58 protein-coding genes and 2 pseudogenes (2 of these 60 running past the window's edge) are annotated in these 57,166 nt (G+C 47.9%); 36 read left to right on the forward strand and 24 right to left on the reverse strand.

The features are described 5' to 3' along the window. From LC084_RS10905 to LC084_RS10935, 7 genes are all read right to left on the reverse strand, one after another. Nucleotides 1-655: the 5' portion of a phage antirepressor KilAC domain-containing protein gene (locus LC084_RS10905; RefSeq protein WP_226571270.1), read on the reverse strand. Its footprint begins 47 nt before the window's first position; only the first 655 of its 702 coding nucleotides appear in the window; its start codon is at nt 653-655; the stop codon falls past the left edge of the window. 14 nt (nt 656-669) lie between these two features. Further along, nucleotides 670-1,056 carry a RusA family crossover junction endodeoxyribonuclease gene (locus LC084_RS10910; protein ID WP_226571271.1) on the reverse strand — a complete coding sequence of 129 codons (387 nt, stop codon included), beginning with the start codon at nt 1,054-1,056 and terminating at the stop codon, nt 670-672. After that, the gene (locus tag LC084_RS10915) at nt 1,053-2,054 is read right to left on the reverse strand and encodes a conserved phage C-terminal domain-containing protein (RefSeq protein ID WP_226571272.1); all 1,002 of its coding nucleotides are present in this window, start codon (nt 2,052-2,054) and stop codon (nt 1,053-1,055) included. The genes LC084_RS10910 and LC084_RS10915 overlap by 4 nt, the downstream gene beginning before the upstream one ends. Continuing rightward, on the reverse strand, nt 2,054-2,338 hold the full coding sequence (locus LC084_RS10920) for a transcriptional regulator (RefSeq protein ID WP_226571273.1): 285 nt from the start codon (nt 2,336-2,338) through the stop codon (nt 2,054-2,056). Before LC084_RS10920 ends, LC084_RS10915 begins: the two co-directional genes overlap by 1 nt. A gap of 62 nt (nt 2,339-2,400) precedes the next feature. Next, nucleotides 2,401-2,568 carry a DUF4222 domain-containing protein gene (locus LC084_RS10925; protein WP_226571274.1) on the reverse strand — a complete coding sequence of 56 codons (168 nt, stop codon included), beginning with the start codon at nt 2,566-2,568 and terminating at the stop codon, nt 2,401-2,403. Between the two features lie 163 nt (nt 2,569-2,731). Continuing rightward, nucleotides 2,732-3,283, reverse strand: a complete 552-nt coding sequence (locus LC084_RS10930; protein ID WP_226571275.1) for a YmfL family putative regulatory protein — start codon at nt 3,281-3,283, stop codon at nt 2,732-2,734. 28 nt (nt 3,284-3,311) lie between these two features. Then, nucleotides 3,312-3,521: a Cro/CI family transcriptional regulator gene (locus tag LC084_RS10935; RefSeq protein WP_064601299.1), complete on the reverse strand. Its 210-nt coding sequence runs from the start codon at nt 3,519-3,521 to the stop codon at nt 3,312-3,314. A 94-nt stretch (nt 3,522-3,615) separates the two neighbouring features. On the opposite strand from LC084_RS10935, the gene LC084_RS23295 reads away from it, so the two are divergent. Further along, nucleotides 3,616-4,260, forward strand: coding sequence for a LexA family protein (locus tag LC084_RS23295; protein WP_064601300.1), 645 nt, complete (start codon nt 3,616-3,618; stop codon nt 4,258-4,260). Between the two features lie 411 nt (nt 4,261-4,671). On the opposite strand, the gene LC084_RS10945 is transcribed toward LC084_RS23295, so the two are convergent. Continuing rightward, nucleotides 4,672-5,175 (reverse strand): hypothetical protein, encoded by a 504-nt coding sequence (locus tag LC084_RS10945; protein ID WP_226571276.1) that lies wholly within the window; start codon nt 5,173-5,175, stop codon nt 4,672-4,674. Nucleotides 5,176-5,567: 392 nt separating this feature from the next. Between LC084_RS10945 and LC084_RS10950 the strand changes: the two genes are divergently transcribed. From LC084_RS10950 to LC084_RS11000, 11 genes and pseudogenes are all read left to right on the forward strand, one after another. After that, nucleotides 5,568-5,927: a hypothetical protein gene (locus LC084_RS10950; RefSeq protein ID WP_226571277.1), complete on the forward strand. Its 360-nt coding sequence runs from the start codon at nt 5,568-5,570 to the stop codon at nt 5,925-5,927. A gap of 32 nt (nt 5,928-5,959) precedes the next feature. Next, nucleotides 5,960-6,784, forward strand: coding sequence for a YfdQ family protein (locus tag LC084_RS10955; protein ID WP_226571278.1), 825 nt, complete (start codon nt 5,960-5,962; stop codon nt 6,782-6,784). A gap of 134 nt (nt 6,785-6,918) precedes the next feature. Continuing rightward, nucleotides 6,919-7,323 (forward strand): hypothetical protein, encoded by a 405-nt coding sequence (locus LC084_RS10960; RefSeq protein ID WP_226571279.1) that lies wholly within the window; start codon nt 6,919-6,921, stop codon nt 7,321-7,323. After that, on the forward strand, nt 7,307-7,525 hold the full coding sequence (locus tag LC084_RS10965) for a TraR/DksA family transcriptional regulator (protein WP_226571280.1): 219 nt from the start codon (nt 7,307-7,309) through the stop codon (nt 7,523-7,525). The genes LC084_RS10960 and LC084_RS10965 overlap by 17 nt, the downstream gene beginning before the upstream one ends. Then, a complete protein-coding gene (locus LC084_RS10970; protein WP_226571281.1) occupies nt 7,522-8,076 on the forward strand; it encodes a 3'-5' exonuclease in 555 nt (184 codons plus the stop codon). The genes LC084_RS10965 and LC084_RS10970 overlap by 4 nt, the downstream gene beginning before the upstream one ends. A gap of 45 nt (nt 8,077-8,121) precedes the next feature. Further along, on the forward strand, nt 8,122-8,328 hold the full coding sequence (locus LC084_RS10975) for an excisionase (protein ID WP_226571282.1): 207 nt from the start codon (nt 8,122-8,124) through the stop codon (nt 8,326-8,328). After that, nucleotides 8,289-9,458, forward strand: coding sequence for a site-specific integrase (locus tag LC084_RS10980; RefSeq protein WP_226571283.1), 1,170 nt, complete (start codon nt 8,289-8,291; stop codon nt 9,456-9,458). The genes LC084_RS10975 and LC084_RS10980 overlap by 40 nt, the downstream gene beginning before the upstream one ends. A 268-nt stretch (nt 9,459-9,726) precedes the next feature. Next, the gene (locus LC084_RS10985; RefSeq protein WP_226571284.1) at nt 9,727-9,969 is read left to right on the forward strand and encodes a hypothetical protein; all 243 of its coding nucleotides are present in this window, start codon (nt 9,727-9,729) and stop codon (nt 9,967-9,969) included. A gap of 3 nt (nt 9,970-9,972) precedes the next feature. Next, nucleotides 9,973-10,779: a hypothetical protein gene (locus LC084_RS10990; RefSeq protein ID WP_226571285.1), complete on the forward strand. Its 807-nt coding sequence runs from the start codon at nt 9,973-9,975 to the stop codon at nt 10,777-10,779. 375 nt (nt 10,780-11,154) lie between these two features. Then, nucleotides 11,155-11,501 (forward strand): annotated as a pseudogene (locus LC084_RS10995) (integrase arm-type DNA-binding domain-containing protein); the annotation flags it as partial. A gap of 552 nt (nt 11,502-12,053) precedes the next feature. After that, nucleotides 12,054-12,296 carry a DinI family protein gene (locus LC084_RS11000; protein ID WP_226571286.1) on the forward strand — a complete coding sequence of 81 codons (243 nt, stop codon included), beginning with the start codon at nt 12,054-12,056 and terminating at the stop codon, nt 12,294-12,296. Nucleotides 12,297-12,503: 207 nt separating this feature from the next. Here LC084_RS11000 and LC084_RS11005 read toward each other — a convergent pair whose 3' ends face one another. Together LC084_RS11005 and LC084_RS11010 are read right to left on the reverse strand one after the other, a co-directional pair. Further along, nucleotides 12,504-12,815 carry a hypothetical protein gene (locus tag LC084_RS11005; protein WP_226571287.1) on the reverse strand — a complete coding sequence of 104 codons (312 nt, stop codon included), beginning with the start codon at nt 12,813-12,815 and terminating at the stop codon, nt 12,504-12,506. 29 nt (nt 12,816-12,844) lie between these two features. Continuing rightward, a complete protein-coding gene (locus LC084_RS11010) occupies nt 12,845-13,003 on the reverse strand; it encodes a hypothetical protein (protein WP_226571288.1) in 159 nt (52 codons plus the stop codon). Nucleotides 13,004-13,517: 514 nt separating this feature from the next. Between LC084_RS11010 and LC084_RS11015 the strand changes: the two genes are divergently transcribed. The 3 genes from LC084_RS11015 to LC084_RS11025 are packed head-to-tail and all read left to right on the forward strand — an operon-like array spanning nt 13,518 to nt 18,062. After that, the gene (locus tag LC084_RS11015; protein WP_226571289.1) at nt 13,518-14,924 is read left to right on the forward strand and encodes a purine-cytosine permease family protein; all 1,407 of its coding nucleotides are present in this window, start codon (nt 13,518-13,520) and stop codon (nt 14,922-14,924) included. An 11-nt stretch (nt 14,925-14,935) separates the two neighbouring features. Next, nucleotides 14,936-16,579: a GMC family oxidoreductase gene (locus LC084_RS11020; RefSeq protein WP_226571290.1), complete on the forward strand. Its 1,644-nt coding sequence runs from the start codon at nt 14,936-14,938 to the stop codon at nt 16,577-16,579. After that, complete coding sequence (locus LC084_RS11025) at nt 16,572-18,062, forward strand: aldehyde dehydrogenase (RefSeq protein ID WP_226571291.1); 1,491 nt, start codon at nt 16,572-16,574, stop codon at nt 18,060-18,062. The genes LC084_RS11020 and LC084_RS11025 overlap by 8 nt, the downstream gene beginning before the upstream one ends. A 76-nt stretch (nt 18,063-18,138) precedes the next feature. Here LC084_RS11025 and melB read toward each other — a convergent pair whose 3' ends face one another. After that, nucleotides 18,139-19,485 (reverse strand): melibiose:sodium transporter MelB, encoded by a 1,347-nt coding sequence (gene melB / locus LC084_RS11030; protein WP_226571292.1) that lies wholly within the window; start codon nt 19,483-19,485, stop codon nt 18,139-18,141. 390 nt (nt 19,486-19,875) lie between these two features. Between melB and LC084_RS11035 the strand changes: the two genes are divergently transcribed. Together LC084_RS11035 and LC084_RS11040 are read left to right on the forward strand one after the other, a co-directional pair. Then, nucleotides 19,876-20,502 (forward strand): DapH/DapD/GlmU-related protein, encoded by a 627-nt coding sequence (locus tag LC084_RS11035; protein ID WP_226571293.1) that lies wholly within the window; start codon nt 19,876-19,878, stop codon nt 20,500-20,502. Nucleotides 20,503-20,669: 167 nt separating this feature from the next. Then, complete coding sequence (locus LC084_RS11040; protein WP_226571775.1) at nt 20,670-21,026, forward strand: hypothetical protein; 357 nt, start codon at nt 20,670-20,672, stop codon at nt 21,024-21,026. A gap of 5 nt (nt 21,027-21,031) precedes the next feature. Here the strand turns inward: LC084_RS11040 and LC084_RS11045 are convergent, their stop codons facing one another. Together LC084_RS11045 and LC084_RS11050 are read right to left on the reverse strand one after the other, a co-directional pair. Beyond that, entirely contained in the window at nt 21,032-21,487 is a 456-nt protein-coding gene (locus LC084_RS11045; RefSeq protein WP_226571294.1) for a GNAT family N-acetyltransferase, read from the reverse strand. Nucleotides 21,488-21,600: 113 nt separating this feature from the next. After that, a complete protein-coding gene (locus tag LC084_RS11050; protein ID WP_226571295.1) occupies nt 21,601-22,158 on the reverse strand; it encodes a tetratricopeptide repeat protein in 558 nt (185 codons plus the stop codon). Between the two features lie 180 nt (nt 22,159-22,338). On the opposite strand from LC084_RS11050, the gene LC084_RS11055 reads away from it, so the two are divergent. Then, entirely contained in the window at nt 22,339-22,632 is a 294-nt protein-coding gene (locus LC084_RS11055; RefSeq protein WP_226571296.1) for a YciI family protein, read from the forward strand. Nucleotides 22,633-22,678: 46 nt separating this feature from the next. Here the strand turns inward: LC084_RS11055 and LC084_RS11060 are convergent, their stop codons facing one another. The 4 genes from LC084_RS11060 to LC084_RS11075 form a co-directional block, all read right to left on the reverse strand. Next, nucleotides 22,679-22,918 (reverse strand): thioredoxin family protein, encoded by a 240-nt coding sequence (locus LC084_RS11060; RefSeq protein WP_226571297.1) that lies wholly within the window; start codon nt 22,916-22,918, stop codon nt 22,679-22,681. A gap of 13 nt (nt 22,919-22,931) precedes the next feature. Then, nucleotides 22,932-23,975 carry a permease gene (locus tag LC084_RS11065; RefSeq protein WP_226571298.1) on the reverse strand — a complete coding sequence of 348 codons (1,044 nt, stop codon included), beginning with the start codon at nt 23,973-23,975 and terminating at the stop codon, nt 22,932-22,934. A 61-nt stretch (nt 23,976-24,036) separates the two neighbouring features. Further along, nucleotides 24,037-24,624 (reverse strand): sigma factor, encoded by a 588-nt coding sequence (locus LC084_RS11070; protein WP_226571299.1) that lies wholly within the window; start codon nt 24,622-24,624, stop codon nt 24,037-24,039. A 275-nt stretch (nt 24,625-24,899) separates the two neighbouring features. Further along, complete coding sequence (locus tag LC084_RS11075) at nt 24,900-26,483, reverse strand: hypothetical protein (protein WP_226571300.1); 1,584 nt, start codon at nt 26,481-26,483, stop codon at nt 24,900-24,902. Between the two features lie 172 nt (nt 26,484-26,655). Between LC084_RS11075 and LC084_RS11080 the strand changes: the two genes are divergently transcribed. Both LC084_RS11080 and LC084_RS11085 read left to right on the forward strand, forming a co-directional pair. Beyond that, nucleotides 26,656-27,834, forward strand: coding sequence for an oligogalacturonate lyase family protein (locus tag LC084_RS11080; protein ID WP_226571301.1), 1,179 nt, complete (start codon nt 26,656-26,658; stop codon nt 27,832-27,834). A 94-nt stretch (nt 27,835-27,928) separates the two neighbouring features. Continuing rightward, nucleotides 27,929-28,744 (forward strand): sugar phosphate isomerase/epimerase family protein, encoded by an 816-nt coding sequence (locus LC084_RS11085; protein WP_226571302.1) that lies wholly within the window; start codon nt 27,929-27,931, stop codon nt 28,742-28,744. A 242-nt stretch (nt 28,745-28,986) separates the two neighbouring features. Here the strand turns inward: LC084_RS11085 and lpxP are convergent, their stop codons facing one another. The 3 genes from lpxP to LC084_RS11100 form a co-directional block, all read right to left on the reverse strand. Continuing rightward, nucleotides 28,987-29,898, reverse strand: coding sequence for a kdo(2)-lipid IV(A) palmitoleoyltransferase (gene lpxP, locus LC084_RS11090; RefSeq protein WP_226571303.1), 912 nt, complete (start codon nt 29,896-29,898; stop codon nt 28,987-28,989). Between the two features lie 603 nt (nt 29,899-30,501). Next, on the reverse strand, nt 30,502-31,080 hold the full coding sequence (locus tag LC084_RS11095) for an NlpC/P60 family protein (protein ID WP_226571776.1): 579 nt from the start codon (nt 31,078-31,080) through the stop codon (nt 30,502-30,504). A 278-nt stretch (nt 31,081-31,358) separates the two neighbouring features. Continuing rightward, on the reverse strand, nt 31,359-32,447 hold the full coding sequence (locus LC084_RS11100) for a LacI family DNA-binding transcriptional regulator (protein ID WP_226571304.1): 1,089 nt from the start codon (nt 32,445-32,447) through the stop codon (nt 31,359-31,361). Nucleotides 32,448-32,718: 271 nt separating this feature from the next. Here LC084_RS11100 and LC084_RS11105 point away from each other — a divergent pair, with 271 nt between their 5' ends. From LC084_RS11105 to LC084_RS11145, 8 genes and pseudogenes are all read left to right on the forward strand, one after another. Further along, on the forward strand, nt 32,719-33,900 hold the full coding sequence (locus tag LC084_RS11105) for a glycoside hydrolase family 88 protein (RefSeq protein WP_226571305.1): 1,182 nt from the start codon (nt 32,719-32,721) through the stop codon (nt 33,898-33,900). 32 nt (nt 33,901-33,932) lie between these two features. After that, a complete protein-coding gene (dctP, locus tag LC084_RS11110; protein WP_226571306.1) occupies nt 33,933-34,919 on the forward strand; it encodes a TRAP transporter substrate-binding protein DctP in 987 nt (328 codons plus the stop codon). Between the two features lie 178 nt (nt 34,920-35,097). Beyond that, a pseudogene (locus LC084_RS11115) lies at nt 35,098-35,469 on the forward strand (TRAP transporter small permease); the annotation flags it as partial. Nucleotides 35,470-35,589: 120 nt separating this feature from the next. Then, nucleotides 35,590-36,906 carry a TRAP transporter large permease gene (locus LC084_RS11120; RefSeq protein WP_226571777.1) on the forward strand — a complete coding sequence of 439 codons (1,317 nt, stop codon included), beginning with the start codon at nt 35,590-35,592 and terminating at the stop codon, nt 36,904-36,906. Between the two features lie 17 nt (nt 36,907-36,923). Further along, a complete protein-coding gene (locus LC084_RS11125) occupies nt 36,924-38,666 on the forward strand; it encodes a DUF2264 domain-containing protein (protein WP_226571307.1) in 1,743 nt (580 codons plus the stop codon). A gap of 233 nt (nt 38,667-38,899) precedes the next feature. Then, the gene (locus LC084_RS23220; protein ID WP_264193497.1) at nt 38,900-40,198 is read left to right on the forward strand and encodes a methyl-accepting chemotaxis protein; all 1,299 of its coding nucleotides are present in this window, start codon (nt 38,900-38,902) and stop codon (nt 40,196-40,198) included. 98 nt (nt 40,199-40,296) lie between these two features. Next, nucleotides 40,297-44,775 (forward strand): PAS domain-containing hybrid sensor histidine kinase/response regulator, encoded by a 4,479-nt coding sequence (locus tag LC084_RS11140; protein WP_226571308.1) that lies wholly within the window; start codon nt 40,297-40,299, stop codon nt 44,773-44,775. Next, nucleotides 44,765-45,730 (forward strand): diguanylate cyclase domain-containing protein, encoded by a 966-nt coding sequence (locus tag LC084_RS11145; protein WP_226571309.1) that lies wholly within the window; start codon nt 44,765-44,767, stop codon nt 45,728-45,730. The genes LC084_RS11140 and LC084_RS11145 overlap by 11 nt, the downstream gene beginning before the upstream one ends. Before the next feature lie 3 nt (nt 45,731-45,733). Here LC084_RS11145 and LC084_RS11150 read toward each other — a convergent pair whose 3' ends face one another. Continuing rightward, nucleotides 45,734-46,003, reverse strand: coding sequence for a hypothetical protein (locus tag LC084_RS11150; protein ID WP_226571310.1), 270 nt, complete (start codon nt 46,001-46,003; stop codon nt 45,734-45,736). Between the two features lie 39 nt (nt 46,004-46,042). Beyond that, on the reverse strand, nt 46,043-48,466 hold the full coding sequence (gene bamA / locus LC084_RS11155; RefSeq protein WP_226571311.1) for an outer membrane protein assembly factor BamA: 2,424 nt from the start codon (nt 48,464-48,466) through the stop codon (nt 46,043-46,045). Between the two features lie 425 nt (nt 48,467-48,891). Here bamA and LC084_RS11160 point away from each other — a divergent pair, with 425 nt between their 5' ends. From LC084_RS11160 to LC084_RS11170, 3 genes are all read left to right on the forward strand, one after another. Next, nucleotides 48,892-49,173 (forward strand): hypothetical protein, encoded by a 282-nt coding sequence (locus LC084_RS11160; RefSeq protein ID WP_226571312.1) that lies wholly within the window; start codon nt 48,892-48,894, stop codon nt 49,171-49,173. A 549-nt stretch (nt 49,174-49,722) separates the two neighbouring features. Further along, the gene (locus LC084_RS11165; RefSeq protein ID WP_226571313.1) at nt 49,723-51,330 is read left to right on the forward strand and encodes a sensor domain-containing diguanylate cyclase; all 1,608 of its coding nucleotides are present in this window, start codon (nt 49,723-49,725) and stop codon (nt 51,328-51,330) included. Between the two features lie 387 nt (nt 51,331-51,717). Continuing rightward, complete coding sequence (locus LC084_RS11170) at nt 51,718-51,981, forward strand: hypothetical protein (protein ID WP_226571314.1); 264 nt, start codon at nt 51,718-51,720, stop codon at nt 51,979-51,981. 334 nt (nt 51,982-52,315) lie between these two features. Here LC084_RS11170 and stpA read toward each other — a convergent pair whose 3' ends face one another. Then, nucleotides 52,316-52,714: a DNA-binding protein StpA gene (stpA, locus tag LC084_RS11175; protein WP_226571315.1), complete on the reverse strand. Its 399-nt coding sequence runs from the start codon at nt 52,712-52,714 to the stop codon at nt 52,316-52,318. A 767-nt stretch (nt 52,715-53,481) separates the two neighbouring features. Between stpA and LC084_RS11180 the strand changes: the two genes are divergently transcribed. Continuing rightward, complete coding sequence (locus LC084_RS11180; protein ID WP_226571316.1) at nt 53,482-53,940, forward strand: L-alanine exporter AlaE; 459 nt, start codon at nt 53,482-53,484, stop codon at nt 53,938-53,940. A gap of 215 nt (nt 53,941-54,155) precedes the next feature. Here the strand turns inward: LC084_RS11180 and LC084_RS11185 are convergent, their stop codons facing one another. Beyond that, a complete protein-coding gene (locus tag LC084_RS11185; RefSeq protein WP_226571317.1) occupies nt 54,156-54,500 on the reverse strand; it encodes a DUF2002 family protein in 345 nt (114 codons plus the stop codon). 163 nt (nt 54,501-54,663) lie between these two features. On the opposite strand from LC084_RS11185, the gene LC084_RS11190 reads away from it, so the two are divergent. From LC084_RS11190 to nrdE, 4 genes are all read left to right on the forward strand, one after another. Next, nucleotides 54,664-54,990 (forward strand): glycine zipper domain-containing protein, encoded by a 327-nt coding sequence (locus LC084_RS11190; protein WP_226571318.1) that lies wholly within the window; start codon nt 54,664-54,666, stop codon nt 54,988-54,990. Nucleotides 54,991-55,207: 217 nt separating this feature from the next. Continuing rightward, nucleotides 55,208-55,450: a glutaredoxin-like protein NrdH gene (nrdH, locus tag LC084_RS11195; RefSeq protein WP_226571319.1), complete on the forward strand. Its 243-nt coding sequence runs from the start codon at nt 55,208-55,210 to the stop codon at nt 55,448-55,450. Next, nucleotides 55,447-55,848, forward strand: a complete 402-nt coding sequence (nrdI, locus tag LC084_RS11200; RefSeq protein ID WP_226571320.1) for a class Ib ribonucleoside-diphosphate reductase assembly flavoprotein NrdI — start codon at nt 55,447-55,449, stop codon at nt 55,846-55,848. The genes nrdH and nrdI overlap by 4 nt, the downstream gene beginning before the upstream one ends. Next, a protein-coding gene (nrdE, locus tag LC084_RS11205) for a class 1b ribonucleoside-diphosphate reductase subunit alpha (RefSeq protein WP_226571321.1) crosses the window boundary here: on the forward strand, nt 55,830-57,166 show its 5' portion. It continues 802 nt past the right edge of the window; 1,337 of the gene's 2,139 nt are visible here — the first part of the coding sequence; the start codon lies at nt 55,830-55,832; its stop codon lies off the right edge, out of view. The genes nrdI and nrdE overlap by 19 nt, the downstream gene beginning before the upstream one ends.

A 57,166-nucleotide genomic window follows, 5' to 3' on the forward strand; every position in this document is an offset into this window, starting at 1 on the left:
CCCATTTAACGCCTTTTGCCGTGAAGCGCGCCTGGCTGAATGCGTGGTTGGATGCCTGCGAGGTGCCGGTTTTTACCTCAAAGCGACCAAGGGCAATGTGCTGATGGTGTGGTGTCAGTGTGCCACCCAGCCGGTACATGATGTTATTGTCCAGGAGAAACAGCCGGAAATCTGGCTCTTTGGCATTCAGCAACTTTGCCACCTGGCGGAATGACATCGAACCACTGGCAGTACAGTAGCGATCCACAAACTCCACTTTGGGCGCCGCGGCTTCTAACTTCTCTGCCAGTTGTTGTTTTTCTTCCGCCAGGTCAGCAGCAAGACGCAGGGCTTCAGGGAGCGACTGTGGTACCGGCGATTTCTTTGTCTCTTCCAGCTCGAGCCAGCGATCAATAACCCGTTTACGCAGCACAACGTTGTAGCCAGACACCAGTGTCAGGCATAAATCACGCGGCAGGTGATAGCATGGATATGAGCGGCCACGGTCATCCCGGTAATCTCCCGAAAACTGGGGAGATTGAATTTCGAGCTGTAGCAATATGTTGCGGATGTCAGCCATAACATGGTCATGTCGTTTCTCACACAGGCCAGCAATTTCCAGACTGGACATGGCTGGGAAACCCGGATCATTAATAACATTCATTAAACTGCTCATACGCTCTCCACTGTTCAGACGGCTGCACCCGCCGGTTTGTACAGACTTATCGTGATTTCAACTTTCCCGCCCTTCACTACCGGCCCCCACTCAATCAGCATCTTTTTAACCTGGCTGTCGTCCTCCCATACCCCGGCATGAGTCAGGGCATCGAACAGGGCCTTGTTGTAGTTATCCAGGTCACGGCGCTGGTTATTCGGCGGGAACAAAACGATTTCAACCTCTGCCAGCTCGCTGGATGGCTTTGGCAAACGGCGTAACTGTTCAATGATGGCGGTACAGGCTGCACTCTGATATTTACGGCCCTCGGCACTGACCAGGATACGGCCAGCCATTGGCCCTTTGTTCGGTGAGCGCCAGTAGGCGTTAACGCTGGGTGGGAATGGTAAGATAAGCTTCATGACCGGAATCCCTCCGGAACCTGGCTGTAATCAGTACCGGCATAACTGCCTTTGAAAGTGTCCACCCGACCAGTCGGCGATATGGCACCCGGTATCTGCCATTTGCCGTTGATGCATGCCGGGCGCCCGGCTTCATCCCACTTCATGGCTTTCTGGTGGTACTCCTGGAAGTTCTCCGGCCCAAACAGCGTTTTGGGGCGCAGGTAATCACACATTTTCGGGTCATCCAGCCATTTCGCCGTGGCGTAGTCCGTCACGCGGATCAGGTCTTCCGCCGTGAACATGTCCGCCAGGCGACCACGGATATACCCCATGGTGGTTTTGCCATCGCGATAGCTGGATTTGGTTACCTGGTTGAAATGATCCAAAACGGCAGTGGCCGGATCATCAGGCGTGTTGTCGGGTTGCCCGGCAACCTGACAAGAGGATTTTTTATCCTGTGTAATCTCCTGAGTATTCTCTGTGTAATCTCCTGTAAGAAAGTTTGCAGGGATCGCCCCTTCTTGCTTGAGGGATTCCCCCTTACTGGTTTGCGGTGGTTCCGCATTCTTGTTTGCGGGAATTCCACAATCTTGTTTGCGGGAATGCACCAATCCAGATTGCGGGGGTTCCACATTCTGGAAATCCCCCATTCTGGTTTTATCCTTGCTTACCTGCTTCACTGGCTTGATTGTCTCAACCAACAATTCTTCAAGGCGCTCAACATTGACCCGGTAGTGCATCGTTGCCGGTACACCACGACGATCCTCATCTAACACACCCAGCGCCACCAGACGTTTGCGGGCAGTCTCCTGTTCATCCCTTGTAAGTGCTGTTTCGCTGGTAATATCGGCCTGAGTTTTATACATCCAGCCGCCATTCATACGGTTATGCCAATAGACCATCTGGGAAAGGAACACAGCCGCAACTGGACCAGCCTTAACCTTCCCTGCTTTCAGCTTTGCAAAAGCAGGGTTGTAAGCGATTGGCCTGTCTAATAACCTAATCAAATCACTCATCAATCGCCTCTTAAGTGCTCGGGAACGGCTATTGTGTAGCCGCTTGCTGGTGTTCCCATCTGTAAACCCAAATTGCGCTTACAAATGAATCCTTCCTCGGTTAAAAAATTAATGGCAGTAATCAGTTCACTCGATGAACAGCAACAAAACTCACGTAATCTCTTATCTGTAATTATTTTTTCTTTTCCGCCATCACCACTACCTGTTACCTGAATAGACAACATGATTAAGCGGTGTAATGGGTTTTTGAATGGGTAATCAAACACGATATCTAAGTCAGTCATGAGCTTTTCCTTCAGGTTTCCGATGGTTGTTATCTACAACCACACTACCTGATACCAACCACTCAGGAGTCCACTCTTTTAAACTTTTCCCTGAACCGCTCAACGGGCTGCATGCACTCATGCGGGTAGCCCTGGCGCATGAAAATGACCTGCTGTTTTTCCCGGTCGTAACCAATGACATGGACAAGGAAACCTCGTGGGTCTTTGTACTGGCGGTCAAGTTTCTGCATAACGCTCTGGCCCTCCGGGAGTACACACCCACAATTGATGCCGCCCTGCTGTGGTTACATGCCACCCAGCGCCCTGATACCATCCGTTCATACCGAAACAACGTGGTTCCCGGCACAGGGATTCCCCGCAGTTGCGGTAAGCGGCTGTTAGCCGTTAAACTGTTCATGCGTTAGTTTCTCCACGAATACGACACGCCAGGGCGCCCGGAGCTGCACACTCGCGGGCGCCACTTTCTTCCGGCTCACAGAAAATCCGGAATAACAGCGTTAAGTGTTCCTGCCACTTCGCCATAACCTGGTAGCTGTTCTCGTCAATCTGCTGCTTCTCTGTGGCATCAATAACACCGTCTTCCGTGGCTTTACGCAGATAAGCTGAGTGCTTACCAATCCACTCTATGGACTCCATCAGGCGTTGGTTGATATCGCCGTTATCCACTTCTTCCAGCTCCACCAGCGGAACATTCACGCTGTTTGAATTGTGCGAAACGGCATCGGCGATGTACTTCGTACCACTGGCCTGCTGTAGCACCATGGCCCACCCCATTGGGAAAACCTGGTCACCATCAGTACGCAGGCGGTTGAACAATGCGTTTTCTGTTACGTCCAGCCATTCAGCAGCCTCGGCGTACCCACCAGGCAATGCCGCGATAGTTCGTTTGATTGCAGCCACCAGCCAGGTTGGCTGTTTTTCGACTTTCCAGTGTTGCTTACCCACGGTTAACCCCTTCTTTCTGTGGTTACGTCTATGCCGCTGACCTGCTAATTTTGTTGTAAAGCTCAGGGCGAAATACCAACTTACCTTTGGTTCTAATTTCAGCCTCGGCGGCTCTTCCTTTTGGAATCAACCCACCAGGACGCTTTCTCCATTGATAGAAAGCCTCTGGCGAGACGCCGAAGAAGTCAGCAGCCTTATTTGGCGTACCGAAAAACGCTTCTAACTCTGTCGTTGTCATACATCCTCCTAAGTTAACTTAGATATTATTGTCTAATTTATTTTTGGTCAATTAAAACTAAGATAACTTAGGTTTCTCTACTGGAAGATTTCTCGTGGGTACACTCGGTTCGCGAATAAGGTCCTTGAGAAAGGACAGAAAACTGACCCAAGTCCAATTAGGAAAAATTGTCGGTGTTTCTGACGTGACGGTTGGCTATTGGGAAAAAGATCAAAACCAGCCAGGTGGTGTTTCGCTAACCAAGCTGGCTAAGTTTTTCGGTGTTTCAGAAGGTTTTCTGGTCACAGGAAAAGAAGAAAAATCCAATGTGGATACAGCATCACTCGGTGCAATGCGTGTGCCAGTCATAAGTTGGGTGCAAGCAGGAGGCTGGACCGGGGAAAGCGATGCCACCAATCTTGAAGGAACACTCGAGTACGTGCTAACGACAGACGCACATTCACTAGGGACCTTTGCCCTAAGAGTGAAAGGCAAATCTATGGAGCCAGACTTCAGGGAGGGCGACACCATAATAGTTGATCCTGAGCTTGCCCCGGGTCCCGGTGACTATGTTGTTGCAAAGAACGGGGGTAATGAAGCGACCTTCAAAAAATACCGTTCCCGGGGTGTAACGGAAAGCGGAGAGGATGTATTCGAACTCGTCCCATTAAACCCTGATTTCGCTACACTTGACTCATCAAGAGAAAGAATTCTCATCATCGGCGTAGTTGTTGAACACCGCCGTACGATGCGCCACTAATCACTTCCCTCCTCAGTCAGATGATGAAAAACTAATTTTATTTAGATTTTCATCTTGACCAATAATCTAAGTTAATTTAGATTTTAATCATCAACAGAATCTAAGTTTTTAGCATATTTGTTGATATCGCAGACTGACAAGTCACCTCCCTGTTCTGGCGGCCCGGCTTCTCTTGATGGTCGGTAACCGCCAGCTTTTTCAGGGAAACAAAAAGCGCCCACTGGACGCTTCGCTCTTTAACAATCTGGATATTCCCAACAAAATCAGGAGGTATCTCTATGATCATTTTTACTGCACTGATTCACCCGAATGGTTTTTTTGTTAATGCAGACCAACAAAATGACTTCTGGGTATTTTTCAGTAATAAAGTGGGCTGGGGACGCTTCACTATGGTTAAACCCAATAGTGAGTTCACAGATGGCGGAGCGCTGTTTGAATTATGTGAAATGCGTCCGGCAAATGCTCCAACCCCTTACCCAACAGTTGAAGCGTCAGATGTTTTATGGCGTCGGAAGGAAGCGATCGCAGCTGAGATAGCAATTTCTTCTTATCTTCAGGAGTCGCGGAACCAGATGAGTTAATAATCTTCTCCAACTCATCGAGAGTTTCACCATGCAGCTGGATGGTAAGAACATTGATAATTGCACCTAATCCACCATCATCACGAATAAAATCAATCCCCTTAGCTGTAATTTCAAGACGGTTAAGGTTAATTACATAATCATTTATACCTTTTTTGATACCACTGACGATCAAGTCATGCCCTTCTAAATACAAAAGGTTGGCAGCTATTGCATCTTCGCTGCCAAAACTATCTTGCAGTTTTTGGAATACATCCGGCTCAATTGGATTTGGTGAGGCCTCGTAAAGGACCTGTAACAACTGGCGTTGAAGCCCTCGATCAAACTTATCCATCTATCTATCCATGCTGTTGTAGGAATATCCAGATTAGCTGAATCCTGATAGCTGGGAAATGACCTGAGTGTGGTTACAAACAGGAAAAATATACCTGTAATCCACCAGCTTTTTCAGGGCGCAGGAGTCTGGTGTTTATCCATGACCCCAGACCACTGCGAAGGAACGCAAATGCTGTGTAGACCTTTGGCGGTACCAGATCTTCAACCCAACACCAGGAGGATGAAGATAGTGTTCTGACTGGTACCGCAATTTTTTACACAACACACAAGGGCATCACCGGGTGACGGGCTCATTCCCCAATCCGCCCGGGTGGTTGCAGCCACAGGTGCCCTTTTGTGTTGTGTGGAGAAACTAACCGGCGGTGATGCCGCCATTCTGAGGGTAAACCGATGGACAAAGAGCGCTTAACCAATGTCCCCGACTTCTTTGGGGAGCTTGATGGCGGAGTCTTCGAAAACAAAATCGCTGCCGTTCTCAACGATGTGGCTTCTGGCGTACTCAATAACCGTGCAAAGGGCAAAGTCACTATCAGCCTGGAGATCAGCCCGTTCGATGATAACCGGGTAAAAATTTCTCACAAGCTGTCTTCCGTGCGCCCAACTGCCCGCGGAAAGTCGTCTGAAGAAGACACCACGGAAACACCGATGTACGTCAACCGGGGCGGCAAGCTCTCGGTATTACAGGAGGACCAGGGGCAACTGTTCACCCTGGCTGGCGAGACTGACGCGAAATTACGCGGCACCAACTGATTATTACTTACCCGACAATTTAAGGATCATTCATGTCACAGCAACTTGATTCAACCGCCATTGACCAGGTACGCGAACTGGTAATGAGCCAACTGGCAGAAGAAAAGCTTGCCGGTGCTGACTGCCCTGCAGTAGCGGTACCGACAAATGTTCATGTTCAGTCACTGGAAAACCTCTATACCGGGCGCTTCCGGTTTCGCGGGAAGATGGAAACAGCCAGCATCGACGACTTTGTCCGCTATTCAACTGGCTATGCCGCCGAAGGTACCCGCTGTTTTATCAATGCCGACAAAATGCGGGCGGCTTCCGTATTCAACCTGGGTACGCTCAATGAACCCGGCCATGCTGATAACACTGCCGTTCTCGCCCTGAAGCGCACCGCGCCCTACTCTGCGCTGCTGAATATCAACGGCGACCGTAACAGCCAGAAGCAGCTGGCCGAGTGGCTGGAAGACTGGTCCGATTATGTCACTGGCTTTTCGGCTGACGGTGAACCCATCGATGCCAAAAAGGCCGCAGCTTCTGTTCGCAAAATCACAATTGATGCCGTCCGCAGTGCTGACTATGAAGATCAGGACTTCAGTGGCAAACGCAGTGTGATGGAAAGCGTGGAAGCCAAAAGCAAAGACATTATGCCAGTGGCCTTCGAGTTTAAGTGTGTACCGTATGAAGGGCTGGAAGAATACCGTTTCAAAGTGCGCATGAGCATTCTTACCAGTGATTCTCCTGTTCTGGTTCTGCGTATTGTCCAGCTTGAAGCCTACGAAGAAGAAATGGCCCAGGAGTTTCGTGACCTGCTGGTTGAGGACTTCAAAGACAGCGCCGTAGAAACCTTTATCGGCGTATTCCAGGCCTGACAGCCCAGCCTTAAATGCCCCACCCGGGGCATTTAGTGAAGCGCATTCAATTTAATTATCGCCACCCGGCGAGGGATCCGCTCAACCAAAATTCAGCGCGGTGCAGCGCGTAAATAACACGGAGAACTGACCACATGAATATGCCTCTCACTGATATGCCGCTGGAGGAATTAATTAGAACAGCGAGAAGTTATGCCACCAGCATGACACCAATAACTACGTATACCGAAATCATGAACGAACTGATTAACCGCGTTGATGTGCTGCGTGTGCGTGGGAAGGTTTTAGTTAACGAAAACGCAGCAATCAAATGCATGAATGACTGCCTGGCGGAAGAGCTGCGTGGCCACCAGCCGGCTGGCGCTGAAATGCACTTCATTTGGCAGAAATGCGAAACCCCGCTTACCGAGGAATTAATCGCAATCATCCGGGCTGAGGGTGTGGAAATGTTTGGCAGGAAATATCCCTCTGCAGGAATTATTGCTATGTCATTTGCTACCAGTCTTCGGCAGGAGGGGAAAGATGGCAGAGCTTATTGATGAAGCCAACGAACGCGCCGAATTTAATATCAGCATAGCGATAGCCAATGCCCGTATTAACCACGATGCGGTTTCTGCAACTCACTGCAAAGATTGCGGCGAACTTATTCCAGAAAAACGCCGTGTAGCCGTTCCCGGTTGCACCATGTGTATTGAATGCCAGACACTCACTGATAAACGTAGAAAAGCAGGTACTGCATGAATCATTTAATGATTGATATTGAAAGTATGGGCACCAAACCCAACGCACCAGTAGTTTCCATTGGCGCCGTATTTTTCGACCCTGAGTCCGGTGAGTCAGGGCCTGAGTTTTACCAGGTCATTGACCTTACCAGTGCCATGGCTACCGGTGCCATTCCTGATGGCGATACTATCTTGTGGTGGCTTAAGCAATCACCCGAAGCGAGGGCAGCAATTACCACCAGCGATAGCGTCTCTATTAATGCGGCGTTACTCGGCCTGAGCGCGTTTATTAAAGACAACACCAATGCTGGCAGAGTCCAGATATGGAGCAATGGCGCGAACTTTGATGGCGTTATTCTTCGGGCCAGCTATGAGCGTATTGATATTCCCTGTCCATGGAAATTCTGGAACGAACTGGATGTGCGAACCATTGTCGCCATGGGGCGAGCGGTGGGTTTCGATCCGAAACGGGATATGCCTTTTGAGGGTGAACAACATAACGCCCTGGCTGATGCCAGACACCAGGCAAAGTACGTATCAGCTATTTGGCAGCGAATCGTAAAACCATAAATAATCTAATGGCCGGGTGCAGCCGGTCGTTATACGGAGAAACTTATGCTGAACCTCGATTGTGTACCGATCTCAACTTATTGCAAAGAAACTGGTGAGACAACTGAAGCTATCAACAAACGTATACAACGTGGTGTTTGGTTTGAAGGTATTCAGGTTCTGAAAGTGGAAGGCGTTAAGGAGAGATGGATTGATCTAAATGAGGTTGCTAAATGGGCCAGACAGAATCGCCTAAACTCCCGCGCGGCGTAACGATCAGGAAGCATCGCCAGGGTGAAACAATCAATATCACATTCACATACCGAGGAGTTAAATGCAGGGAGCCCCTCTCCAATCTGGATGTAACCCCGAAAAACGTTAAATATGCGGAAAGGGTTCTCGGTGAGATTTACAACAAAATTGAACGGGGAACCTTTGTCTATGCCGAGTATTTTCCACGCTCTGCTCGTCTCAAGATTTTTGGTAATGCGGCATCAGGCAAAACAGTAAAAATGTATCTCGATGAGTACCTGGTGATCTGTGAAACAAGAAAGCTGTCCCCATCGACGGTTGTCGGCTACAAGAAATGTCAAAATGCATTAGCCGGGCTCCATGTGTTGCCCGCTAGTGAGTTAACACCGGCAGCTTTGAAAACATGGATTCAAAACCAGAATACGACTTTAAAGACTATTCGGAATCAGCTCTCTTTCCTGCGTTCTGCACTTGATGAGGCCGTTACCGATGGTGTGTTGCAAATTAACCCTGTATCGCTGGTTACAGCATCACGCTATCAGAGTGACAAATCAGGAACAAAGAGTCGTTATGTAGTTGACCCGTTATCTCCAGCAGAAGTCGATGCTCTACTATCCGCAGCAGGGAATAAGCAGTGGGAGAATCTTTTCAGATTTGCCATACATACTGGGCTTCGCAGTTCAGAGCTGTGTGCTCTACGTTGGTCTGATATTGATTTCATACACAGAACGGCTCACGTTCAGAACGCCAGTGTTGTCGGTATTATCAAAGGGACAAAAACTAAGGCCGGCACACGAAAAGTGGAATTGTCAGAAGAGGCGATAAGCGCATTGAACAACCAGAAACCTTTCACCTTTATGAAAGGTAATACTATTTTTGAGGATCCAAAGACGGGCACCCCTTGGGCCAGCGCCGATGCAATCAGGAAAAAAGCATGGGTGCCTACGTTGCGAAAGGCTGGTATTAGATACCGCAATCCCTACCAAACCAGACATACATATGCGACCCGTCATATCAGCAAAGGAGCAAACCTGTTTTGGCTATCATCACAAATGGGACATAAAGGACCAGAAATGCTGTTCCGGCACTATGGTTCATATCTAGTTGAATATGATGGAAATACCTCCAATAAATCACTATATAAAAATTAAATTTTTTACCATCAATAATGGGTGAATACTATTCGCCCATGCATTATCACAACACCAATACCCGTTGCAGCACTTTTTACCTTGCAAATTTTAGAGAACCACATCTATTTTATAAGTGAACTTCACACCTCACTGACTGTCGAAAATGTAAAGATGTTTTAGGAACTTTTTCTATCATAGCTATTGTGTTATAATCTTGCGCCCTCTTTGCTGCGGGGGTATAAAATAACCTCAAATGGATTCTTCGAGGCATGAGAAGGAGGTCTTTATGTCAGAGTTTGTCATGAAGATGTTTGGTGTTAGTGACGTTGTCAAAGGCGGTCAAGCAATGGCTGACAGATTGAACAAATCTGGAGTCAAAAACATCAAAGTTGTTGGTCGAGGGGCGGTTATTGTTAATACAGCAGCTGACCCAGACAAAATTCATCGTATTAGAAAAGCTGCACGTAAATTCGTTGAACAAGACGCTGTTGCAGTTGCAGCAGCCAACACTAAGAACAGCGACGATTAACTAATGCTTGCATTGCTAATCATACCACTTCTGGTTAGCGGTTCTTTACTGGTAACATCGCCGCATAATATTAAGCTTTTCTACAGATTACATCGCTATGATGGCCAGCTTCTTTATATGAAGGTGGCCACATACGGTGTATATGCTTTTGCTACTGCTTTGCTTTTTGCATATGTCTTAAAATTTTTCTGCCCAAACTTAGCTGTTGCGACCTGGTTATCTCACCTAATAGATGGAAGCTCAGATCCAAAAGAAAATCGCATCACTTCATGGTTAATACTGCTTTCCGTCACGACATGTGCGTTAGCCATAATATGGCTACAATTATGCCGATTTCGCATGCACATCGCTGCTTGGATGATAAGCGGCAATCAAGACATAAACTTTGCCAAACAAGTGATCCGGCTATATGAGCTGGAAAAACTGCTATCTGATGGCTCATTAGGTCAATTATTTTTTTACTCGGCAACTGAAGATAGACCAGTACTTGTGAGCCTCAAATCAAGAAAGGTGTATGTAGGCACAGTTAACATGATTAGTGAGCCAAATGAAAAACAGGGTCCAAATTTAGAGATTTCGATCAGTCCTATCATGTCTGGTTATAGGGATAAAGACACTCTTAGGGTACTGTTTTCAAATGATTATAATGATCTTGATGATGTAGATACCAGCATAATTTTTCCTTTAAGTGAAGTATCTCATGCATCTTGGTTCAATATGGACATACATGAAAAAGTAGATAATAGCCATGAAAATAAACCAATGAGCAATAGAAAAAAGAAAAGGCATTATGGAAGGAAAAGAAATTAAAAAGTCATAATTAACGCATTTAACAACACAAAAAATACTCTCCAAAGCATTCACATATAACTTTCCACAACTTATACCTTACATAGACAGCAAAGTGTACGCACAGTATACGCAATGATAAAAAATTAATTAATAATAAATAAAATCAAAAAGTTATAATTAATCGGGCGCGGGTTCAACTCCCGCCAGCTCCACCAAAATCCTCCATCGGTGATTACCAGAGTCAACCGATGAAGTCCTAAGAGCCCGCACGGCGCAAGCCCTGCGGGCTTTTTTGTGCCTGCAATTTATCCGTAATTATCTAAGTTGCCCCACCTGAATCCAGTGATTATTGGTACACGTTTAGGTATACCAATTCATAAAGGACCGGCCACAGTGGCACGAACAACACGCCCCTGGACCAACACTGAAGTTCTGCGCGCTAAGGCGTTAGAGAAGAATCTAACGCTGCATGATGGCGACGGGTTTTTCCTGGTAGTGAAAACCAGTGGCAAAAAGCTCTGGTGCTTTCGCTATCAACGTCCGGCAACAAAGCAGCGAACAATGATGGGATTCGGTACCTTCCCCGCCCTTTCTCTTGCTGATGCCCGAGGGTTAAGAGCGGATTACCTTGCCTTATTAGCTAATGGAATCGACCCGCAAATTCAGGCCGAAGTTGCAGAGGAACAACAACAAATCGCTCTGGACCGTATTTTTCGACTGTAGCGGCTAATTGGTTCCAGCGCGACCCTTGTCATATGTTCATGTCCACTTTGCGTCCACGACAATATTTTTATTCATATCTCTTCCGTGTGTCTCTCACAAATTTGTGATGGCACTCATCACAGCGTTCCTCATCCAGCGGAAACAGCCTGGCCCATAATGAGCGCTTCACTCCGCAATCCATACAGTGCTTCATAGCGAGTATTTTCATTCCGTTAGTCCCCTTCCTGGACGCTGCAACCATATAAACCAAAACAGTTTTTTGCCAATCGTTTCTGCTGATCGATTATTAACAATTGATCGCTGCCACCGATCACGTTAAAAACCAATGTTCCGACCCATTTCAGTTTGCAAAATCGTCCTGGTAAGCCGGATAACAGCGACAGTTCTGTGGAAGCATCCCACCTTCAGTTCCACGCTCTTTTAAAGATCTTCCGACATATAAACAGGAACTGCCTCCTCCTGGCACAGACCATTTAGGGAATAAAACCGCAAAATCACCACGCTGATGTTGATACTGGTTATGCATACAGCATATACTGTAAGGATACCCAGTAAAGAGGACGTAAAGCATGTTTGTGGAACTCGTTTATGACAAAAGGAATTTTGATGGTTTGCCGGGCGCCAGGGAGATAATCCTGGGCGAATTAAGCAAAAGAATGCAGCGTATCTTTCCGGATGCAGAAGTTCGGGTTAAACCAATGATGACACTGCCAGCAATCAACACTGACGCCAGCAAGCACGAGAAGGAACAAATAAGCCGGGCGGTACAGGAAATGTTTGAAGAAGCGGATATGTGGCTCACGGGCGAATAGCAAGCCTGAGTAACATGTCACAGCCGCAGCCCATCTCTGCCATAAAGGGCTGCGGTGCTGAATTTCACACGGAGTAGCAAACCCCGCCTGGGTGAGTCTTCCAGCCCTCATATAGCGGTAATCATCAACAAGCCTGCTCTGAACATTTTCATATACAGCCAAACTGTATTGTACAGACTCACCAGGTTGATTACCTCACCAACCAAACTACCGCCGCCTTCCCTTCGCCACAGAAGCAGACCAGCTAAAATCACTGACTTCACTCTCCTTCATTGACTCAGGTTTCTTACGGCGCACCGGTTTTTTCTTCGTTTTTTCAGCCTGTGCTTTCTCTTTTTCCAGCTTCACAGACATCACCTGTTGCCGGGCTTCAGCAGTCAGCTCTTTCTCTTTTTTGCCATCTGGCTCTTTACCGGTGCGTTCACGGTATTTCTGTATCAACCCTTGCAGCGTTTCCTCAACCACCAGGCGTTCATCGGCATTGAATTGGTCGATAGAAATCATTTTCGTGTCTTTCATAAGGTAGCGTCCGTTGGCAAGTAAGGCTCTCAGTGTACAGGAATCCCCATAACGGTAACTGATGCTATCGCAAATAAATTCAGGTAAGTACGCAGGCCCTTCGCCAGATGGGCGATACCCATGGCAAGGCTGAAGCACCACACCAACAACAGCGTGAGTGGCGGCAAGACCGCGGGTATATTAATCACACCTAAAAGCCAGAGTTATTTCTACCGGAAATACAGGTGAAAAAGAGCTAAAAATGGAAAAATAAAGGCTATTAATAACGTAGTGAAAGTATATTAAAACTATTACCTGGAAATATAATAACTAGCCAACGAATACCATTAATAGAAAGTGCAATGAGTTCATTTTCTCGCCTGAACCACTCCATGCTAATACCTATTTTTATCTAAAAAACTTGCACTCATCTGATGCAAGTAAATATCCACAAAACCAGTAAATAAAATAAAAACCATTAAAAAACAATAAAATAAATAAATGCATTATTCATAAAAAACACTATTTACCGATCCATAATAGTGCAATCAACCACATATTCATGTTGCCTCATATTTTTATAGGCACTACCCACATTTTTCATCATTTATATCATGCGTCACCTGTTGCAACATCAGGTCAACGTTATTGTAACGTTTTCACTAATCCTGGGGTGAAAACCTCTGGCCGGAGAAAACCTGCTGATTCATTTATGAGATAACAATGATGACAAATAAACCTGTAGACAGTGCCAGTACCACAACCATTGAATTAAGCACTATCCAGCCTATTCCACTCAATGAGCGCCACGGTAAACCACAGAACCTGTTTACCATCTGGTTTGGTTCCAACATCATGCTACTCACGGTGATAACCGGAGCACTGGCTGTCAGTATCTTCCATTTATCGTTTTTGTGGGCGACCGTTGCGGTTTTGATTGGCAACCTTGCCGGTGGTTTGTTTATGGCACTCCACTCAGCGCAAGGGCCGCAGTTGGGCGTGCCGCAAATGGTGCAAACCCGTGGCCAGTTCGGCTCCTATGGTTCTGTGCTGGTCGTGGCACTGGTTGTCATCATGTATATCGGCTTTCTGGCCTCTAATTTAGTGCTGGGCGGACAGTCTCTGCATGCCATTTATGCACCCGTATCCACCAATATGGGGATAATTGTTTCTGCACTGCTGAGCCTGGTTGCCTGTGCATTTGGCTACAACCTGATCCACGCCTATACCAAAGTGATGTCGTGGGTTTCAGGTATTATCCTGGTCGCCGCCTTTGTGTGGATAATTTTTGTCACCGGGTTACCGGCCAATTTTCTGGCACGCGGTGATTTTAATTTGAGTGGTTTCCTGGGTGCCGTTTCCATTGCTGCATTATGGCAGTTGGCTTATGCCCCCTATGTCTCTGATTACTCGCGCTATATGCCGAAAGACATCAGTGAAAAAAGTGTCTTCTGGTGCAGCTACCTGGGGTGTGTTCTTGGCTCCCTGTTCCCCATGATCCTCGGTATTCTGGTTTCCGTATGTATTGGCGATGGTGATTTAATCAACGGCATTGTCAATATGACAGGCGGGCTGTCTTCTACCGTTATCATCGTGTTTGCTGTTGGTATTGCCGCCACTAATGCCATGAACCTGTACTGCGGTGTGCTGTGTACACTCACACTGGGCCAGACTTTTTTCCCTAAATGGTCCCCTCTTTCCGGCGCACGTATTGCCGTATCCATTATTACGGTGCTCATTGAAGTCTTAATTGCAATCTATGGGCAGGAAAACTTCCTGGTCAATTACACCAATTTTATTCTGATGCTGCTCTATGTACTGGTGCCATGGACTGCCATTAACCTGGTGGATTACTACCTGGTCGCACACGGCAATTATGACGTTGCCTCGTTTTTCCGCCGGGATGGCGGCATTTATGGCTACTTCAATTCAAAAGCTATTTTCTGCTACCTGCTGGGCATTATTGTTGAAGTCCCATTTATGTCCACGGCCATTTATACCGGCCCGGCAGCCACAATGTTAGGTGGCGCAGATATTTCCTGGATAATCGGCCTGGCGGTAGTATCACCGGTTTATTACCTGCTGTGCCGCACTCAGCCTGCCGTACAAGTATCATCCGTTAAATCCTGAGAGAGCCAGCAATGACTAAAAACGAATTTGATTACATCATTATTGGCGGCGGCTCTGCAGGTTCGGTTCTTGCCGCACGGCTTTCTGAGCACAGCGAGCTGAGTGTTTGCCTGGTTGAAGCGGGCAGTAACGATGCCACGCCACGCATCCAGACACCGGCCGGAACCATCACGCTATATAAAAGCCAGAAATACAGCTGGAATTACTACTCAACACCACAAAAGAGGCTGGGCGGCCGGCAAATTCATGTTCCGCGCGGTAAAGCGCTGGGTGGCTCATCATCCATGAACAGCATGATTTATATCAGAGGGTTACCCTCAGATTATGACCGCTGGGAACAGAAAGGTTGCCCAGGCTGGGGCTGGCAGGATGTTCTGCCCTGGTTTAAGCGCTCAGAGAAAAACCTGCTCAATCAGTCTCCCGAATACCACGGGTTTAATGGCGAATTACTGGTTGATAAACCGCGGGACACCAACCCGGTGTCTGCTCTGTTTGTCGCGGCAGGTGTGCGGGCAGGCTTGCCGGAAAATAGTGATTTTAATGGCGCATCACAGCCAGGTGTTGGTATCTATAATGTGACCCAAAAAGAGGGCAAACGGTTATCAAGCTACCGCGCATTTCTGCATCCCTGCCTGAACCGCCCCAACCTGACAGTCATAACGGGCTGCACGGTAGATACTTTGATTCTCAAAGGAAAAGCGGTTGCTGGTGCCAAAGTAATTTTACAAGGAAGTGATGCGCCAACTGAGTTAATGTGCCGCCGGGAAGTGGTGCTCTGTGCCGGTTCTATTGGTTCCCCGCATATTCTCATGAAATCGGGTATTGGCCCGCGGGCGTCACTGGAGGCGGCCAGTGTTGCCGTTGCCCACGACCTCCCAGGGGTTGGGCAAAATTTGCAGGATCACCTGGATGGCCTGGTTACAGTGCGAACCCGCAATCCATTAACGCTCGGCTTCTCACTGGCGGCATGGAAACCTATTCTCACCTCGCCATTCCGCTACCTGTTCCGGCGCAAAGGCTGGCTGACCACCAACTATGTCGAAGCCGGTGGGTTTGCCTCTACCCGCTTCACCAAGCATCACCCGGATATTCAGTTCCACTTTGTACCGGGTTATCGCAGCCACCGGGGTCGCCTGTTTGAATGGGGGCATGGTTATGCCATTCATACCTGTGTTCTGCGCCCGAAATCTGTCGGTGCGCTGCGCCTTACGCCGGAAAAACAGCCTGAAATTGATTTTAACTTCCTTGCGGATCCATCCGATGCCAGTGTACTGGTCGAAGGGATAAAAGCTGCCAGAAATATCCTTGCCCAGCCTGAGTTTTCCGCGTTTTGCGGCAAGGAAATGCTGCCCGGTAAACAGATACAGACCGATGAGCAACTGCTGCAGTACGTGAAAGAAAACTGTGCCACCGTATTTCACCCGGTTGGCACCTGCAAGATGGGAAATGATGCCATGAGTGTCGTTTCCCCTGAAACACTCAGGGTCTATGGCATTGATAATCTGCGGGTTGCTGACGCATCTATTATGCCTGACCTTATCAGCGGCAATACCAATGCGCCTTCAATCATGATTGGCGAGCGCGCCGCACATATGATCCTCAACGCAACCACAACACCGCAAGGTGTCGCCCACGAGGAGCAAGCGTATGCATAACAGACAAAGCTGGGAAAACCGCCTGAACAATCAACAGTTTTGTTCCTGGTCAGTGATTAATGGTGAGCGTTACTTTGCCAAAGATGGCGGAAAGTTACCGGTCATCAACCCTGCTACCTGTTCAGTCCTCACAGAGGTCACCGCGTGCCAGAAAGCAGATATTGATGAAGCGGTGCATTCGGCACGGCGTACATTTGATTCGGGCATTTGGTCCGGGCAACCATTGCAGGTGCGTAAGGCAGCATTGCTGCGGCTATCACAACTGATTCTTGAGCATAAAGAAGAACTGGCGCTGCTGGAAAGCGCCAGTATGGGGAAACCAGTAATGGATGCGCTGAACGGGGATATACCCGGCGCGGCCCACGTGATTGCCTGGTATGCCGAAAGCATCGATAAAATTTACGGTGAAGTTGCCCCCACACCGCCTGGTTCGCTCGCCACCATCACCCGCGAACCCATTGGAGTGGTTGCCGCCATTGTGCCGTGGAACTTCCCGCTGGATATTGCCGCATGGAAAGTTGGCCCGGCGCTGGCAGCAGGTAACAGCGTTATTCTGAAACCTTCAGAAAACGCCCCGTTTACCGCCATCAGGTTGGCTGAACTGGCACTGGAAGCAGGGTTACCCCCAGGCGTTCTGAATGTTGTAACAGGCTCTGGCATTGAAGCCGGGGCCGCACTGGGCAAACATCAGGATATCGATGTGGTCACGTTTACCGGGTCTACCACGGTTGGCAAAGCGTTCATGGCATACTCAGGCGAGTCTAACCTGAAACAGGTATGGCTCGAATGTGGTGGTAAAAGTGCCAATATTATTTTTGCCAATTGCCGGAATTTGGATGAAGCAGCAGAAAAAGCCGCGTTTGGTATCTGTTTTAATCAAGGGGAAGTGTGCTCTGCAAACTCCCGGTTGCTGGTTGAACGCTCAATCTACCCGGCCTTTATTGAAGCCCTGCTCAGCAAACTGCACGCCTGGCAGCCCATGCACCCGCTGGAGCCGCAAGCCAGAATGGGTGCCATGGTTACATCTGCTCATAAAGAGAAAGTGCTGGGTTTTATTGCTACGGCTCTTGAGCAAGGCGGTGAACTGCTCACTGGTGGCACTGCTTGTGAAATTGAAGCATCAGGCAATTACATCTCACCCACAGTAATTAAAATCCGCGATGAAAATGCCGCTTTATGGCGCGAGGAAGTATTCGGGCCGGTACTGGCAGTAAAAGTGTTTGACGAAGAGCCTGAGGCGATTCAGTCTGCCAACAAGCATATTTATGCCCTTGCCGCATCGGTCTGGACTGACGACCTGAATCAGGCTCACCGGGTTGCCCGCAAGCTTAATGCAGGCACCGTATCAGTTAATACCGTAGATGCGCTTGATGTCACAGTACCTTTTGGTGGCAACCGGCAGTCAGGGTTTGGCCGCGACCTCTCTTTGCATGCTTTTGACAAATTCACCAAGCTGAAAACCACCTGGCTGGCATTGCGCTAGCCTTGTAATAGTGCGCTTTGGGGCTTCCCCAAAAGCGCACCATGCCACAGGCATACTCATAAGTTTTCACAACAAATCACATTACATTGTTCGCGCTATTATGAATAAAACCGTCATGCAAACGGTAGTAACGGCGGTAAATCACACCACTTGCCAGCATCAAAATCGCAGGCAGCCCTATCATCATAAATTCCAGCCCAATAACAGTAGCAGGTGCTTGTTCAACACCAGGCTCGTAACCCACAACAGATAACCCCACACCAACAATAAACCCACCAGCCGCACCGGCAAATTTCACCAACATTGTTTGAACTGAAAAAATAACACTTTCACTCCGCCGGCCAGTTTTACTTTCCCCGTAGTCAACAACATCGGCCAGCATTACCGTTTGAAGTGCATTCGCAATTCCTACACCAAACTTAATGGCAGCCCCAGCCAGTCCAATAATTAATACATTAGCTGGTGAAATTACGCCCATTGCTAACAAAAGCAGGCAAGATAAAATAGGGAAACCACATGCTATAAACCACAAATTTTTACGAGGGAGAACTGCAGCTATTCGGGGAAATAAAAATACACCCGCGACCTCAGCAACACCCGCCACCATCATATAAACGGGGAATAACTCTGCATTTCCAATTGCGTAAGAAAAATAATAAATAGCAAAGCCGCCAACTAACAAATTGGCTATCTGAAAAAACAATACAGAGCCGATTAACGCTTTCAGCTGATCATTTTTAACAATAATATTAACAACATCTTTAAAACCAAATTTCTCTGTTGCCTTTTCAGACTCAGATTTGGTTTTTTCTTTTACATTCCGTGCGATTAAAAATGCACTCATAATAAACAGCACTGCAATCAACAACGCAACATTAAAGAAACCTGCTCCCTGGTCGCCACAGCCCAGTCTGCCGACAATATATAAACCATAAGCCCCGGTGATAAACCAGGCCAGGCTGGCAAACAAGCGGGGCCATACAACCAACTTTTCACGCTCGCGCCGGGATGCTGACAATGCCGGAATCATTGACCAGTATGGAATATCCATAATGGTATAAGTCAACCCCCACAGGATGTAGGCTGCTGCTGCATAAATATAGAGAGCTGGGCCTTCAAAAAAGTGCGTACTGAACAGGCCAATAAATACAACGGCATTCAAAAGTGTGCCAATGATAATCCATGGGCGAAACTTACCGTATTTTGAGCGGGTATTATCCACAATCATGCCCATAACCGGGTCTGTAATAGCATCAATAATGCGTGCAGCTAAAAAAACCGTTCCGACAAAAGCCGCTGGCAACCCAGCCACATCGGTAAAATAAAACATTAAAAAGATATAAACAGGCGCACAAGCAAAATCTTTCCCTAATGCACCAAGGCCATATGATAATTTAGTTTGCAGAGTAATCCCTTCTGACATATGTATCCCTCAATACAGATAACGCATTTTTCTTTTAGCCAAAACACCGGGTAGCGATGTTTCACCATGGTTAATCAGATGCTGATATTAACTTCCTGTTTTTTTATTGCTGTGACCAAAACCCTTCCGATGGAAACGCTTACATTTAAAATTTAAAAATGAGATATCGCGCTTTTTTTAATCCATACACCACAGAAGAAAAATAAGGTTTATCTATCAAAAATTAGTAATAGATTGCCAGCCCCAGCAAATAGTGGCGGCAATCATTGCTGGTGAATATTCCTTTCTCCGCAGCATCGCACCTCACTTCCAGCCTGTCATGTTACCTACACAGACCCCCACTACACTAAACCTGGCTCCACAAACAAAAAACATGAGCACCTAACCAGAATGAAACCCATTAAACTTGCAGCAACCTTTATTGACCCAAGTGTACGACTGCGTGAATGCCACACAGGCCAGCAGTGTGAAATTCTGGCCGCAACCGCCATGGAATACAGCACATTGGGGGATTTTTCATATATTGGTGAGTACTGTACCGTTGCCGATACAACTATCGGGAAATTCACTGCGATTGCCAACCAGGTGAGGATTGGCGCACCCAATCACCCAATGTCACGCCCGGCTCAGCACCGCATCACCTACTGCCCGGAGTACTATTCCCCGCATGCAGAAAGAGACCATGCATTCTTTGCCCGCCGCCGCGCCGCTACAGTCACTATTGGTAACGATGTTTGGATTGGTCATGGTGCCATTGTGCTACCGGGTGTCACTATTGGCGATGGCGCAGTGATTGCCGCAGGAGCGGTTGTCAGCAAAGATGTAGAGGCTTACACCGTGGTGGGTGGTGTTCCTGCCAGAGTCATTCGCCCACGCTTTGCCCCAAAAACGGCACAGCAGTTACAACAAATAGCCTGGTGGAACTGGCCGCTGGATACCATTATTGAGCGGCTGGCAGACTTTCAGAATGAAAATATTGAAGCATTTTGTGCAAAGTGGCTGGCACCAAACCAATAAATCCCCCAGGCCAGAGCACCAGCTCTGGCATCACGGTTCCCATACAAGCAACAGAAAGCCTCGCACAAACCCAATGATTAAATTAGGGTTTATTCCTAATGCATCACCGATTTCATTGCGCCATACTCACTACCACTCATGTACTGGTCATGTTTAGTGAGGAAATGATGAAAAAAACAGTAATGGTATTATCTGCGCTTTTGCTGGCATCTCCGGTTTTTGCCGCAACAACCCACGCAACTGACGAAACCGTTGCCACAGCGCACGAAGGTGCCAATACCGCAAAGGAAAAACTGCATCAGGCACAAGACAAAGGTGATGAACTGAAGCTTAAATCGGAACATGCCGCTGAAGGCAAAAGCGACACGCTGAGTAGTAAAGTCAGCGAAGGTTCACAGAAAGCCTGGGACAAAACCAAAGAAGGCACTGAGAAAGGCTGGGATGCAACAAAAGAAGGGGCCGAAAAAGGGTGGAATGCCACCAAAGACGGCGCTGAAACACTGAAAAAGAAAGTCAGTGAATAACCTGGTTACCCTCTGAGCCCCCTGATGGCCGCAAACGGTGTTCTGGCATACAGAATATAGCGGCCTTCAGGGCTTACCCCTTTCCCCTGCTGCACAAATCCCCGCTTTTCATAAAATTGGCAGGCTGAAATATTAGCCACCAGGCATTTCAGTGAAAGTGTCTCGCCCACTTCCTGCAAGCAGTGTTCCAGTAACGCAGTTCCCACTCCCCTATGCTGGCAAGCGGGGGCAACATACAAATGATGAAGAAAAGTATCCGGCAGCCACACAGCAGCAAACCCGGCAACTGAGCCAGAAAGGCGGGCAACAACTACCTGTTCACCGGCAATTAACCGGGCAAACTCACTGTCGGTATGGTGTTTTTTGATAAACACCGCGCTGGTTTCACGTGCATGGTTAAATAGCTGACATAACACCGGTAAATCTGCTTTTTCGGCACCGGTTATTTCTGCTCTTGCCATAAACCCCCCCTGCTTACTATTCCCTGTATAACGTTAAACCAGAGGTGAAGCACAAAACACAGGCTGGGAAAATATCGCCATTTTACCAGCCTGAATAGCAGTGCTGTATGCGGTTAATCTTTCATGAATTCACAAGCACGGTCTGCGCCTTTTTTGCACAAGCCGTCCATCATTTGGTTTGCCTTTTTCTCGTCTTTCGCCACACCTTTACCGTAATAGTAAGACAGTGCAAGTTTGTATTTACCATCCTCACTCCCCAGTTTTGCAGCTTTCGCATACCACTGAGTTGAAGTTTTATAATCTTTATCCACACCCTGGCCATATTCATAAAGATTGCCCAGTTCAATCATAGCTGGTGCTGAGTTCTGTGCGGCGGCTTTTTCAAGCAGTGGGCGGCTCTTTTTATAATCATGCTGTACTTCGCCATAGAATGCGCCCAGTATCAGGTAACCACAGGTCGCTTTCTGGTCCACTGCTTTTTGCAGCAAGGTTTCGGCCTGTTTCATATCCGGCTTACCCACCTCACCCTTTGCATACGCCAGGCCCAACTGGCACTGAGCCTCAGCATCTCCCTGCTCTGCCTGTTGTTGTAATTTTTCCAGTGCAGTAGCAGCAAGTACCTGGCCACTAACAGCCACACCCATAATCAGCGCTAAAAGACGTAATTTCATTATTTTTTCCCAGTGGTATTGTTCATTAAAGGGGATTATTTATATCAGATTTTCCTAATACATTGAAGTTTTCCACAAATGAAAACCATATAAAACAAGCAGTTCTCTACAAATACTCCGTGCCAATTATTAAGTTTGCAGTAAGATAAACGCTTTATATTAAAGAACGGAGAAATAACGATGCCGACAATATATGTTGTGACATTAAAATATATCAAACCACTGGAAGAGGTTGATGCCCTTATTCCGGCGCATATTGAATGGTTGAAACAAGGCTATGCCGATGGAGTATTTCTGGCCTCGGGCCGCCAGGTTCCCCGTGTGGGCGGTGTTATTTTGGCACAGTGTGCCAATAAAGAATCGCTTATTGAAAGATTGCAGCACGATCCCTTTTCCAAAAATAAATTAGTAGAGACAGTCATTACCGCCTTCGAACCCAGCATGTGTGCCGATGCACTAAAATCATTGCTGTAATGACGCACAGGCGAAGCCATTTTTTCCCTATGCTTCGCCTGCTGGATTAATGGTGACCAAACCACTGCGCTACTTTTTCACGCTCAGGCACACCACCGCTATGCACCACTTTTCCATCCATCACCACACCAGGCGTACGTAAAATCCCATAGCGTGCTATTTCTTCAATGGCATCCACTTTTTCCAGTTGAATGGTTTCCCCTGCATCGTGGGCTACCTCCTCAATGACCTGCCAGGTCTTGCGGCAATTAGCACATCCGGAACCTAACACTTTGATGTTTTTCATCCGTTTTCTCCTGTTAAAAAAGCGCGTTAAATACATAACCGACTAACACAATTCCACAGGCCACAACGCCCGTGAACGTGGCAATCAAACGCAATTTCAGTACCTTGCGCAGAATCACCATTTCAGGAAGTGATAAGGCCGTAACACTCATCATAAACGCCAGGACCGTGCCTAATGCTGCACCTTTGGCTAACAAAGCCTGAACCACTGGCAGTATCCCGGCAGCATTGGCATACATTGGCACACCCGCGGCTACCGCGAGCGGAATAGACCACCAGGCCTGTTTTCCCATAATGCTCACCATCATATTTTCCGGCACATAACCATGGATCAGTGCGCCAACGGCAATCCCCGCCAAAATAAAAGGCCAGACCCGCCCTACTATTTCTCTTACAGCCCGCCGCCCTTGTTTTATTAATTCAATCAACGGATATTGTTCCTGGGCTACGCTGGCATCAACACGTGGCATCTCCCGAACCCAGTCTTCGAGGTAACCGGTCATATTAAGTTTGCCAATAACCCACCCACCCGCCATAGCAACAGACAACCCCATCGCCAGGTAAAGCAGTGCTATTTGCCAGCCAAACAGGCCAAACAATAAAACCAGCGCAACTTCATTAACCATGGGTGCGGCAATTAGAAAGGAAAATGTCACCCCAAGTGGGATCCCTGCCTGCACAAACCCAATAAACAACGGTACAGCAGAACAAGAGCAAAAAGGTGTCACCACCCCCAGCAGAGCTGCCAGAACATGTGAACCCACAACACCAGGTCTTGCCAACAATGCACGGGTTCTTTCTGGGGTGAAATAGCTATTCACCATCCCCATCACAAACACCACCCCGGTCAGCAGCAACAACACTTTGGGTGTGTCGTAGAGAAAGAATTGCAGCGCCTGGCTGGCATGGCCGCCAGGCGCTACAGGCAATAGAGAGACCAGGGCTACCGAAAGTGGATAAAGAAGACTATACAGCGCCACCCACACCACGCCGCCCACCAGCAGCCAAACAGCAGGCCAGCGCCGTAGCGCACGCTGAAACAACGCTAAATGGCACATATTTTCCTCCTAAGCCCAGTTTCCTGTTAAGAAGACGCAGCAAAGCAGAAAAAGATGCAGATTATTTTATTACTGGAGAAGAGGAATTACGGGGAACAAACCGGCATACCGCACCATTCTGGTCTGTTTGCACCTGGCACTTTTGACACATAACCTGGTACAAACGCCGCCGGGCACGCAACAAGCGGGACTTCGCCGCCGGGAGCGATAACTGGTGCGTTACTGCATACTTCGCAACTGTCACCCCTAGCAGGTCACAACTGCGGACAATATCACTGTCAGCTTCAGCCAATTCACTGAGCACCCGCGGCAGGCATTGGTGAGCCAGTTGATCAATCACGGCCACGCCCCCATTTTCAGGCGCAGCAGCTTCGCATTCAGGAGCCAGTTCCAGTGGAACATAATGCCTGTCGCGCCGGTATATATCGGCCAGGCAGTGGCGCGCCACCTGGTAAAACCAGGCGCGTGGATTGTGTATGGTGCAGAACCCACCGTGGCAGGAAAGTGCTCGCAAGAACACATCCTGAATCACATCATCCACGCTGATTTGGGCAGGCAACTGCGGCAACAACCAACGGCGAAGCTCATTTGAAAAGCAGCCCCAGGATGCTTTCAGGCATGGCGGTACACTACGTTGCTCGTCAGTCATAAACAACTCATCCACGCACAAGGTGGTTGCAGAATACGCCGCAGATAACAGGCAAACTGTTTAGTTACACGCATTTCCGTAACTTTTCCCACGGCATTGCGCAGCCCTGCACCGGCTCACAAAAATACCAGCAAATAACGTGATCTACTTCACGTGAAAACATCATGTTCTGTGAAGACAGTCACTTTTTATGCTTGTTACCCCCAAACCCGTGGCGGCCTGAGCAATTCAGGTGTTCACAACCCTCACCGCCCCCGTCATGCTGATGCCACAGATTAATCGTGCTCCAGGCTGTGAATTAACCCAGAAATCTGTTGGGTATTGAGTAACGAAGCAAAAGCCAGGGGGTGCTGTGCGCCATGGCGCTGAAGCCAGGTTTCCAGAGACTGGTTGCACAGGCGGAAGTCGCCCAGAGCCTGGCGAAACAATGCCTGAACGTCTGGCTGATTTTGTCCATATTTGCGCAGGCGCAACTTAAGCACCAACGCATGTTTAAACGCAGTGAACAGTTGAGAATATTTTTGTGCCCGAACCATACTGCCAGCAAAGCGTAACCGGGCAGGCTCAGGTAAAGCGGAATCAGTCAGCAGGCGCAAAGCACGGGAATACATCCGTTCGGCAAGGAATGTAATGCGCTCATTCTCAAGGCCAATTAATTCACATTGTTGCTGGCCAAGAGCGCTGTCATCACCCGGTAAAAGGGGCTGAAAAGACTGAGCCCAATTAGCATTACGCGTGTCCAGGTGCAGCAGTGCCAGAGCATGTTCAAGGTTCAATGGCAACTGGCTGCGGCATTGTAAAACACGCCCCAGCAGATTCGGCGTTTTACAACTCCACTCGTAACTGGTGGTCAGTATGTTACTCAAGGCTTCAAGCTCTGGCCCAGGCAAAACGCTTTCGGCCTGGTGTTGCAACCACTGGTGGACAATGTGTTCCGTCGGTGCGGATAAATCCTGAATGAGGTGAGCAAGGCCATACAGGTTTAGGGCATTAACTGATGCAGATAACTGCAATTCAGGGAGCCATTCCCAGTTAATACGCACTGTAATGGTTTCTGGATAACAACCTGGATACTGGCTTAACCACAATAAGCGCTGGCGGAACTCTTCCAGCAAATAACAAGGGAGTAAGGACCAGCCATAGTCCAGCCCCCATAAATCCAGCTCCAGCCAGTTATGGCCTGTAGGCAGGCTTAACAAATTGGGGTTACCAGCAAACCCAGGGCGGTAAGACAGTTCGGTGGCTTTGAGCGAAGCGCGTACATCAACAGGCAGGCCAGACAGGGCATCGCGCAGCATATGGCGCGGCCATGTGGTATCGCGGTAGTCGCGTAGTACCAGTTGCCGCCCGGTTGCACGCACACCACGGTAGAGCGCCTTCAAAGATGCCTGCCAGTCAGCATCAGGAATATCCGGTGTGGCAAGAGATAACCGCAGCCCACGCACGGCAGGCAGAACAGACAGGATCTGAGGGATGCTTTCGGAAAAGAACCAGGCAATAAACGCAGAAGTGTCGTTATCTGCCAGGAAAAACTCGGGGAATTTCATTTTCAGTGACGGGCTATCGGGTGTTGCTTCCCCCTGGAGCCAAAGCTGCAAATGGTGGCGTTCACAATATTCCCCAATCTTTTGCAAATGGCGCAGAGCATGGTCACGGGATAAAGACAGATTAATGATATCAGTAGGCCGGCAACGTGGCGAAGGAGCCGCAAGTTGCGCCAGTAATGTTTGCTGGTTGATGACAATACCCTGAAAACGGTACTCCCTGGCAACCTGAGCCATTTCCAGAAAAAAGGGCCAATGCCAGATATCAGGCGAATTGATTTCCAATAATAACTGGGGCACTACCGTATTCATCATTCCCGTCCTTGAGCAAAATTCAACCGGGATGGTAATGAGCCTTGTGCAGTGCGTCAAATGCTGAATTACAGAGCCACCACACAACATGGCGCAGTCTGAATAATAAGGCTGTATGCCAGTCTTCAATCAAGTACGGCTCTGCCACAAAACTGAGTTAACGGAGAAATAAAACATGGCTAAAGGAATGACTATCCAGTTGGATTACCACTACTACGTGGATGAAGACACGGGTGCCAAAGTAGTTCGCTTAACACCGCCAGATATTATCTGCCACCGTAATTATTTTTATCAGAAATGCTTTCTCGACCAGGGGAAAAAATTAATTTTTGGTGCTGAATTTGATGGCCACCGTAATTACTACCTGCTCGATTTAGCGGGAAAAACTGCAACGCAATTAACTGAAGGGCCGGGCGATAATACTTTTGGTGGTTTTTTATCACCCGATGAAAACTGGCTCTATTATGTGAAAAACGAGCGTAATCTGCGGCGTGTCAACCTTGCCACTGCTGAGGAAGAATCTGTCTATCAGGTTCCGCAAGAGTGGGTAGGTTATGGTACATGGGTAGCAAATTCCGCCTGCGATAAACTGGTTGGTGTCGAAATTCACCGTGATAGCTGGCGCCCTATTAGCGACTGGGTCGTATTTCAGGAGTTTTACGCAGAAAACCCGCGCTGCCGTGTAATCCGTATCGATCTGAAAACAGGTGAACGCGACACTTTACTTGAAGACAACCAATGGCTTGGCCACCCCATTTACCGCCCCTTCGACGACAACACCGTTGCCTTCTGCCACGAAGGCCCACTGGACCAGGTGGAAACCCGGATGTGGTTGATGAATGAAGATGGCACCAATATCCGCAAAGCAAAACAGCCAGCAGCAGGTGAAAGCTACACCCACGAGTTTTGGGTTCCGGATGGTTCTTCACTGATGTATGTAACCTACCTGAAAGACAGCCCGGTACGTTACCTGTGCCGGGTAGATGGTGAAACCGGGCAGGATGAAAAACTGCTGGCAATGCCTCCTTGCTCCCATGTAATGAGTAATGATGACGGTACCCTTGCTGTGGGTGATGGCTCAGGCAAACCTATTGATATGGCCGATGCTGAAGGTTACGGAGACACCACAGATCCTTATTTATGGCTATTTGACCTGCGGAAAAAGCAGTATCACAAAGTAGCTCGCCATAGTTCTTCCTGGGAAGTTCTGGATGGCGACCGCCAGGTCACTCACCCGCACCCTTCTTTTACTCCCGATGAAAAACACGTGCTGTTTAGCTCAGATAAAGACGGCAAACCCGCACTTTACCTGGCCGAAATTCCGGCAGATGTGCTGCAACAGATTCAGGGTTGATACCAGCGTATTAGCACTGTTTTTCACATAAGGACCAGCCCGGAGCCAGTGTTAACCTGGCTCTGCGGCCCCGCAAACAAAATACAGGCACAATATGATTACCTTTAGTGCAACACTAACTTGCCGGTTTGACGCGATATTCTCACCGTTTGCCCCACATGAACTCGAGCAAGGTTTTGCCTGGCTTGCCAATAGCGGCTTTGATGCAGCTGAACTGACCATTAATGATTACGATGGGCTGGATATCCGCCAGTTAAAGCAACAGCTCGACCAATTCAGGCTGGGTTGTACCACAATAGCCACCGGGCAAGCCCGCAAACGTGATGGCCTTTCGCTATTATCCAGCGACCCAAACGTGGTACGTAAAACACAGCAGCGTTTACGTGAACATATTGATGCTGCGGCACTGTTAGGCAGCCAGGTCACTCTGGGTTCACTACGCGCACCAGACCGCGCCATGAGCAAAGTGGAATACATTCACCAGCTGGCTGAAGCCATGCAGCCCTGTGTGGACTACGCCCGGCAGTGCGATGTATCCATCATTATTGAGGCGCTTAACCGCTACGAAATAAGCCACCTGCACAGCGCTGCCGATATGATGGAATTTATGGCATTAAGCGATGCACCCAATAACGTGGGTATCTTGTGGGACGTGTTCCATGCCAATATTGAAGATCCGGATTTCGCCAGCGCAATTGCGCACATGGGCTCACGCCTGCACCATGTCCACCTTGCCGATTCCAACCGGCACTTCCCCGGCTATGGCCATTTGCCCGTAGAAAGCATTTATAACATGCTGCAAGGAGCGGGTTACCAAGGGGCAATATCACTCGAATGTTTCTGTCTGCCATCCAAAGAAGCCGTTATTCAGGGAGCAGGGCCGTTACTAAAGCGTTTAAGAGCGTTATAAGCAGAGTAGAAAAAACAAAACCCCGGCACCTGCCGGGGTTTGAGTCTGTTGACCAACCTCATATCCGCACAGAACGAGAGGATGTCACCCAATAAAAAACCAGGAAAATCAATTTATTGATTTTCGGCTGCTAACTAAAAAGAAGGGAAAACCACGCTTTTCCTTCTTTTTCATCAATATGAAACCCCGGCACCTGCCGGGGTTTATTACATATCGCTGAGCTTATCTGCCAGTATTCGCTGTTAATACAGGGAACCACCGCCAGCAGGGCGCGTTTTAAAGCGGCGATGCACCCACAAATACTGCTCAGGCGCACGCAAAATTTCCTGCTCAATAACCCGGTTCATGTAACTGGCAGCAGCCTGATCTTCCTGTGGGTAGTCAGTCATTGCCGGGCTGATATACAGCCGGTAACCTTTCCCGGCAGCCTTACGAACCATAGTAATCGTCAGCATGGATGCACCAGACAAACGTGACAAGACATAAGTCCCATTTGTTGTAGCAGCATCAGGCACGGAGAAGAACGGAGCAAAAAGGCTGCCCTTAGGGCCGTAATCCTGATCCGGGGCAAACCATACAGCTTCACCACTCTTCAGCGCAGCTACCAGGCCTTTAAGGTTATGCCGGTCAATCATGGCTTTATTCGAACGCAGGCGGCCTTTGGTTTGCACCCATTCCATTACCGGGGAGTTATGCGGGCGGTAAGTCGCCATCATTGGGCGGCACAACCCCATTACCCGGCCACCAAGCTCCAGAGACATAAAGTGCACACCCACCGCCATAACACCTTTACCGCTATCCAGAGCAGCAGTTAAGTGACCATAGCCTTCTACATCAAACCACTTGCGCACCCGTGAATCTGGCCAAAACCAGGCCATCCCGGTTTCCACCAGCCCCATGCCCAAAGAGACAAAGTTATCTTCAATCAGCTTTTCACGCTCAGCCTGGGACATATTGGGGAAACACAATTCAATATTGCGCCGGGCAATGCGTTCACGGCGTTTTAAGAATGGGCGAGAAGCCCGGCCCAAAGTGCTGCCAATTTTAACCAACACAGGGTAAGGCAACTGAACCATGGCCCAAAGGACACCCAGACCAAACCAGAGCGACCAGTAACGTGGGTGAAGAAATGAACGACAGAAACCTGAAGACATTTGTTTTTTCCTGATAAAAGTGCGTTTAAAACAGGTAACGCGTAAGGCAAAAACGAATTTCTTCATCTGTCTTTATGCGGTACGACCACAAGGATTATTCTCCCATCCGGAAATTATCCCTGCCAGTGATTACGTCTTTCCGGCGCCTAAAGTAACCGACAACAATGGCCTTGACTATGGTGTAAAGACAATATTTTTTGTAAAGAAAAAGGAGAGAAAATGTGCTTGCGGTTATCCCCTGTTCTGACAGGCTTTTTTTGCCATTGTTACGCACTCAGATTAGGATGATTTTGAGGCTATTCCCCCAGCCTCTGCTTGCGTTTCCCTTCAGGCTTCTTATGGAAAAGCAAAGGTTCTCTGCCAAGAAAACATACGCCTATTTTCTTCGCCAGGACAATTCACCAGAAAAAACCGGTAAACCTCCATAGAGAGAATGGGGAGCACCAGAACCTGCGCGAGTTACAGGCGCACAGACCCATGCTGGTGGGCAGGTTTGTAGCAATGTCACAACCGGTTATGACATGCCGCACAGCGTATGGGCAAAGTACAGATACCAGCCGGGCCGACAAGCGCTTGTAATAACCTTATACCGCGAGACCCAAGTTATTCATCAGCCAGTTTTTCGGACGTGTTATTACCATAATTAAACGATATTTGCGCACCATATTCACCGGGTAAACGCCTGCCTTCCAGAAATACTTTTTGCCAATAAGGATTATCCAATGAAGAACGCATCACTCCACGGCTGGAAGACGCATGCAGGAAATGGTGTTTGGTGTCATAAAAGCCGACATGCATTTCATGATGAATACGGAAAAAGACTAAATCACCTGGCTCTAATTGCTCTTCGCTTACCCTGTGCCCCATATGAATTAACTGTGCAGTTGTTACCCGGCTAATATCAAGATTGAAGCGGTCTTTAAGGGTACGCCAGACAAACCCCGAGCAATCAACACCTTTCAGTGTTGTTCCCCCCCAATGATAGGGTGTTCCCTTCCACTCGCCCATTTGGTCATGCAGGGCGGCGATAACATTAATCAAATCAGGCTGTTGATGTGAAGAAAATTGATCATCAGCTTGTAAATCTGTTGTATCCTTTCCCTGATGTACTGGCTGAGAACTACAGCCCGCCAATAACATAAATAACAGTCCAAAAACGGCAGCAGGTTGTCGGGAAATCATCATTTTTTTATCATTTTCAGTGGGCTGTATTATAAGAAGTGGTACTCATCCTAAAGAATGAATTATTGGAATACTATGCTTAAGGCATTTCATTGAATGAGCAATCATTACAAGTGATTACAAATAAACCAATATTAAGAACCTCATAGCACACTGCAATCACCAACCCGCAATAATGCAGGGCCTCAGGGCTTCCCCATTTTCAGGGAAAACCGGCAAGAATAAAAAAGTGATTGACGAATATATTCCCTCAACCAACCACCATGATACCCACTGCATTATTTCAACATTTTTACTGACTGCCTGGCGACAAAATGCACCTGGGTATTCAACCGCACGCTGAAATCATGCTGCTGGCCAGTTTCCGTCACCAGCAAGTGCACGGCCGATTTAGTTAATGCAGTAAAATCTGTTCGTACCGTTGTCAGTGGCGGTGAAGTCAGTGACGAGATAGCTAAATCATCAAACCCGACAACAGAAACTGAACCGGGAACGTCAACTCCAGCCTGGCGCAGGCAGTCCATAACCGAAATTGCCACCATATCACTGACACAAAATAACGCCGTTGCACCAGCCAGAGCACCATGGGACAACGCATGAGGTATCACTTGTGCTGCGCCAAAATCGCCACCAGCCCTGTCAGCTTCAATCTCCACAGCCAGCGCTTCGTTGTGCATCTGATGGCGGGCGTAATCTTCCAGAGTCAACACTTGCGAACTGACATCAAACCCCATACCAGCAAGCTCCAGCGCACGCATAAACCCCGCTTTACGCTGAAACAGTGAGTGACGGTAACCTGCAGTAATAAAACGAATGTTCTGGTGACCAGCTTCAATAAGATGCCGGGTCGCCATCATTGCACCAAGGGTGTAATCCGGCGACACGCAAGAAGAGACCATATTCAAATCAGCGCCATTAATAATGACCGCCGGTATTCCCTGAGCCTGAATCACCTCCAGCACTGTTGGCGCATCCAACCCCAGAAGCAAAATAGCTTCCTGCCCTGCCACCTGGCTGGCAACAGCCTCTGCGTTCTGAATATCATGCAATACCAGCAGTTCAACGTTCAGGTGAATCCGTTGTGCTTCTTCTTTGATATGGCTTATCAGATAAGAATAAAACCCGGTAGACAACCCAACATAATCGCCCACCACCAATGTTATACGGCTAATGGTGATACCCGTTTGTAGTTTCGGGGTATTCTTTTTGTAGCCAGTCTCTTCAATCGCGGCCATCACCTTAGCGGTGATGTCGGGTGTAACAAATTTACTGTTATTGAGAACCCGAGAAATCGTACTTTTAGAAATCCCAGTCAGCGCTTCGATATCGGCCAGCGTTGGTTTTTTTGTTTTATGCTCCGGCTGCATCCTTCACTCTCCTGCCACAAGGAAATATTTCCCAAACAGCATCATTTCCTGCTGTTTCTTAATGCTGAATCCTACCCCGAATCGGTCATTTTTGTCATTATTTTAAATAATGGTCGAATTTAATCGTTAAATCATTGGTAAATTTATAGGAAACTTTTCCTAATAAAGAAAATTTTCAAAACTGAGAAAACGATCACGACGTGATCCAGAAGACAAGTGTTACCCTGGTCTGGCTGAAAAATGGATTATTCACTTAATACAGGAACGCATTATGTCTGCTGCTTTTGATACCTCTGATCTATTTACTCCTGCTCAAATTCCCCATGAAAAACTGGAAAATGCATTACAGGACGCATGCAGTGCGGTGCTAAATAATGTCCGCCGCATTGGCGACCGCAACCCCAAAATAGGCTGGGATAACAGCGTTAAATACCGGTTTTGCCCACCAAGGGACTGGGTGTGTGGTTTCTGGGCCGGGCAACTATGGCTGGCATACAAAGTCACAGGGGAAAGCCGGTTACGCAACAGTGCAGCCATGCGCCACCCTTACTTCAAAACCCTGCTCGATCATCCCGAATGGATGGATCATGATCTTGGGTTCCAGTTTTCGCTCTCATGTGTGGCGCAGTACAAACTCACTGGGTGCGAAGCCAGCAAAACGATGGCACTAAAAGCGGCAGATACATTACTGGGGCGGTTTCGCCGGGTAGGGAAATACCTGGTGGCATGGAATGAAAACCATGAACTGGGGCTGGAACAAACCCTTGGGCGCACTATTATCGATTCGCTACAAAATCTCGCTTTATTATTCTGGGCATCCGCTGTCACTGCCAACCCGGTCTATCGCGAAGCCGCTCTCGCACACGCGCATACCCTGAAAAAGCATATTATTCGCGAAGACTACAGCACCTGGCACTGCTTCTTATTTGACCCATTAACTCAGCAACCGCTTCGCGGGGAAACATTTCAGGGTTATGCCGATAATTCTTGCTGGTCTCGCGGCCAGGCCTGGGCCATTCATGGCTATGCGCAAATTTATGAATACACCGGGGACGCTCAATGGCTGGAAACCGCAAAACACCTGGCTGATTACGCCCTGGCCCATTTACCACAAGATGGTATTCCTCTGTGGGATTACTGCCTTCCTGAGCATGAAAAACCCTGGCGCGACTCATCCGCTGGCGCTATCACAGCCTCGGGTTTGTTATTAATCGCCCAGCATTGTACCGACAAAACCCAGCAGGATTATTACCAGCACGCGGGAACTACCATGCTCGCAAGCCTTGTAGACCAGTGCTGCCTGGCGGGTAACCCACAAGCTGAAGGGTTGCTGAGTGAAGGTGCATCTTTCGTAAAAGAAGGGTTATGCAACAACATGCTGCCCTATGGCGATTACTACTATCTGGAAGCACTGATGCGCGCCAACGGTTATAGCGACTTCTTCTGGAAATAACACTTCCCCTACATCAGAACAGGAACAACATAATGAAAAGCCGTCTTCTGATTACTGCCCTACTTGCTACGGCACTGTCCTTCAGTGCCCAGGCTCGCACCTACAAACTGGCTACCAATACACCATCAGACAGCCCAACAGGCCAGGTCATTAAAGAATTTGTCGATGCAGTAAAAACCGGTACCGACAACCGGGTAAATATTCGCGTTTACTGGAATGGCGCGTTAGGCGGTCAAACACAGTACATTTCACAAGTGCAAAGTGGCGTAATTGATATGGGCATGCTCAACAGTGGCATGCTGGAAAACCTGCAACCTGCAATCGGCGTTATTAACCTGCCTTATATCTTTCGTGATCTTGAGGAATACCACAAAGTCATGAGCAGCGACTACATGCACAACGAGTTGCTGGCAACCACCCAAAAAAATGGCTTTGAAGTTTTAGGGTATATCAGCAATGGCTTTCGCAGCCTCCATGCATCCAAACCCATTTACAGCATTGAGGATATTCGTGGTTTGAAAATCCGCACCATGGCTTCAGACACCTACATCCGCATGATACAGGCTATGGGTGCCATCCCCGTACCACTGGAATTCACTGAAACTTACGGTGCGTTGCAACAAGGTATGGTCGATGGGGCGGAAGGCAGCCTGGCAGGCTTATGGGAAATAAAATTTGGTGAAGTCACTAAATATGGGGTGCGCAGTGAGCAAACTCGCCTGACAGATTTTATTGTACTTAGCCAACGCGCCATAAAAACAATTTCTGATGAAGACATGGGCGTATTGCGCACAGCAATGCACGCGGCATCAGAACACTCCATCAACTTAATTGATGCTACTCATAAAAAATCCGAAAAACTGGCGGAAGAGAAAATGGGGGTCGTGATTACCGACATCGATAAAGCGCCGCTCATTGAAGTCATGAAACCCCTGTGGCGCGATGCCATGCAAGACCCGGATAAACGTGAAGCACTGGAACGCATTTTCGCAATAGAAGACCGCGAACTGGATGTTTAACCTGGCCGGCGTGCGCCCACAGCACGCCCGGCTCACAATGAGTGACCACGCAATGAACCAGACAACTTCCCCGAGCCTTGCAGAGCAACCTGCGCCTCTGGCTGCAGGCAGGTTGCACCGTGTTGAGCATGTACTGTCACTAATCCTCACGGGCTTTATGGTTTGCCTGCTAGCCGCCATGAGTCTGTTGATTATTTACAGTGTAATCACCCGCTATTTTTTTCAGTCACCCAGCAGCCTGTCAGAAGAACTGTTGCGCTTTTCACTGATCTGGTTGGGATTAATTGGCGCTGCACTCTGTTTTAACGGCACTCGCCACCTCAGCCTGCCCATATTATTTGACCGTGCCAGCCCCACAGCACAACGCTGGATGATGCAATTTAATAACATGCTGATTATCGCCTTAGGGCTGATTTTGCTGGCTGGCGGTTGGCAGGCAATGGAAAAGAACAGCCAGATGCTGACGCCCATGCTCAAAGTTTCGGTTGGCACGCTGCATGGTGCTGTCGTGCTGTGCGGCGTATTTATGATTATCCACCGCGTGTTATTTGCCTTACGCGAATTGGGCTGTTCACTGCGCACATTGCTGGAAGGCCTGGTATGTGGGCTGGGCCTGGCCGCAGTGGTGTTTGCCACCAGCCAATTTTCCGCAACGCCAGTGTGGGAGTGGTTGGTTTACGACCACCTTGAGGCCACTTCACTACTGATTTTATTTGGTACATTTTTTCTGTTTCTGGCCATGAATACCCCAATTGCCGTTGGCCTGGCTCTTTCAGGTTTATTCACCCTGGCACTGCAAATAGCCCCTGGCGACTTGCTAGCGGTAGTTGGGGAAAAGATGTTTTCCGGGCTGGACAGCTTTGGTTTTTTGGCGCTGCCATTCTTTATTCTGGCCGGGAATATTATGAACCAGGGCGGTATTGCACGCCGCTTACTTGACCTCGCATTACTGCTGGGTAAGCGCATTCCAGGCAATTTATGGCAGTCGAATATCATCGCCAATATGTTGTTCGGATCATTGTCAGGTTCAGCAATTGCAGCCTCTACCGCAATTGGCGGTATTGTCGCCCCCATGGCGAAAGAAAAAGGCTATGACATGGCCTTTACTACCGCCGTGAATGCCAGTTCAGCGCCCACAGGTATGCTTATCCCACCGACGGGTGTTTTTATCATGTATTCCCTGATAACCGGTGGCAGTGCATCTATTGCTGCACTGTTCCTGGCCGGTTACCTGCCGGGCATTATGATGGGGCTGGCAGTCATGGTTGTTGCCTGGATATGGGCTAAACGGCATAACTACCCGGTCGATAAATCGCCCTGGGTGTGGCGGGAAATATCACAGGTTGTCATACGGGCATTACCCAGCCTTTCATTGGTTGTGCTCATTATTGGCGGCATTATTGGTGGCATATTTACCGCAACAGAAGGGGCAGGTGTGGCGGTGGCCTGGAGCCTGATGTTAGGGCTGTTCTACCGCACTCTCAGTGTGCAAAAACTGGTAAAAGTGCTGGCTGAATCAGCAATCACTTCTGCGGTTATTCTGTTTCTTATTGCCTGCTCAGGGCTCATGAGCTGGTCAATGACCTTTGCCAATATTCCAGACACTATCGGCGAGTTGTTAATCAGTGTCAGTGACAACAAGTTCGTTATTTTGCTGTTGATAACCCTGACATTATTGGTGGTTGGCGTATTTATGGATATGACACCAGCCATGCTGATCTTTACCCCGATTCTGTTCCCTGTCGTCACGGAACTGGGTATGAGCCCGGTGCAGTTCGGTGTGGTACTCACCTACAACCTGGCAATTGGCATTGTCACCCCGCCAGTCGGCACCGTGCTGTTTGTTTCCTGCAGCATCACCGGTGAAAAAGTCACCCGAGTGATTCGCCCCTTGCTGCCAATCTTTGCCATGCAACTGGTGGGGTTGCTGCTTATCACCTGGTTCCCATTCTTCACTCTCTGGCTGCCAGGGCTGTTTGGCCTGTAACTGAAAGGAGTCACTTCATGGCATATTATCTCCCCTTTAAAAACAACCCATTAAAAACACGCGCAGATGCCCAACAGATGGTGCGGGATCTGTTTACTCCACTAATCCCTTATTTGTCACACCAGGGAGCCGCACTGGATCTCGATGAAGGCGGCGCGATTTTCGATATGCAGGCAAGCGCACTTGAAGGTGTGGCTCGCCCACTATGGGGCATTATCCCGTTGGTGCTCGGCGGTGGTGAGTTTCCCTGGTGGCCGCTGGTGCATAATGCAATCCGTGAAGGCGTTGACCCAACACACCCCCATTACTGGGGGCCAACCGGTGATATCAACCAACGGAGTGTTGAAATGGCTGCGTTTGGTTTTTTACTGGCCGTTCTGCCGGAAAAAGGCTGGCAACCACTGCCCGCGACTACGCAGGAGCAGTTAGCGACCTGGCTTGCCGGTATCCAGCGCCATACCATGCCGCAGAACAACTGGCTGTTTTTTACCCTGCTGGTACAAGCCGGGTTAACTCGGGTTGGTCGGGAAGACCTGGTAGACCAGTCATTACGCAGCCACTACCTGGAGAAAATTGCCAGTTGGTACCGGGCAGAAGGTTGGTATGGCGATGGAGACGACCAGGCAATTGACCACTATGGTGGCTTCGCCATGCATTTTTATGGGCTAATTTACTCCTGCCTGCTGGCGAACCCCGATAAAGAGTATGCACAATTGTTTACCCGGCATGCCCGCGACTTCATAACCCCCTTCTCCACCTGGTTTGCTGACAGCGGTGAAACCCTGCCAGTTGGCCGCTCAGGCTGCTACCGTTTTGCCAGTGCCAGTTTTTGGGGGGCGGCCGCCATGCTGCCTTTAGAACAAGACGAGATGGCACAGGTAAAAGGCCTGTGGGCTCGCCATATTCGTAGCTGGCAACTCAGCCCAATATTTAGCGAAAGCGGTCTGTTAACCCGTGGCTACAGGTATCCGAACTTACTCATGGCTGAATGGTACAATTCACCCACTTCGCCCTGGTGGGCAATGAAAGCCTTTTTGCCCCTACTGTTACCTGAAACCCACCCTTTCTGGCGTAGTGAAGAAGCACCGGCTTGCGCGCCTGCCCCAATATTTTCCATGCCTGCCGCCAACAGCATTGCACAGCGGGTAAACGGCCACAGCATTGTGCATTTTTCCGGGTTTATCGAAACCAAATTTCAGTGGGATAAATACAACAAATTTGCTTACTCCACGGCATTTGGCCCGGAGATGGAAAGTACCGCTTACGGCCACCTTCTCAATTTTGGCGATAATATTCTCGCATTCAGCCAGGATAACGGAATTAACTGGCACATGCGACACGCCAATAAATCCGTGAAAGTTGCCGGTAACACTATGCATATCCACTGGTTGGCGGGCGAGCTTGAAGTCGAGACACTGATTACTGTGCTGGGTAATGGCCGCTGCCGTCGGCGCCACCGCTTTATATTAAACAAACCTGCGTTGGTTGCAGAAACCGGGTTTGCCGTGCACCAGTGGTATAACGCGCATGCTTGCCTGGTAAACACGGCAGGCGTTGGTGCGCAAATTGCGCTGGACGGTGAAAATGGGCAATCCCGAATAACCAGCCGTGATAACCATGCCAAAGAAACACACACAGCTACACGGGCGCATACCAACCTGTTGTCACCGCGCTCAGCAGTGCCTTTCCTGTTAACCCACTTACCAACAGGTGAACAGGTACTGGAAAGCGAATTTGAGGCTCTGCCCAAAACCCAGTAATTATCATTGCGCCATCTGTTATTTTACTTATGGCGCATCATCACCTGCCCTAACCACAAATTCGATGTATTTCCCCGCTGCGTTAATTTAATAATTACTAAAAATAAAAATTAGCTATGCTTAATGAAAAAAATAAACCAACCAAATATCTGCTATTTGAGCAACTCCAGGCTAATACTTTCCTATACAAAGAGAGAATAAAAACATTCGCCACTGCAACAGCGGAGAAAATCATGTTTGGACTGCCTAAACCTCAGGGGTTAAAAAAAGGTGCCGTTTCAGGGCTGAAAAGCAACCTTCAATCTTTTGATTTAAATGCGATTAAATCTGCCGTTGCCTGGATAGAGTTTCTACCTGATGGCACCATTTTGTATGCCAATGATCTTTTTTTGGCCGTATCTGGCTATTCACTCGATGAGATCCAGGGCCGCCACCATCGTATATTCTGCCAGCCAGATTACACTCAATCGCCCGAATATAGCGCTTTCTGGCAACAGTTGGCCTCAGGCTCCCCCGTAGATGGAACATTTGAGCGCTATAATAAAAACCACCAGCCTTTTTTTCTGCGCGCAACTTACTTCCCGGTTAAAAACCAGCAAGGCGTGGTGGTAAAGGTGATTAAACTTGCCTCTGACATTACGGCTCAGCACCAGGAACTGGAAGATAAAGATGCCATTATATCGGCCTTACACCGTTCACTGGCAGTAATCGAATTCACGCCTGACGGGCATATTCTTTGGGCGAATAATAATTTTCTAAAAACTATGGGTTACCAGCCAGATGAGATTGTGGGGAAACATCACCGGTTATTCTGTTATGACAGCTTTTATAAAGAAAACCCCCATTTTTGGGATAACTTGAAAAATGGCCAGTCTTTTGTAGGCCGCTTTGAGCGTAAAACATCTGATGGCGAACGTCTATGGCTGGAGGCCAGTTATAATCCAATTATTGATAGCCAGGGCGCAGTATATAAAGTGATTAAATTCGCATCGAATATTACTGCCCGGGTGGAGAATGCCAAACGCATAGCTGATATTGCCGTCACCACATCAGAGCAAACATCACAAATTACCCATAACGCAAACCAGGTACTGGACGAAACCGTTGAGAACTCTGAACGTATTGCCGGGCAAGTGGATGCAGCCTCCCGTATCGGAGGCCAACTTACTGAATCCGCAAAGGATATCAGCACCATTGTAAGCACGATTGATGCTATTGCTTCACAAACCAATATACTGGCACTAAATGCCGCAATAGAAGCGGCCCGCGCCGGGGAGTCCGGGCGTGGTTTCTCCGTTGTCGCGGAAGAAGTCCGCCGCCTGGCAGCCTCAACTTCAGATGCCACCCGCAAAATTACCCAAGTGGTAGAAAAAAACAATGCTCTGATTGCCGAGATGTACCGGCAAATGGATGAAATTAATCAGTTCCTGAAAACGGAACATGACAAAATCAGTGATCTGTCCCGCAGTTTGAGTGAAATCAACCGGGGTGTGAATGGATTCGTGGAGGTCATTCATAAATTAAATGTGTAACTGTGCCGATACTCCATACAACAGGTATTACAAAAAAACCCAGGTAATCGCTGTTTGATATATCGCGCTGACAACTGCGCATAATTTGGGATGACAGCATGCTGGCACAGCACATAACTAAGTTGTTGCATCTGCAATTCGCCACCGTAGCCACTTTTTTAGTGGGTATGCTGATGGCAGCGGGCGTTGCCCTCACGGTGCATCAGCTTAACGAAGAGCATATCCGCCAGGCGATGATTAACAGTGCTCAGCCCGAGTTCAGCGCTGTAATTGCCTCTATGAGCCGCTACCAGTACGGGTTATTTGAAGCACGAACAGCCGTTCTTAGCGGTGGTGGAGAAGATATTGAAAACTCAGGATTTAACGCTTTTGCCAAAACACTCGATCTGAAAAATAACTTTCCAGGCGCTCGCGGGTTCGGTTTTGTGCGCCGGGTACCTCATGCCACACTTGCTGATTTTGTCGAAGAAGAGCGCCAGGAAACCTGGCCTGATTTTTCCGTTAAATATATTGCACCCTGGCAAGGAGAACATTTCATTATTGAGTATCTTGAGCCGCAGAATGTCAGCACGAATGCCAAAGCGATTGGGTTGGATATTGCTTCCGAGAAACAACGCCGTGAAGCCGCAACAAAAGCAATGAAAACAGGCAATGCCGCCATTACCAGGCCTTTGGCACTGCAATATTCAAATAATATAAGCCACAATTCTTTTTTGATTTTACTCCCGATTTACCTGAACGCGACTACTCCGGAAACAGAGAACGAGCGGGTAAGCCAGTGCTTCGGTTGGGCTTTCGCGCCCCTGAGCATCGCCGATATTATGCGGTCACAACGCTTTCATGACCCAAACCTGATTCTTACCTTAAGCGATGTAACAGACCCAGAGAACCCAGAAACCTTCTACCGCAGCAGTATGGAAAATGGCGCATACACCTGGCACCAGGATAACCATATTCTTAGCCGTACGTGGCGCTTTTCTATTTCCACAACCCCAGTATGGCTTGCTGGCCTTAATCTTTTTTCCGTATCAGGCACCTTTTTTATCGGCATCTTGTTTTCGGCAATTTTGGCATTGCTGGTCAATATTGCGGTGTCGCGCGCCAATGACCGCAGGCGCTTATCTGTTGAGCAGAGCAAACTAACCTTGATAGTGGAAAGCTCCGCTGATGCGATTATTGGTAAAGATATTAACGGCAAAATAATTAGCTGGAATACCGGGGCAGAGAAAATGTTTGGCTACACCCGGGAAGAAGCAATGGGCCATTACCTGTCTGACTTAATTATCCCTATGCGCCTGCAAAATGAAGAAGTCATGACGCTGAACCGGGTCAGAAATAAAGAAACTATCAGCGATATGGAAACGGTACGGCGGCGTAAAGACGGCAGCGAATTACAGGTTTCAGGGACTGTGTCCCCCATTCTGAATGCCAGCGGTGCTGTTATTGGTGCCTCAACAACCGTGCGCGATATCTCACAACAAAAAGAGAATGAACAGCGCATTCAGGAACTGAACCAAAACCTGGAGCAACAGGTACGTGAGCGTACTGCGGAGCTGGCTGGCCTGAACACACTGCTCAGCACGGTTATGTCTGCCACCTATGAATTCACTATTATTGCCACTGATTTAACAGGGATTATTCGGCTGTTTAATAAAGGTGCAGAACGCATGCTGGGGTATAGCGAGGAGGAAGTGGTTGGCAAAGTTACCCCGGTAATTATCCATGTGCCAGAAGAAGTCGAACGGTACAGTCAACAACTGAGCGCGGAAACCCACACATCTGTCCGTGGCTTTGATGTCTTCGTGCATCACGCCCGCCAGGGGCTCTCAGAGCAGCGCGAATGGACTTACGTGCGTAAAGATGGCAGCCGTTTCCCGGTGCGCTTAGTTGTCACAACAATGCACAATGCCACTGGCGAACTGACCGGTTATCTGGGTATTTCAATGGACATTACCCAGCAACGCCAGGCGCAACAAGCTCTTGAATCAGCAAGGGATCAACTTCTGAGTACAACCCAAACGTTATTGACAGCCTCAAAAACTGCAGGGCTTGGGATATGGCGCTGGAATCTGGCAGATAACTCGCTGGAATGGAATGATCTGATGTACAGCTTTTACGACCTGCCCACCTCTCTGGAAGGCAATGGGTTATCACTGAACCACTGGGAATCGCGCATTCACCCGGATGACCGGGAACTGGCAATACAGCAATTACGTGATGCCGTAGATTTAAACCAGGAATATACACCTGCATTTCGGGTGGTTCAGCGAAACGGTGAAATACGTTACCTGCAGGCTGGCGCATATATAGAGCGAGACCACCAGGGCCAGGCGGTTCGCGTTACCGGCATTAATCTTGATGTCACAGAAGACCATGTTTTGCGTGGCAACCTGATTGAAGCTAAAGAACAGGCTGATGCGGCTAACGCCGCGAAATCCATGTTCCTGGCGAATATGAGCCATGAAATACGCACGCCAATGAATGCCGTACTGGGCATGTTGCAGTTGTTGCTTAAAACCCAACTGGCACCGCGCCAGTATGATTTTGCTGAGAAAGCCCATATTGCGGCGAAGTCACTGCTGGGTTTACTCAACGATATTCTGGACTATTCGAAAATTGACGCCGGGAAACTGGAGTTAGATAACCAGCCCTTTAATATCAATAAGCTGATGGAGCACCTGGCCATAGTGATGTCAGGCAACCTCAACAACAAATCCATCGAATTACTTTTCGACCTTGATAGCCAACTGCCACCAGACCTGACCGGTGATGAAATGCGCCTGCAACAGGTGCTGATAAATCTGGTCAGTAATGCCATCAAATTTACCGAACAGGGCGAAGTAGTGGTGACCACCCTCATGCTGGCAATGACCAGCCACAGCGTCACCCTCAAATTCAGCGTTTCAGATACGGGGATTGGGATTAACCCGGACCAACTGGCACGTATTTTTGATGTGTTTACCCAGGCAGAGGCATCCACATCCCGCCGTTATGGTGGCACCGGATTAGGGTTGGTAATCAGCCGCCGGTTAGTCGAAAGCATGGGCGGTGAACTGGTGGTACACAGCACCGAAGGGAAAGGGAGTGACTTCTCATTCAGCCTGACCTTACCACGCGCAGATGGGAGCAATTGGCAACCTCTTACTTTCCCACAACCTGCGCCTAAAACCCTGGTGGTGGATGATAACCCGGTAGCCAGAGCCCTGCTGGAGTACCAGTTAACCACCATGAACGTTCCGGCAACCAGTACCAATAACCCGGATGAGGCGATAAAGTTGATTGCGCTGGCAGCCCAGGAGGGCAACCCTTTCGATGTTGTATTACTGGACTGGATAATGCCAGAAATGGACGGGTTGGCTTTAGCGGAACATATTCGCTACCAAATGAACCTGGCCACGATTCCTACGCTTATTTTGGTCAGTGCGGCTAACCATGCCGATTTGCCTGACACGCACAATTTCCCGATGCTGGATAACGTGCTGACCAAGCCATTAACACCCGAACAGTTGTTTACTGCAATAAATCTTGGCAGAACCCATGCAGAGGCTATCACACACCCCCAACAGCACCGCCTTGCTGGTGTGAATATTCTGGTTGTAGAAGATAACCCGTTTAACCAAATGGTTATCAGCGAATTTTTAACCAGCGAAGGTGCCAATACGCGCATTGCCAGTGGCGGAGAAGAGGGTGTGCGAGCCGTGTTATCCGGCAGAAAAATGTTCGACATCGTGTTAATGGATGTGCAAATGCCGGATATTGACGGCCTGGAAGCCACCCGTCGCATTCGTGCCAACCCACATTTTGCAAACCTGCCGATTATTGCAATGACTGCCAATGTCAGTGCATCGGACCGGCAAAACTGCCTTGATGCGGGGATGAATGACCATATTGGCAAGCCACTGGATTTTAATAACGTTATTACTACTCTCTCCCGCATGTTAGGGCGCACGCAAACAGCATTCGCTCCTGTACCCAGCAACCTACCCGGATTTTTACAACGCACAGGTGGAAATGCTGGCATGTATCAAACATTACTCAATGCCTTTCTGCCATCTTTTACTTCATTACAGAACGAATTACGCAGTGCATGCCTGGCAAAAAACTGGCCTGCGGCAATGGCCGTTATACATACCATGAAGGGAGCCAGTGGTTCCGCCGGGCTGGATAAGCTATGGGCCTGGTTAGTTGAACAGGAAACAGCGCTAAAAGTGTCTGACGATAACGGGAAAGCGAGTTTGTTTGCCATATTGCCTGATGAGATTGAACAGCGCACACAAAGTGAATACGCGGTACTGATGGCGCAAATCACTGCACTTATTGCTGAAAAAGAGAACGATGGCGGCCCTGGTTCTGAACCGGCCCAACCCATCACTGAGATTATTCAGTTGTTACACCGCCACCTGGATAACAGCAATATGGAAGCGTTGGGGCTGGCGAAATCATTGTGCCATACGCTGGCGGAACAGCCTGGGTTAACCCCTGAGCTTAACCAACTGGTACAGGCTACAGAGTCTTTGGACTTTGAGCTGGCGAAACACCTCTTGATAAAGATACAGGAGCAGGTACATGTGGAATAAGGTTTTGGACGAATATGCCCTGCGCGGCTATAAACCACGCATTCTGATAGTTGATGATCAGCCCGTGAATGTTCATACCCTGAGTGCTGTGTTCCATGGTGAACTGGATGTCATTGTCGCGACCAGTGGTGAAAAAGCACTGCACCTAGCGCTGAACCAGAAACCCGATCTGATCCTGCTGGATATCGTGATGCCAGATATCGATGGCTACGAAGTGTGCCGTCGGCTGAAAAATGATCCTATTACTGAGTGGATCCCGATTATTTTTGTCACTGCTGAAACTGAGGCCGATGTCGAAGCATATGGTTTTGAAATTGGCGCTGTTGATTTTATAGCCAAACCCATTAATCCGGCGATTGTGCGTGCCCGGGTCATGACACAGCTTATGCTCAAGCTGTATATGGACAATATGCGTGAAATCGCCTGGCTGGACGGCCTGACGGGGCTGTATAACCGGCGGTGGTTTGATGAAATGTTAAAACAAAATTGGTTGTTATGCCGCCGCGAACAGCGACCCCTTGCCATCATTATGCTGGATGTCGATTTTTTTAAACGCTTTAATGATAGCTACGGGCACCAGAAAGGTGATGACTGCCTCCGGGCAATTGCCGTCGCACTAAAAGGCACACTACGCCGCCCTATGGATATGGTTTTCCGTTACGGCGGCGAAGAGTTTACCTGCCTGCTTCCTCTGACTGATCTCGCTGGCGCACAGGAACGAGCTAACGCTATCCTCAGTGCAATAAAGGCGCTTAAAATTCCCCATGCAACGTCACGCGTCAGCCCGTTCGTGACTATCAGTATTGGCATTGCCGCTACTACCCCTGAGCAGGATAGCGGCGAGGAAGACTTACTTAATCACTCCGACCAGGCGCTGTACCAAAGCAAAAGCGATGGGCGCAACCGCATCACAACCTGGTCTGGTGATAAACCCGATACTGACACGGTGGTGTAAGTTTTACGCCACTTTGCTATTACGCCGAGCCGTCAGCAAATAGCGGTTAAAAAGCGCTGTCAGTGGGTTAGCGCAACCGAAGCAGACACCAGCTTTAGTTGAATAACGGTAGCGCCCGGCAATTTTCCGCGCCTGAATTTCCCCTGATTGCATCCCTTTTTTAATCTCGTAATAAATAACTTTCCCAGACGTCCCTAAAGCATGGTTAATCGCCTGGGCATCAGAAGCAGGATGTTCCCGTAAAAACGCGTACAGTTGTTCATAACGTGTCATCACACTCTCCTCATTATTCATCACGTAATCCCGCTATAATTACCAGGTTTTTCCGATGTTAAACTGGAATTGTTCTGATTTATCCCCACTGTACTTTTTCACGGGCTCGGCATAGGAAAAGACCAGCGGACCGAGTGGAGACATCCATTGCAAAGCAACCCCGGCAGAAACCCGGATGTCACCAGGATCGCTGTAATCCGGGATCCCGGCACTTTCGGTTTGTGCGGTATTTTTCCAGGTTGTGCTCCATACCGAGCCTGCATCCACAAATAACGAGGTACGCAGGGAATCTGCGTAACGGTCACTTACGAATGGCGTCGGTACAATCAATTCGGTATTTAGCACTGCCATGGCATTCCCCCCCACGGCATCTGAAGAAGAATCAAGTGGGCATGCACTGTAACTACTTTCGGAACCATTACACCGGTAATAAGCCGCCTTTGGCCCAATCGTGTTGGATGAGAAACCACGCACAGAAGACGAACCACCCGCATAGAAATTGTCGTAGAACGGCACAACATGCCCGTTCAGCCCTGCGGCGTAACCAGCCCGTAAGCGCTCCATCCATACCCAGGATTTACTGCCGGATAACGGAACATACTGAGTGGTATCAAAAGACAGTTTGTAATAACTGTTATCAGACCCCGGTACTGTCACTTTACCGGTCAGGCTGGTTTTATTACCCGACTGCGGGAAATAGCCCCGGTTCAGATTGTTGTATTGCCAGCCCAGGCTGGCAAAGTAATCATTGCCGCTATAACTTGCCCCGCTGTCGCCATCTTTGGTCACCACCTTCGGGTTAATATTCTGCGAACTGAGGTAATTCCAGATGGTCAGTTCCGGGTCCATGTTGGTTAAGCGGTTATGGACATAATCCAGCCCCAGGTTCAGGCGGTTATTTTCACTGACGGGAAATCCCAGATTGCCACCCACCCCGTAACTTTGCAGGTTATAACTGGCTTCATCGGAATCGGAAGCATCGTAACTGTTATAAAAAATCTTCCCGCCAAGGCTGACCCCATCTGGGGTAAAATAAGGGTCAGTAGCAGACAATTCGACATACGACTGGTAACTGTTACGTGTGCCATTAAAACTCACGGTGTTACCTGTACCCAACCAGTTATCCTGGGTCACGCCCAACTGGTAGCTCACACCGCTGTCTGTTCCATACCCCAGCCCTACATTAAATGAGCCTGTATTACGCTCTTTCACGGTGTAGATAACGTCCACCTGGTCCGCTGTGCCGGGAACCGGGCGAGTTTGGGTTTCCACTTTCTCGAAGAACCCAGTCCGGTCAAGCCGTGCTTTCCCCTGCTCAACACTCTCGCTGTTCAGCCACCCGCCTTCCATTTGCCGCATCTCCCGGCGCAGCACTGAATCACGGGTTATATCATTACCTTTGAAAATGATACGGCGCACAGTAAATCGTCGCCCGGCATCCACTTGCATATGCAGCACCACCCGGTGAGTGGTGTCGTCAATCTCTGGCTGGGTTCGGACAACAGGCGAAGCATAGCCATATTTCCCCAGCAATTTTTTAATGCTTTCTTCTGCCTGAGTAATCCTGGCACCACTATATAAAGAGCCTTTGGGAAAGGTCGCCAGTTTCTCTATTTCACGGCTATGCCCTGCCAGGTTGCCTGTTACTAAAGTGCGGCTAATCTGGTAGCGGGCACCTTCATGCAGGTTAATCGTGATATAGAGGGATTTTTTATCCGGAGTCATACTGACCTGAGTGCTGTCGATAGCAAAACGCGCATAGCCTCTGTTAAGGTAATAACTGCGTAATGTTTCTAAATCACCGGCCAGTTTTTCTTTCTGGTATTTTTGGTCTGCCAATACGTTCCACCAGGGAACATCGTCACGTAACTGAAAATTTGCCAGCAGCGTTTCACTACTGAAAGCATGGTTACCAACCAGGTTTATCTGGGCTATTTTGGCGGAAACACCTTCCTGGAAGACAAATTTCAAATCGACCCGGTTACGGGGCAGTGGTGTAACCACGGCTTTTACTGTCGCACTGTATTTACCCACACTGTAGTAAAACGACTGTAACGCCTGCTCCATATCAGAAAGTGTATTACGGTCAAGCGCACTGCCAACGGTAATCCCCGAGGCATCCAGATTTTGCTTTAATAACTCGTCTTTGACCGATTTGTTTCCGGCAAAATTGATGCTGGCAATGGTTGGTTTTTCTTTCACCTGCACAAATAACGTACTGCCATCACGTGAGATAGAAACATCTTCAAAATACCCTGTGGCATAGAGTGCCCGAATTGCATTGCCGATATCCTGATTACTTACGTTTTCTCCCTGGTGAATTGGCATACTCAGTAATGCAGCCCCAGGCGTTACTCTCTGTAATCCCTTAAACTGAATATCATTCACGGTGGTGCTTTCTGCAGCCCAGCCAGCAACTGATGACAGCAATAAACTCAGAAGCCAGTAATGCTTAATTTGCATAATCTCTTCACTATTCAGTAATAAGGTTTTCTATACATAGCAAGTAAGCCTGTTAACCGGGTTATTCCATAGAGGCAACTGACTAAATACTTACAGACTCATGGTGCCGAAAAGTAACCATGAAAAATGGTGAAACAATGAAGAAAAAATGAATGCAATAACATTTCCATCGACAATTAAAATAAAAAATTATTTTTCAAAGCCCCAGTGAACTTCCATGAAACAGATTTGTCTCACAATCATTTGTGAATAATAAAAATTAATTATTTTACTTATCGCTCTAACAAAATGTCTTTGCATCAGCTAGAAATAATGGCCAAACAACAACCATGGATAAATGTACTGGCTAGCCTGAGATAACGGAATAACAAGTACTATTAATCAGGCAGGACAAACTCTCATTGAATATTACTGGAGAAAGCACAATGTTGTACCAACCCGGCCCCTGGTCGTTAACGAAAGATGGAAAAGTGGCTGATGCCAATGGAAATTGCGTGCTTATACAAGGTTTTTCCAGTGGCCTTCCCGGTGGTGAAACAGCCGCTAACACCCACCTTTGCCTCGCGGCACCTGAGTTGGTAGAGGCACTGATTCTCAACTGCCAATTATTGCAGACCTGTGCTTCTGAAAATATTGAGTTTCAGCATGCAATTGCTCAGGCAAACACACTTCTTTCCCGTATAAATAGTCAGGAAATAAGTTTCTGAGTTATACAAATTCCGGGCAATGGGTAAGTTGCTGCCAGCACCTTACCTGCTTGTGCTGTATTAACTAGCAACATGTTTTTAACTACCCTGGCTGTAAAACGTTCAAGGTTAAATATTCACCCCTCGCACAGCTGATTCATATTTCCTCCGTTTTTTCGTCACGATTAACCGTTAGGTTAGAGCAACCAGAACAGAATAACTTTGCTTCACTTTGGTTAAAGCCTGTCTCCCGGTTTAGGCTTTAATATGTTTGACAACAAAGACATGCTGGTTATTTATTCTGGTATTTTCATTCCTAACCAATAAGTTGACTTTGCCCATCGCCTGGTGGGCTTTTTTTTCCCAGAGGCCGTCACTACTGTGAATGTCTCATTTGTGATTCAAAATCAAATCCATGTCACTTTTCGCTGTTTTTTTACTCAAGAAACAATCACTGATGCCGAAAACGTTAGTGGGAGCGTAACTCTTTTCCTAAACCCAGGTCTCAATGGCAACACATAAGAAACGTTAACTATGGTGTCATATAAGCTGGTTAATTTAAGAAATTTGATGATCGCACTGTCTGTCGGCAGCGTGCTGGCTACGGCTGCGATATTGCTTGCCCTTGTGTACCGGTTCCAAAGTGAAGATTTCCGCCATACAATACAGGTTGATAACACGGCATCGTCACATAAACTGGCTGAAAGTATTAACCATTATTTTCTTCAGGCACAACATGCCCTGGCCTGGAGTGTCAAAAATGTACCAGACCCCACCCAGCGCGAATATTTAGCACTGGAAGCCCGCCGTTTGTATCAGCAATCGCAGCTTTTTAACCGGGTTGCTGTCGTCAATGAGCAGAATGTCATTGATGCTATTTTCCCTGCAATGCCGGGCGATAACCACAAACCACTCAATTCACCCGGTAGCCTGAAAGCCCTGCAAAGCAAGCAACCGCTAATCAGTTTGCCGTATATTTCCACAGCAAGTAACTTCGTTGTTTTGCTCAGTTACCCATTAAATTCACCACAAAACCACCCTGCCGGTTATCTCGCGGGGGTGATTTATCTACATAAAGACAGTGAACTTAACCGGTTACTGAAAAGCTACCATTACGCAGAGGGCAACCATGTCCGTATTGAAACACCGCAAGGTACTGTCATTTACGACAGCAGCCGTAACCCGGAAGATGCATCAGCCCTGCTGGATGAACCCAGCCTGTCCGAACGTCTGTTAAAAAATACTTCTGGTTCATTCGAAGGGGAAATTCACCACCAAACAGCGCTTATCAGCTACTCAACTGTCAATGCTACAGGGTGGAAAGTAGTCATCTACTCACGCCAGACCGCTGTCAAAGCGATGATGGCATCATCTATAAGCCTGTCTGCGGGCATAATTATCCCGGTAATTATATTAATTTCGCTAACAGCGGCTTACCTGGCTTCTCGCATATCAACGCCGCTTACCCGCCTTGCCAGGGTAACAGAAAAATTCCCCGCAGATGAAAAGCTCAAGAATATTCTCAACATAAATGTCTGGTACTACGAAGCAAAGATATTACGCAAAGCGGTATATAAAAGTTTACGGGCAATGCAATATACTGTGTCCCGGCTAAATAATGATGCAATGACAGACCAACTCACGGCGTTATATAACCGTCGTGGGTTGGTTGAAAAAATGCGTGAACTTCCATCTGGAAGTAATATTATTATCCTGCTCGATATTGATAATTTTAAAAATATCAATGATAAATATGGGCATGACATTGGTGACCGCACATTAGTAACTCTGGCAAAACGGCTCAAAAACCTGTGCCGCAGCAGCGATATTATTAGCCGCTTTGGGGGAGAGGAGTTTGTTGTCGTTTTACCCGGTTGCCCGTTTGATACAGGCACAACTATTGCCGAGCGAATTCGTTTTGGTGTTTCAGGTTACCACGATGAAGGCGTTCCCGTGTTTACCGTTTCTATTGGTGTTTACGCTATGACAAATACCTCCGCTGTTCCTGTTGACCAGGCGATAAAAATGGCAGATATTGCTCTGTATGCAGCCAAAGAAGCCGGGCGAAATTGTGTTGTTACCCATCATCAAGGGCAATTGCGGCGCTACCCACAAGGAAATTTATTAGTTCACCCACCACAAAAAGTGGTGGCCGAAAAAGCGGTATCTAAAATCTGACTTAGCCAGACAGGATGTCAGCACGGAAGTGTTACACGGATAATTTAATTTAAAGCCACACTGAATCAAAATGCTATTCGTTCATTAGCAATGAAAGAACCATAAATTGGTCGTAAAATTAAAACAATAAAACAGCACTAAAGTAAAATACATTTATGCCTGTTATACATTCACAGTTACTTAAAGTAAATCAAGCAATAAGGCAGGTGTCTTTTATTATATCTTTGCTATATTATGTTTTTACCCTGGAAAATTCAGATTACGTGGGAGCCACGCGTATTCACCGTAATTTGATATATAGGATATTTTTAGCAAATAGCTGTATCCAGACACCTTAGTTCAAATTATCAAACGGCTATTCGGCCGTGAATGATGTCAGGATGGTTAATGATGAAAATAGACAGCGTACAATCAAGCTGGCTTGCGACAGGTAATAACCTTGCCAGCGACACATCAGCAAGACAACCTCTGGGTATTGAACGTAGTAGTGGCAGTTGGTGCCCGCAAACGGGCATGTGGCAAACAACAAACATTACGGCCAGTGCCGTTGTGGGCGTACAGAAAGGTACAATGATGCCCTGGCATCATGGACAGTCGGCTAACTGGCGACTGGTGGGCTATGACTACACAAGTGAAGATGCAGCATCATGATTATCAAAAAGAGTGGCGAAGAAGCTCGGTTTCGCCACTCTTTTTTGATTCATTACGGGCAGGTATTTATCAGTTTTTGCCCAGATACATTTTCTTAATGGGCCAGGCAAGATTTTTCGCATAGCCGGGCAAAAGATAGCAGTACAGATAACATTACCCGGTAAGCAAAGATACAAGGTGTACGTACCTTCCTATCGCCCTGCAAAAATATATTCGCAGTGAAAGATGACAATGCTGACAAGACTGTTTTGGTGAATTTACCAGTTATGGTAAAACATTCTTATACGGGAGGCCGCAATGCAGCCTCATGCGTATTGAATTTATTGTAAGGCGGTTAAATCAGGAAATCGTCTAATGATTTACCTTTCGCCATTGCCTCTGCAATAGGTTTTGGCGTACGCCCCTGGCCCGTCCAGGTTTTTACTTCGCCATTGGTATCAGTGAAACGATATTTGGCAGGGCGAGCAGCACGTTTGGTGCCCTTGGTTTTCCCACTGCTGGCTTGCATTAATAATGAAGGGTCCAGACCATCTTCTTCCATCAGGCTAAGAATAAGATTAATTTTCTCTTCTCTTTCTGCCATGATTTCGTTCTGAGCATGTTGTTCTTCACGCTTTTCTTCAGTGACGATCCTGACTTTTTCCAGAATATCTTCAAGCACGTCAATGGAGAAATCGCGAGCCATGGCACGCAATGTGCGAATGTTATTTAATTTTTGCAACTCAACAGACATTATAATTAGCCACCTTTCATTTAAATAAATAGAACTGTTATTTTAAACATTAAAATGAATACATTTCAAGACCACATAAAAATAGCAGCCACTCCATAGAGCCTAATTATAAAACACAGCGATGGTAAACCACCAATAAACAGAAGGTTTAATTCAGTTTTTTAAGAAAAATACATATACCCACATCAGATTAGCTGCACAGTAAAATAGACACTTTGATATTCAACCAGCATTTCAGTTACCACGCTGAAGGGCCATGAGAACGGGCTCATCACTGTTGCATCTTCTTCTCTGGTTACCACTCGATACCCTTTACCTTAGCAATAGCACCATCAGTAACAGAGTTGCATAAAAAGTCATTTTAAAGAATAAAAAATCAAAACAAAAATCAGAATAAAAAACTAAAAAAATGCATAAAAAAAGAAACAAACGCCCAAAGCTCAAAAAACACTCACACTTAAAGCATTTCTCGCTGACCGCGATAAAAACCCGGTACAGTTAACATTACACTGATAACCAAAAAAATACATAACTTATTGATATTAAATACAAATATCATAAGACATGGAGTTTAATGATATTACAAGGGCAAAAACCAGATCCGTAACGAATTTTATTGACAAACTTCACGTAAATAAAAATTTTACGCTAATTGCCGTTTTCTTATCAGTCATATAATCTATCAAAATTGAACTAACCCAATCACATAAACCATAAACAAACTTATTACTGGTACTTATCACCATTTTTAACAAGGAGCCCGGAACATGTTCTCGCCACAGTCACGCCTGCGTCATGCGGTTGCAGACACCTTTGCAATGGTGGTGTATTGCTCTGTTGTTGGCATGATGATTGAAATTTTTATCTCAGGAATGGATTTTCGCCAGTCTCTTTCATCGCGCCTGGTTGCAATCCCTGTGAACATGGTTATTGCCTGGCCTTATGGGCTCTATCGCGACAAGATAATGAGTTACGCACGTAAAGTGGGTGGTGGCAAAAAAGTGAAGAACCTGGCAGATATGTTTGCCTATGTCACATTCCAGTCACCGGTTTATGCTGCCATTCTGTTTACTGTAGGCGCTGACTGGCACCAGATTGTCGCGGCGGTAAGTTCAAATATGGTTGTATCAATGATGATGGGTGCTGCTTATGGTTACTTCCTGGATTTTTGCCGTCGCCTGTTCCGCGTTGTTGATACCCAACAACCGATTCATGCTGAAATTTAAGTGTATTATACGGCAGACCAGAAGAAGTGTTTCGCAACAAATAGCCAACGAAACGCGCCAGCAAGATTAAGTAGCAACAACCGGTATATCCTTTACTGCTCTTGGTATAAACCTGCTGGCGCAGTTATACCGCCTGTTGCTGATAATAGTTTAATGCCAGGGTGTATTACTGAATATAATACTTACCTGGCACCACCACTATCTAAGAAAAACTGTCATTCTGCCTGGCCAAACAAGCCAACTAAATAACGTTCCAAGGCAATACGTGAGCTGAACCCATGGGGAATGCCATAATGTGTTTGCTCATCACCACCTAACCACAGCGGAAAATGTTTATACAACCCGCTGGTTTTTATATCTGATGCAGGCTCTGCCAGTGTATGGCTTCGCTCTTTCATTGCCGGGTGAATAACCAGTGCAGTGCGACCCATCCTCGCTTCCCGGTTTACATAAACATAATTCTCTCCGCGGCGGTATCCGTATGCCCCCCGCTCCATACTGTCCATAATAAAACCTGCTTTCTCCAGAACGCGTGCCACCTCATCGGGTCGTAAATACATTGTGCTTCCTCATCCTCTCATTACAGCTTCGCAACCATACAGCATGGCTACAAGGAGATGCTTTCAGAATAGTCCAGAAACAGCCATTTACCGCAGTTTCTGCCAGAAAAACGTCATTCTGGCGTCTACACTGTTATCTGAATCACTTAAAAAAGGAGGTCCTGTGTTCAGAAAAAACAAACAGACACTTCAAGATATACCTGAAGACCAGGCAATGCAGGATGAGATAACGAATATTGCCAGTACGCTGGAAAAAGTGCTGGACGCCTGGGACAGCGATGCAAAAGACGAGCGCGACAATATCAAGCACCACGCCACACGCTTACTGAGCGAAACCCGGGCTCGCCTGAATGGGCATAACCGCCTGCAACAAGCCACTCTGGATGCTGCACATCATACGGATGAATGGGTGCGCAACAGGCCCTGGCACAGTATTGGCCTGGGGGCAGCGGCTGGCATGATTGTCGGTGCCCTGCTAACCCGTAAATAACCCCCCCTCCCCTTCAAACCCGGCACACAGCTGGGTTTGATTCCCCATACACCATAAGTATTCCCTCCCCCTCAAAGCATTTTTATTACGCGCCCTAAACACCATATATTGTATGGTTGATAAAAATTAAAACTACATCTAGTATCAAAAACACAAGAGCTCACCCAACGCTGTGCGTCAGGGTGTTTTTTTAACTTAAAAGATGAGAATACGAATCATGAGCATTAGCATTTACACCAAGAAGAATTGTGTACAGTGCCATGCTACAAAACGCATGCTGGCGCAACGCGCAATCCCCTTTACCTTGATTGATACAGACACACACCCAGAATGTGTGGAGTGGTTAAAAGGCCAGGGTTTTCTTCAATTGCCGGTCGTTATTACCGATAACTTACGCTGGAGTGGTTTTCGCCCGGATATGATTAACCGCCTGCATACACACTCCGAGGCAGGCGCATGAGCAACCTGGTGTATTACTCCAGTTCATCGGGTAATACCCACCGGTTTGTTGAACGGCTGGCAATACCCGCACTGCGAATCACCGCGCCACCGCACCCAATACTTCATGTCAACACACCTTTTATTTTAATTGTGCCGACCTATGGCGGTGGTGGCATTCAGGGTGCGGTGCCTGCACCGGTTATTCGGTTTTTAAACCAGGCGGAAAACCGCCGCCTGCTAAAAGGCGTGATTTCTTCCGGCAACCGAAGTTTCGGTGCGGGCTTTTGTCTTGCTGGCAAGGTAATCGCTGAAAAATGCCAGGTGCCCTGGTTGTACCGTTTCGAATTACTGGGAACACCTGAAGACGTCGAAAACGTGAGAAAGGGAGTAAAACAATTTTGGCTACAGCAACCCTAACAGCAACCCGCGAACAGGATTACCACGCGCTTAATGCCATGCTGAATATGTATAACAGCGTGGGGCAACTACAGCTGGATAAAGACAAGGCAGCCGTGAAAGCTTATTTACACCAGCACATTGCGCCCGCCACACGCACTTTTTCAACCCACGCAAATCGCCTGAAAACACTGGTGGATGAAGGTTATTACGATAGCACTATGCTGGCGCAGTACACCCCTGAGGAACTGGATACACTCTTTCTTGCCGCTGACGAATGCGGCCACCAATTTGCAACATTTTTAGGCGCGTGGAAGTTTTATAACAGCTATGCCTTGAAAAGCTTCGATGGCTCACAGTACCTGGAGGATTTTCCTCAACGTGCCTGTATGGTTGCCCTGACGCTCGCCAGGGGAGATGCCGGTTTCGCTGCACTTTTGCTCAGCGAAATACTTAGCGGACGCTTTCAACCTGCCACCCCCACCTTCCTGAATGCTGGCAAGCAACAGCGTGGCGAACTGGTTTCCTGCTTTCTGTTACGTATTGAAGACAACATGGAATCCATTGGCCGGGCGGTAACGCATGCGTTGCAGTTATCCAAACGGGGTGGCGGTGTAGCCTTTGTGTTGTCTGCGCTACGCGAAGCGGGCGCACCAATAAAGAGAATCGAGAACCAGTCTTCCGGTGTCATACCAGTAATGAAAATGCTGGAAGATGCGTTCAGCTATGCCAACCAACTTGGTGCCCGCCAGGGCGCGGGAGCGGTCTGGTTACATGCGCATCACCCCGACATTCTACGTTTTCTGGATACTAAAAGAGAAAATGCCGATGAAAAGCTACGCATTAAAACGTTATCACTGGGTGTGGTTATCCCGGATATCACATTCCGGTTAGCCAAAGAAGATGCGCAAATGGCACTGTTTTCACCCTATGACGTTGAACGGGTGACCGGAAAGGCATTCTGCGATATCAGTATCAGCCAGCACTATGATTCACTGGTAGCTGATACGCGTATCCGTAAGCGCTGGGTTCGCGCCAGGGATTTCTTTCGTATTCTGGCGGAAGTTCAGTTTGAGTCGGGTTACCCCTATATCATGTTTGAAGATACGGTAAACCGCGCCAACCCGATTGCAGGTTATATCAACATGAGTAACCTGTGCTCTGAAATTCTGCAAGTCAATCAACCCTCTGTGCTGGCAGAGAACCTCGATTATCTGCACACCGGTAAAGATATCTCCTGCAATCTTGGCTCACTCAATATAGCCCATACCATGGACTCCCACGATTTTGCTCAAACTGTTGAAACAGCCGTCCGTGCATTGAGCGCAGTGTCAGATTT

The sequence above is a fragment of the Mangrovibacter yixingensis genome, from assembly GCF_020523985.1.
In the GTDB taxonomy this organism is placed as follows: Bacteria; Pseudomonadota; Gammaproteobacteria; order Enterobacterales; family Enterobacteriaceae; genus Mangrovibacter; species Mangrovibacter yixingensis.

Excerpts from the sequence above, each read along its gene's own strand:
- LC084_RS11085 (WP_226571302.1), top strand. The coding sequence starts at position 27,929 with ATGATTACCTTTAGTGCAACACTAACTTGCCGGTTTGACGCGATATTC.
- LC084_RS10910 (WP_226571271.1), bottom strand. The coding sequence starts at position 1,056 with ATGAAGCTTATCTTACCATTCCCACCCAGCGTTAACGCCTACTGGCGC.
- LC084_RS11035 (WP_226571293.1), top strand. The coding sequence starts at position 19,876 with ATGAAACCCATTAAACTTGCAGCAACCTTTATTGACCCAAGTGTACGA.
- LC084_RS11020 (WP_226571290.1), top strand. The coding sequence starts at position 14,936 with ATGACTAAAAACGAATTTGATTACATCATTATTGGCGGCGGCTCTGCA.
- LC084_RS10915 (WP_226571272.1), bottom strand. The coding sequence starts at position 2,054 with ATGAGTGATTTGATTAGGTTATTAGACAGGCCAATCGCTTACAACCCT.
- nrdH (WP_226571319.1), top strand. The coding sequence starts at position 55,208 with ATGAGCATTAGCATTTACACCAAGAAGAATTGTGTACAGTGCCATGCT.
- LC084_RS11060 (WP_226571297.1), bottom strand. The coding sequence starts at position 22,918 with ATGAAAAACATCAAAGTGTTAGGTTCCGGATGTGCTAATTGCCGCAAG.
- melB (WP_226571292.1), bottom strand. The coding sequence starts at position 19,485 with ATGTCAGAAGGGATTACTCTGCAAACTAAATTATCATATGGCCTTGGT.
- LC084_RS11075 (WP_226571300.1), bottom strand. The coding sequence starts at position 26,483 with ATGATGAATACGGTAGTGCCCCAGTTATTATTGGAAATCAATTCGCCT.
- LC084_RS11065 (WP_226571298.1), bottom strand. The coding sequence starts at position 23,975 with ATGTGCCATTTAGCGTTGTTTCAGCGTGCGCTACGGCGCTGGCCTGCT.
- LC084_RS11170 (WP_226571314.1), top strand. The coding sequence starts at position 51,718 with ATGATGAAAATAGACAGCGTACAATCAAGCTGGCTTGCGACAGGTAAT.
- LC084_RS11180 (WP_226571316.1), top strand. The coding sequence starts at position 53,482 with ATGTTCTCGCCACAGTCACGCCTGCGTCATGCGGTTGCAGACACCTTT.
- bamA (WP_226571311.1), bottom strand. The coding sequence starts at position 48,466 with ATGCAAATTAAGCATTACTGGCTTCTGAGTTTATTGCTGTCATCAGTT.
- LC084_RS11025 (WP_226571291.1), top strand. The coding sequence starts at position 16,572 with ATGCATAACAGACAAAGCTGGGAAAACCGCCTGAACAATCAACAGTTT.
- LC084_RS10985 (WP_226571284.1), top strand. The coding sequence starts at position 9,727 with ATGTCAGAGTTTGTCATGAAGATGTTTGGTGTTAGTGACGTTGTCAAA.
- nrdI (WP_226571320.1), top strand. The coding sequence starts at position 55,447 with ATGAGCAACCTGGTGTATTACTCCAGTTCATCGGGTAATACCCACCGG.
- LC084_RS11100 (WP_226571304.1), bottom strand. The coding sequence starts at position 32,447 with ATGCAGCCGGAGCATAAAACAAAAAAACCAACGCTGGCCGATATCGAA.
- LC084_RS10960 (WP_226571279.1), top strand. The coding sequence starts at position 6,919 with ATGAATATGCCTCTCACTGATATGCCGCTGGAGGAATTAATTAGAACA.
- LC084_RS10920 (WP_226571273.1), bottom strand. The coding sequence starts at position 2,338 with ATGACTGACTTAGATATCGTGTTTGATTACCCATTCAAAAACCCATTA.
- LC084_RS11105 (WP_226571305.1), top strand. The coding sequence starts at position 32,719 with ATGTCTGCTGCTTTTGATACCTCTGATCTATTTACTCCTGCTCAAATT.
- LC084_RS10945 (WP_226571276.1), bottom strand. The coding sequence starts at position 5,175 with ATGGATAAGTTTGATCGAGGGCTTCAACGCCAGTTGTTACAGGTCCTT.
- LC084_RS10970 (WP_226571281.1), top strand. The coding sequence starts at position 7,522 with ATGAATCATTTAATGATTGATATTGAAAGTATGGGCACCAAACCCAAC.
- LC084_RS10925 (WP_226571274.1), bottom strand. The coding sequence starts at position 2,568 with ATGCAGAAACTTGACCGCCAGTACAAAGACCCACGAGGTTTCCTTGTC.
- LC084_RS11165 (WP_226571313.1), top strand. The coding sequence starts at position 49,723 with ATGATCGCACTGTCTGTCGGCAGCGTGCTGGCTACGGCTGCGATATTG.
- LC084_RS11045 (WP_226571294.1), bottom strand. The coding sequence starts at position 21,487 with ATGGCAAGAGCAGAAATAACCGGTGCCGAAAAAGCAGATTTACCGGTG.
- LC084_RS10980 (WP_226571283.1), top strand. The coding sequence starts at position 8,289 with ATGGGCCAGACAGAATCGCCTAAACTCCCGCGCGGCGTAACGATCAGG.
- LC084_RS11185 (WP_226571317.1), bottom strand. The coding sequence starts at position 54,500 with ATGTATTTACGACCCGATGAGGTGGCACGCGTTCTGGAGAAAGCAGGT.
- LC084_RS11015 (WP_226571289.1), top strand. The coding sequence starts at position 13,518 with ATGATGACAAATAAACCTGTAGACAGTGCCAGTACCACAACCATTGAA.
- LC084_RS11125 (WP_226571307.1), top strand. The coding sequence starts at position 36,924 with ATGGCATATTATCTCCCCTTTAAAAACAACCCATTAAAAACACGCGCA.
- LC084_RS11070 (WP_226571299.1), bottom strand. The coding sequence starts at position 24,624 with ATGACTGACGAGCAACGTAGTGTACCGCCATGCCTGAAAGCATCCTGG.
- lpxP (WP_226571303.1), bottom strand. The coding sequence starts at position 29,898 with ATGTCTTCAGGTTTCTGTCGTTCATTTCTTCACCCACGTTACTGGTCG.
- dctP (WP_226571306.1), top strand. The coding sequence starts at position 33,933 with ATGAAAAGCCGTCTTCTGATTACTGCCCTACTTGCTACGGCACTGTCC.
- LC084_RS10990 (WP_226571285.1), top strand. The coding sequence starts at position 9,973 with ATGCTTGCATTGCTAATCATACCACTTCTGGTTAGCGGTTCTTTACTG.
- LC084_RS10965 (WP_226571280.1), top strand. The coding sequence starts at position 7,307 with ATGGCAGAGCTTATTGATGAAGCCAACGAACGCGCCGAATTTAATATC.
- LC084_RS11005 (WP_226571287.1), bottom strand. The coding sequence starts at position 12,815 with ATGAAAGACACGAAAATGATTTCTATCGACCAATTCAATGCCGATGAA.
- LC084_RS11140 (WP_226571308.1), top strand. The coding sequence starts at position 40,297 with ATGCTGGCACAGCACATAACTAAGTTGTTGCATCTGCAATTCGCCACC.
- LC084_RS11050 (WP_226571295.1), bottom strand. The coding sequence starts at position 22,158 with ATGAAATTACGTCTTTTAGCGCTGATTATGGGTGTGGCTGTTAGTGGC.
- LC084_RS11095 (WP_226571776.1), bottom strand. The coding sequence starts at position 31,080 with ATGATTTCCCGACAACCTGCTGCCGTTTTTGGACTGTTATTTATGTTA.
- LC084_RS11080 (WP_226571301.1), top strand. The coding sequence starts at position 26,656 with ATGGCTAAAGGAATGACTATCCAGTTGGATTACCACTACTACGTGGAT.
- stpA (WP_226571315.1), bottom strand. The coding sequence starts at position 52,714 with ATGTCTGTTGAGTTGCAAAAATTAAATAACATTCGCACATTGCGTGCC.
- LC084_RS11040 (WP_226571775.1), top strand. The coding sequence starts at position 20,670 with ATGAAAAAAACAGTAATGGTATTATCTGCGCTTTTGCTGGCATCTCCG.
- LC084_RS11150 (WP_226571310.1), bottom strand. The coding sequence starts at position 46,003 with ATGACACGTTATGAACAACTGTACGCGTTTTTACGGGAACATCCTGCT.
- LC084_RS11000 (WP_226571286.1), top strand. The coding sequence starts at position 12,054 with ATGTTTGTGGAACTCGTTTATGACAAAAGGAATTTTGATGGTTTGCCG.
- LC084_RS10955 (WP_226571278.1), top strand. The coding sequence starts at position 5,960 with ATGTCACAGCAACTTGATTCAACCGCCATTGACCAGGTACGCGAACTG.
- LC084_RS10950 (WP_226571277.1), top strand. The coding sequence starts at position 5,568 with ATGGACAAAGAGCGCTTAACCAATGTCCCCGACTTCTTTGGGGAGCTT.
- LC084_RS11160 (WP_226571312.1), top strand. The coding sequence starts at position 48,892 with ATGTTGTACCAACCCGGCCCCTGGTCGTTAACGAAAGATGGAAAAGTG.
- LC084_RS11145 (WP_226571309.1), top strand. The coding sequence starts at position 44,765 with ATGTGGAATAAGGTTTTGGACGAATATGCCCTGCGCGGCTATAAACCA.
- LC084_RS11055 (WP_226571296.1), top strand. The coding sequence starts at position 22,339 with ATGCCGACAATATATGTTGTGACATTAAAATATATCAAACCACTGGAA.
- LC084_RS23220 (WP_264193497.1), top strand. The coding sequence starts at position 38,900 with ATGTTTGGACTGCCTAAACCTCAGGGGTTAAAAAAAGGTGCCGTTTCA.
- LC084_RS10935 (WP_064601299.1), bottom strand. The coding sequence starts at position 3,521 with ATGACAACGACAGAGTTAGAAGCGTTTTTCGGTACGCCAAATAAGGCT.
- LC084_RS10975 (WP_226571282.1), top strand. The coding sequence starts at position 8,122 with ATGCTGAACCTCGATTGTGTACCGATCTCAACTTATTGCAAAGAAACT.